Genomic DNA, 57,671 nt, shown 5'->3' with positions numbered 1-57,671 from the left:
TAAAACCAGTGAACACATAGACACTGAATCTATTACCGACTCAATCTCTACGCAACTGTTGCGCAGCGGTAAGTTTCGTTTTGTTGACATGACCCGTGTTGAATCAGTACGTGAGCAGCTTAACTTTCAAAACGAAGATGCCCTTGTAAACCCTGCCACCGCTGTTGCCTTTGGTAAACAAATTGGTGCGCAATACATGTTGTACGGCAACTTATCGAGCATTGTTAAATCAAATGCTGATAAATCAGATGTGTATTACAAATTTACAATGCGCTTAATGGATATGCAAAGCGGCCTAGTCGAGTGGGCAGACGAAACTGAAATTCGTAAAACGAAAGAAAAATCGACATTTGGTTGGTAATAATACCAATTAGCTAAATTAACTGATCTATTTTGAGGCTGGATAAACGCGTTGATAGCTAGAAAAAATTGCTATTTATTTGTTTTAAATGAGAATCTTTAACGCAGGTAGTGACACGTTTAGCCGCAAAATGATTAAGTATTTTTCGCATTGGTATACATTTCCACGCAAAGGCAAAAATATTGCCTTTATGTAACACCATCAGGAGACACCTATGAAAGCCTTAACCATAGCAATGTGTGCATTGCTTACACTCAGTGCACCAAGTTTTGCTAACTATGAGCGAAACAAAGCCGTGCCTGTACAACAGGTTTTATTTGGCGATGTAAAATCTGTACGTAAAATTACCGAACAAGAGCTTGTGCAAGACAAAAACAATGGCTGGAAAACCTTTGGCGGCGCCCTACTCGGGGGTGTTGTCGGTAATCAATTTGGTGGTGGGAGCGGTCGTACCGTCGCCACTATTTTAGGCTCAGTCATTGGCGGAAGCGTGGCACATAATAATCAGCAAAAAAGCTATTATAAGCAAACACACCTAGTAGAGTTATTGATTCAGGTAGAAAACGGCGATCAATACATGGTGGTACAAGACCAAGACCAGTCAATGCGCTTTAGTAAAGGTGATAACGTACGGTTGGTCTATTTAAGTGATAATACCGTAAGAGTTGACCGCGCGTACTAATAAACCCGTATCAGCGGTATCGCATAAATAAAAAACGAGCTATTTAAGCTCGTTTTTTATTTACAGCGTATTAGTTGGAATTAACTAAACTTGGCGATAGTCTTTAAAAAAGCGCTGCATTTTAAGCATCGCACTCGATAAATCGTCTTTGTTAGGTAAAAACACTAACCTAAAGTGATCAGGCTCTGGCCAATTAAATGCACGCCCATGCACTAATAATATTTTTTCTGCTTTTAGTAAATCAAACATCATTTTTTCATCATCAGTGACATTAAAATGAGCCGTGTCTACTTTAGCAAACGCGTAAAGCGCCCCTTTTGGCTTTTTACAGCTTATCCCTTCAATAGCATTAAGCCCACGCCAAGCAATATCGCGCTGAACATATAATCGCCCGCCTGGGTCGATTAAGCTATCTATTGATTGCACACCCCCTAGCGCTTGTTGTATCGCATATTGCGCGGGTACATTGGCACACAAACGCATAGACGATAAAATATCTAGCCCTTTGCGTAAATCTTCCATTGCTGAGGTGCGTCCGCTTAGTACCATCCAGCCCATTCGAATACCTGCCGCACGGTAGGTTTTAGCTAAACCATTAAAGGTAATAATGGGCACATCGTCGCATAGCGCACCAATTGAGGTGTGGGTGATGCCATCGTATAAAATCTTTTCGTAAATTTCATCGCTAAGCAGTAACAGCTTATGCTCGCGCGCCACATTAATTAACTCTAAAAGTAAATCGTCACTATAAACCGCCCCGGTTGGGTTATTAGGGTTAATTAGTACAAGCGCTTTTGTTTTAGACGTAATTTTACTTTTTATATCAGCAATATCCGGAAACCAATCTTGCTCTTCATCACATAAATAATGAACAGGGTTGCCGCCTGCTAATTTAACTGACGCGGTCCACAGAGGGTAATCAGGCGCAGGAATAAGCACTTCATCATCGTTATTTAATAACGCTTGGGTGATCATTTGAATAAGCTCGCTCACCCCATTACCAATATAAATATTATCTACATCTAAGTTATGTAAACCTCGTTGCTGGTAATGCTGATAAACCGCTACACGGGCTGAATATAACCCCTTTGAGTCGCAGTAGCCTTGGGCCGAATACAAATTACGAATAATATCGCGGTGCATGTCCTCTGGCATATCAAAACCAAACGCCGCAGGGTTACCAATATTAAGCTTTAGTACCTTTTGACCTTCGTCTTCCATTTTTTTGGCTTGCGCTAAAACCGGTCCACGAATGTCATAACATACACCTTCTAATTTGTGACTCTTTTTAATATCTGACATTTTTACCTCTTTGGGGCGAACTGGCTTTATGGAAAAAATAATTAACTAGGAGTGGGTTTGTTAAATGCGAGGGTTATAACCTAATGGGCTCGGTAAAATTGTGTAACTACCCAAGGGTGGCCCTTGGGCAATGCGTGATCAAATTTATTATCGAGAGGCCAAACACGCCCTAGTAAAGTCTAAGACTACCCTAGTAAAGGCGTAAAATGCCAGCGTAATTAGTTGCTTAATACTGAAATAAATTCACGTTAACAAATAAAGTTAATTAGACTCTACCCACGCTCTTAATTGGGCCTGCGAACCACTTACTTGCGCCAATAAATCTGTAGATGCCGTAACAGCTTGCGCTAAGTTATCTTGATTTAGATTAAGTTCAATATCACGGGCTACATTAGATAAACTCGTGGCACCAAACTGAGCCGCGTTCGACTTTAAACTATGGGCATGACGAATTGCCGCTTCTTTATCGTTACCAATGGTTGCAATTACTTCATTACCAAGGCGCTCAAATTCACTGCAGCAAAATTCAAGTGTATCTTTAAACTGCTCACCAAGTAACGACTGCATACTTTCTAAAGCAGCCTCATCTATTTGTACTTCTGTCATATTTTTAGCCCTTCTAAACATTCCGTGTCATTTTATAATTAATAGTATTACTGTATATCTATGCGTAAAAAAATCCAACTTTATTACTTTATAAATGTATAATTATCAAAATACACTCGCAATAAAAAGTTTAATTAATGACTCGCCAAGTTTGTGAACGCTGTTTGTTTACGCCCTCTACCTGTATATGCGGGGCCATTAAACGTTTAACAAATAAAGTTAGCGTGGTTATTCTACAACACCCCAGTGAAGAAAAAATAGCGAAAAACACGGCAAAATTGCTGAATTTGAGCCTAACTGACTGCAAAATAATCAAAGGGGAAAATAACACAGACTTTGCCATGCTCAATTCTTTACCTGTTAAGTCTACGGTACTGCTCTACCCTAATGAGCACGCCACCTACTTAGATGATGCAAACCCAAAGCCAGCCTTAAGTAACATTACGCATTTAGTCGTGATTGATGGCACCTGGAAAAAAGCCTATAAAATTTTGCAGCTGACCCCGCTACTCACTAAATTTAAAACAGTGAGCTTTAAGCAGTTACCGCAAAGCCGTTACGCTATTCGAAAAGCCCCTAGAGCCGACAGTCTTTCTACGCTTGAGGCCGTTGCACATAGTTTGTTGTTAATAGAGCAGTTAAACCCTGCTCCACTTTATAATTTATTAGATGAATTAATACAAAAACAAACCCAACACATGCCCGAACACGTAAAAGCACGTTACTTAAGTTAGCCACCATTAAATGTAAATGCGTAATTACCCAAACAGATTAAAACGCGGATTCACTCGTAAAGGGCCAGACTACCGCTTTGACGACCAAGTTGACTTTAGTGATATTAGAGACACCTTTGGCTTTAGATCTATGGTTGTAGGAAAATGGGTGACCAAAGAAGAGCATTTTATTAGTGCAAACTTAATTTACGATGCCCTCGCCGACCTTGCTCAAATATTACATTTACCACCCAAAGCCATTGGCCTGCGCGGCAAACTAAATTTTGCCTTTGGGCATGGCGGTCAAAAAGGCGTCCAAGCGCATTATAACGCAGCTTCACAAACCCTTGCTTTAGCAAAAAACGCCGGCGGTGGCGCATTGGCTCACGAATGGTTTCATGCCTTTGATCACCATATAAGCGAGCATTTATTTAATGCAAAACCTCGCTTTGGTTTTGCATCAAAATTATGGCTTTCAAATACGCCAAATTTATCGCACCCACTTAATAGTGCGCTAAACGATTTTTACAAAAACGTGTTTTTAGATTTTGATGGGGAAGATGCGAATGAATTTGTACAAACGTGCATAAAACACGACCAAGCGCATAACATAAACTACATGAGTATGCCTGAGGAGTTAGCAGCCCGCTGCTTTGAAGCTTGCATAGAGGCGAACAGCACGATACAAAATAGTTTTTTGGTAAGTGGCTTAAAAAGCAGTAATTTAATATACCCAAATGCTCAGCATGTTAATAAAGCAAATAAAGCCCTTAATAAGTATTTTGAACTACTAGGAACTGCGCTTCACAGAGCCTAAACCTCATCAGACACATTACAAACTTCCCAGTATTAATTATATCCTTTTATTATTTAAATTCTTTAAAATAATCTTCGCTATCTTCTATCTCATATATTTCAAAATCATTTTCCCATCTACATATACTAGAAGCATCAAATTCCAAGTTTGGATTATCATAATTAGGAAAAGTAAAGTTTACTTCTGTAGATTCTAAGTCAGCATTTAAGCTACTTAACTTGTATTTATATTCACTTCGCTCTTTTATGCCATTGAGCTTTGAGCTCCAAAGCTCATACTCTTCACCGCCATGAATTGCAGTAATAAGTTGATAAGTAACTTCATGGGAGAACATATCACCGGGTATTTTTGACTCAACAACAACTTCTTGCATATTAAACGTGCCATCGGAAGCTGTAATAACCTGATCTTCTTTTTCAATTTTATGTGCAAATTTAAGGCTGCGATTAATTAAAACACCTTCAACAGGGTTGCCGTTTAAAGTAATAATCCCTTTAACTTCAGAGCACATGTGTACGTCATATTTTTTTATTAAACCAAACATAGTGGTTTGAGCCTCCTTACCTATATTTCTAATTATTTAAAATAAGTTCCATTAATTAAAAAACGAGGAAGTGAATCACTTTCAACCGTTACCTCATTACCCATATCGTGCCACATGCATGCCATACCTAGTAATTGTAGGGGTAAAAATGATTCAACCGGAACAGTGTCTGGTTCACTTGCATTCATCCAGTACTTCTCTTGTAATTGCACATTTTTTGCGAGAGTTTCATTAAAATCAAAGCCAATGTCTGTAGTAAGTGCGGCAAAGGTTTCTAAATACCCCATCGCTATACCTAATGCCCATTCATTACCTTGCTCTACCACCATTTTCATGCCCTCATTAAGTAACAATGGGTAATTCTCTTGTCGGTGATGATAAGCTTGAAATACCTCTACTAATTTATAAGAGACAGGGCCAGCCTTAGTGGCACTTTGTTTCATAACTTCAACAGGGAAGCTCGCCAAGCTATTCATACTTTCAGAGTCGCGAGTGACCATAGCTAAAAAATAGGCGTCAAGCCACTCTGCAGGATTTGCATAACCTGCCTCTAACATTCCCTTACCATTCCAAGTTACTTCAGGTAAATCGAATATTTTAAAGGTAAGGTCTTGCTCTGGATGCTCTGCAAACTTCAAAAATGCAGCATACATTTTTGACGCATAACGTAAGCCCGTTGCAGATTCTTTTTCTCTTTCAGGCGTTAAGACTTCCCAAGTAAGCCAGCGAGACAACTCCAGCCTATCCTTTGCACATTTAATTAGATTGTCACGATAATCCCCGAAGAAGTCTGGCGTTTCATCAATTTCTTCTCTAGGGAATTCCAACCATTCATTCAGCGGTACTTTTTCGAATTTAGGCTTACAAATTCTTTCAACTTTCATTTTTCACCTATTAGCTATTATCTACCAATATCGAACTCTGAAATCTTTACTTCCCTAACTCTAGACCCCTGTTCCGTTTTTTCTATAGGAGTTTCTATATGCAAATATTTAATTTCATTTTTCTTTCTACGTGCTGCTTTATCAATTGCTTTTGCCGCCTTTCTATCCGTTGCAGTATCTCTTCCTTTCATATTCTCGGTAATAGCTTGCGCATACTTCTTCGTGCCTTGCTGGTAATCCTGATCACCAATTTGCTTTTTACCCAGTGGGCTCTTACCGCCTTTGGCTTCAACAATTATCACATCACCCTCAGAGTTTTGATAAACCATATCAAAATTACCTGATACCGACGTCGAATTGTCTAAACTATCTGGATGAATTCTCTTATAATCTGGGTAATTGGCTTTTACAGCCATATCGGCTGCCTTTTCTCCAATTTTAGCCGATTGCTCATTCACTTTAGGATTTTGGTTGTTGTATCCATCTGTTTGCCGTGCAAATTTATCACGATTTTTCATTGCCTTGTCACGTGCGACGCAATGAACTTGTAGTTCTTCTTTTTCTTCAGGCTTCAATATATATATTTTCTGAATTATCTTTCTTTTTAGCCGTAACCAATGTTCTCGCTGTATTTTCTTTAATCCGCCCTTTGGTAGCCCATTCTTCATTAACTGCTTTACCATCAAATTCGTGCATACCTGCAAATTCTTCAATAGTAAGCTCCATTTCTTTAGTTTCTCCCCCAATATGACGATGAATAGTTATGGTATTGTCCACCTCATTCATAGTCTCTACTGTATAGGAATAATTTAACTTATTCACACCCTCTGGTTTTTGAACCTTTAACTTACCTTCTGGATCTGTGAGTACGGCACTATCTATAGCACTTTTTAATATTTTATCCTTCGCAGCTTGCTCAATACCATTACCAACTAATGTACCTAGCATTGCAGATAATTTTTCTTGCCCCTCTTTACACAATAACCCAAACGGATCCACCCAATTAACCGGATTAGGTGCATATTGGTAATGGTTTATGCCACCCACTAAGCCGATTGGATCTTGGTTTATAAAACGCTGTTGTTTGGGGCTGTAGTAACGGTAGCGGTTGTAATGTAAGCCACTCTCTTCATCTAAATATTGCCCTTGAAAGCGGATTGGCTGAGTGAAGGTGTTTCCTTTATTAGTGTCAGACTCGGCTTCTGGTTCTTCATAACCATACACATCGGCTTGGTTTTCCCATACGACTTCTGCTTTGTTATTGGTTACAAAACGTGGGGTATTCAGTTGGTCTAGGTGGTAGTAGTACACCTCACCTTGTTTAATTAGTGCTACTGGATGAAATTGATTTGGCAGGTTGATATACCAGGTATATTCACCGTGTTGGCATTCGCCGATTAACTGGTCGTTATCCCAAATGTAGTCAATTTTGCCGTGCTCGGTGTGTTTTGCGATACGGCGGCCTAATGGGTCGTAGTCGTATTGCGTGAGTGTGCCGTTATTATTAAAACAACTTAATTGGTTAAATGCATTGTATTCACGGAGGGTTTTAATGCCTTTGCCGGTTTCGCGTATTTGGTTACCAAACTCGTCGTAGTAAAAGTCGCTGTCGCCAAAGTGTGTTAGGCGGTCGGCGTCGGTGGCACTGTTTATTGTGGTGTTGTTAGTACTTTCATTGTTTGCTACTGAGTCAACGTTGCTACTATTTTTACTACTACTTTCACTACTATTTGGCGCTAACTCATTATATTCGCTATGGGTGGCGTGTGTTAAATCAATAGAAGAGCTGGCTGTATGCTCGTTACTGGCTGCATCATGTTCTATACCCTGCTCGCCTGTATCTCTAAGGTCTGCATCGCTTGTGTTTGATTTAACTGTTTGGCTTTGCGGGTTACCAAAGCTATCCCACTGGTAGTGTGTGATTGTATCAGCACCTGAGCTTGCCAATGTTTGTTTTATTAACTGACCCAAGCTGTTGTATTCAAAATTGATATTTTGGCTGCTTACGCCTTCATTTTTGCGGGCAATAAGCTGGTTTACACTGTCGTAGTTGTACGTACAGGTATCAAATAATGCTTGCGCAGGATGGGTTAACTGCTGCTTTAAGATGTATTGTGCATTATGCGCACGGGTAATTTTACCTTGCAGATTATAGCTGTAGTAATTGGCGTTATAAGCGATAACAGGTAAGGACTTAGGCTAAAAACCTAAGCCCTTACAACATCCATGTTGTTAAAGAGCAAATTTAAATGGTAGTTATAATTATGAAAAAGCTTTTCGGATCAGCGCATCATGGTCAAGCACTTCGATTTGTCCAAATTGTGCCAAAATTGATAGATGTACAAAGATATTGACCTTATTTATATTCTCAAGAATAGTTTCCCCACCAACAATTAAGCTAGGCTCAAAACCATACATTTCGTCTGGCTCTAATTCACCAAACTTTTCGATACATGATTCAAATAGATATTCTCCATTGTCATCTTCAATATCATACTCTTCTACATCTGCTAAACCAAAAAACCTTTCTATTGCTATATTATGATTATTCTTAGGTTTTCCATCTTGCTCAATAATCCATCCATTAGCGGTATTAAGTTCATATTTATACCCTGTTTCTTCACCCCAAATAAATAAATCACCAAAAGCACTTCGCGCAAAAACATGATAAATATCATCATCCGGGATATTCGTTTGCTCTAACCATTCGTCAAGGATATCTTCATAATCATCAGGGTTAACAATCCAAAACAGTCCTTGCTTAAAACTACAAAAACCATATTCATGCCAATATTCTAGTAAGCGCTCTGGGAGCTTATTTTTAAATTTTTCTAGTGTTACGTCTGAGCACCTTACTTGTTGCTCTGGCCTACCAAAATCTTCTAAAAAGCCTTCAAACATTTCATCTAATTTAAACTTACTCATATTAAAACCTTATTTACAACGTGATAATTCAACATTCATTTTTGCATCTGGGCCATGTAAATCCATTGCTTGTTGGGCAGCCCTGTCCATCCCCGTAACACGATCAGCTTTAGCCCATTGTGATCCGAGTGATGAGTTAACATTAGCATTTCCTAATCGTGATATTTTATCATGACCACCGGCTATCATATCAGGGTCATGCAGAGCTGCTAATTCTTTTAACGTTTCCTCAGCTTTTAAGCTAGCGAGTGTTTTTGCTTCTTGTCTGGATTTACCTTGATCAAGCAAAGAATCTGATACTGACTTTTTAATCTTATTTAAAAGCTTTTTCCTAGCTTTGTTCTGTTCTGCACTATTATTAGTTAAAATCTTTCTTGCTTTTGAATGTCCGTGTTCTTTCACTAGATCAGTAAGTGTTTCCCTATTTTGTAAATATTCACCCACCGACATTTTATTAATACCCTCTTGTTGAGCTTTTAATTGTTTATAAAACTCTTTCTCTAGTTTCCCTTTATTACCACCAAAAGTTTTAGCTTTAAGTAATGTATTACTTGGTTTAAAACACGGAGGGTTATATTTTTTCATAATTGGTGCTTTCAATACTTTTTTCTTAGCATTTTCAAGCGGCTTGGTAGCTGAATCGGGTACTTTATCTAAAACCTTATCAATCACTTTAAATGGCTTCACAACAGCAAGTGCAATACTTGCTAATGCGGCTGTGTAGTCACCTGAAATTACTTGATTTGTTGCATTTATACTATCTTCAGCAAGTAAACTCCAAACCTCGGCTTCCCAGCCTCCCTCTTCACTTATTTGTTTATTTGCATCATTTAAAAGCCAAACCCCAAAGCTTTTATCACTACTCTCCTTACAACTCAACCCAAACGGATCCACCCAATTAACCGGATTTGGCGCATATTGATAATGGTTGATTCCACCCACTAAACCTATCGGATCTTGGTTTATAAAACGCTGTTGTTTAGGGCTGTAATAGCGATAGCGGTTGTAATGTAGGCCACTCTCTTCATCTAAATATTGCCCCTGAAAACGGATTGGCTGAGTGAAGCTATTTGTAGTACTTACTTCTAAATCTTCATAACCATACACATCGGCTTGGTTTTCCCACACCACTTCTGCTTTGTTGTTTATTACAAAACGTGGGGTATTCAGTTGGTCTAGGTGGTAGTAGTACACCTCACCTTTTGTAATCAGTGCTACTGGATGAAATTGATTTGGCAGGTTGATATACCAGGTATATTCACCGTGTTGGCATTCGCCGATTAACTGGTCGTTATCCCAAATGTAGTCAATTTTACCGTGCTCGGTGTGCTTGGCGATACGACGACCTAATGGGTCGTAGTCGTATTGGATGAGCGTACCGTTGTTGTTAAAACAGCTTAACTGGTTAAACGCGTTATATTCACGGCGGGTTTTTATGCCTTTGCCGGTTTCGCGTATTTGGTTACCAAACTCGTCGTAGTAAAAGTCGCTGTCGCCAAATTGTGTCAGACGGTCGGCGTCGGTGGCACTGTTTATTGTGGTGTTGTTAGTGCCTTGATTGTTTACTGCTGAGCCTGCGTTACTACTATTTTTATTACTACTTTCACTACTATTTGGCGCTACCTCATTGTATTCGCTATGCGTGGCGTGTGTTAAATCAATAGAAGAGCTGACTGTATGCTTGTTACTGGCAACCTTATGCTTTGCACCTTGCTCGCCGTTAGCTGTATCGCTAGTTTTTTTATCACACGTGCTTGTATCTTTAGTGTCTGCATCGCTTGTGTTTGATTTAATTGTTTGACTTTGCGGGTTACCAAAGCTATCCCACTTATAGTCTATGGTTGTATCAGCTTTAGAACTGGCTAGGTTTTGCTTAATTAACTGGCCGAGGCTGTTGTATTCAAAATTGATATTTTGGCTGCTTACACCTTCGTTTTTGCGGGCAATAAGCTGGTTTACACTGTCGTAGTTGTACGTACAGGTATCAAATAGCGCTTGCTCAGGATGGGTTAACTGCTGCTGTGTTAAGCGGATAAATACATCAAACTGCTGACTAAGGGTAATACAGTTACCAAACTGCTGGGGTTTAATATTACCTTGGCTGAATTAAATAATACATCCACTCTAATTTAGCAAGCAAAGCTGCCAAACTTCAAAATTAAGATGGGAGTCAAGCTTATTTTTTACTGTTATATCATATTAAAATTAGGGTGGGTGCCTAGTTTATTTTTTGAATAAAACTTATCTTCCTCTGTAAATTTAATAGGTCCTCTAATAAAGACAAAATATTTCCCATTATTTCAATTACTAAATCTCAAAAACTATAAATCTACCTCAATTATATTTTCTATATTTGGGGTTGATTCTAATAATACCTTCCATTCGACAAGGGCGTTTTTCAGCTGTTGCGTAGTTAAAATTTGAAAGTAGCTATCATCAAGTAAAGAATAAATTTGTGCGTTCTCAATTGTAAATTCAGCTCTCCACCTCTCACGATCCCAATCAAAAGAGGCACATTCAATAGTTAAAACAGAATTTATTCTTTTTATACCTTCCTCAACCCAAGGAATAGTATCATCGTATGATAATCCACCATCATCCATGAGGAGACTAGATAGGATACTTTTATCATCGTTATTATCTGTGATTGAAGAGCAAACTGGATAAATAGAATCAACATCTCTTTTCCAAGAAAAACTTATTTTCATAATTAAACCTTAATATAATGAATAAACAGTAGTTTTTGGTTCAAACCTCCCTTTTACTTTAATTCAACTGGGCGTTGTTACTGTAGTGGCTGTGAAAATTTTTAATAACTCTGATTTATTCATCGACTACTTTCCATGGTTTTAATTGGTCGTCACTAAATAAAAATACCAAGGCACTGCTAAGCAAACTCCCCCTAAAATTCCTTGTCGACTCAAGCGCCCAAATACAGCGCAATGAGCACCAACGTATAGTGCAAGACAAACCATAAAAGCCGCTAAAAATAATACCCAAAATTGATCTATAAATAGAACGGGTAACAACACACATAATGTTACTAATGTTGATTCCAGTACCCACTTTACTGACGAAACTTTATCAGTTTGGCGCTTCATGGTTAGCCACAACATAAAAATATAAAGACCATGGCAAACAATAATTAAAAACAGCAGCTTCATAAGAGAATCTCATTAGTCAGTATTATGGTAGAAAGCAACTTCCCGAACGCATCATGAATCATGCACTTTAGACTACAAGTCTATTTGCCATTCTAGCTGGCACCATGGGTGTTCATCGTCAGCTAAAATTGATGTCAATTCTTCGACATCTAATTGAATCTTTTGCTTTATTTCAAAATCATTAGGGTAACGTTTAGTGCCTACCGGTTCAGCTAAGTTAATACCAACCCAAGTCAAGCGACCAACAAGGTGACTCAAGCCAAATTCTTGCCAATCAGTAAACAATTGCTGTGCAATCTTGCCCAACACGAGTAAATAATACCAAGCCTCTTGTTCTGTGATTAAACCAGTAGTAAACGCACACCGACATAAAAACGCAGAGCGTCCTATATCAAAACCTTTAATTCCACAGTTTGATAATGCAACATTATGTTTTTGAGCCCATGCACTAACCACATATTCATCACTGTTTTTATCTTCATTTTGATTTAAAAAAAAGCGTTCAATGTATAAGTCATGACGAACGCTTTGGGCTAAACAATTCATAAACTGACCACTTCGAGCTGTGTCTGTAAAAACATCTAGAGTTTCAACTAAGTCAACTTTGCTATGTATATCATAACTATTTTTCAATACTTTTATATTACCATTGATAATTGCTTGCAATGGGTATGTCTTACTCTTATGTAACAAACAATCCAGAGAATAGCCATTTTGCATCGATAGGTAACCAGATAAACTAATTAACCAGTGTTTCTGCTTATTAGTTAATGATTGGCTTTTAAGCATTAAATCTGCTTGACTATTGTCCATCAACTATCTCCTTTTTATTCTGTAATTGCATACATAGCTCATTATGTGTTGCTTGATAGGACAACCCTTGCTCGATAAGTTTTTCAGCACACGTAATGGCTGAATTCAAAGAGTGAACAGCGTATGGATGAGTATTATACTCGTATGCTGCTTGTTTAAATGACTCTAGAGCTTTGCCATACTCGTTTAATTCTAAAAGTGCGCATCCTTTAAAATAATATGCTTGTGGCGCTGTGCGTAGGGCTTTAATTGCTATGTCAGCTAACATAATACAAGTATCATAGTCTTGTTGATCAAATGCAGCCTCTAAAAACTTTAAACAATCACTCGGGTTATAAAGCATAAATTGTTTAATTTCTTTGACACAATTAAGGGCATCACGTTTGCGGTTTTCAACAACACTATGGTCCTCGTAATCAACTAACTCTGTATCTCGAATACATAATATAGCCAGTGCAAAGATTTGCATTGATTCAATATGCCATACTGATTCAAGTGATCGTCTGACTGAATCTCGCTCATTTGTTAGTTCAAGTATTTCCATTTCTTGTTCTGTATAACAACGAGGTTCTAAAGAGCCAGAAAAGAAGGCTGTTTGATAGAAATCGCTAAAAGTAGCAGTATGTTCTTGTATTGTTTCTACTAGTAATTCATAGGTAATTAAATCGTAACAATACCTTACTAGCTCAACAATTAGTGGCCATAGCCACAGCTGGCGTTCAATATATAGATCAATAAACAATAAAAACTCAGAATATGCTTCATCTAAACGATGTAATTTACATAAGCATAAAGCCTGTAGGTAGTTAGCCTGCTCTATGAATACATGTTTATATTGCTCAGTAATTGATAGAGCATCCTGATATCGCCCATTTTCATACAATAACGTCGCAATTTTTATAGCGTTTTGTGTTTCATCAGCTCTCAACTCTCGAATATATCCGCGCCTTGCTGTTATTAATGCAACCTCAATTTCCATATCGGCAGCAACACGTGTTTCTGCATCTAAATAAAGGTAGGCTCTTTCAAAATTATTAAGCTTTAAGTAACACATGCCAATGTTTTTAAACATAACCTTGGTGCAGAAGTCGCGATAATTTCGCTCTTGCTGTATATAAAGCTTAAGTGCAAGCTCATAATTTTTTAGTTTATACTCAGCATGTGCCTGATAATTTAAGAGGGACTCTTCGGTGTAGGGAATTGTTAAAGGTGTGAGGATACGTTTAATACTACTATAGCCATTAATTGTCCATAAATACTTAACTATATAATTGTAAAGAGGAAAGTCAGTTTTAAATACCGGCTCTATTTGCTGAACTATATCCTCTATTTCTTCAGCAGAGAATGTATCGTACAAACATTTATCTTCAATATAACTACGTATTTTAAGATGACGATTAAAAGCTTCAAAATCAATATCATCACTAATGTTCTCAACTAAGCCATCATTAATTCTTTTTGGTAACGTTTTTATGTAACGAGATAAAGCGATCGCCGCTTTTCGGGTCGTATCATTACTACTGGTAGACAAGCCATCAGTAATTTTTAAACTATTATCCAAAAATATCCATATATTTTCAGGTAAAAAGTAGTGATTAGAAAAAAAACCAAGTAAATTCTCGGTCAACGTCTTGCTTTGATTAACGTCCCAAAATATCGGGGCCGCGAATAACATTTTCCACTTTTCTAAACTGTGCCTACCTAAAATATCACTATAAAGTTGTTCTAAGGCAAGGTTGAGTTGGGGTATCGTGTGAATGATTGAAAACTCAACAGGCTCGTCATTTGTATCATGGTTTGGACTAGCTTTAAGTTCAAAAAAAACTTCAGCCTGTGTATTTTCAATATCAGTATCTAACTGTGGCTGATCATCCTTAAGTAATACATCATCAAGTATTATTGAATTATCATTTTCAGCATCGGCACTTTTTGAAATTTCTTTTAATGCTTGATCATACGCTTTACGTAATGCTTTAAATTCTTCAGGGAATTCTGCGGGCGGCGTTTTTTTTAATAACTGCGTATATGCTAATTTTACGGCGCGTTTATCTTGTGTTGGCTCAATACCTAACACTATCCAATGGACCATTTAGTTTACTCTTATATTGTAGGCACAAATAATAAAATGCATGTTAATAAGACATATGCAAAAACACTTTTATACGCTCTTTTGCAGCATCAATTTTATGATTATCATGAGTTTCTAACGCGCGCTCAAAAAGCCCAATAGCTTCACCTACTTTTCTGCGCTTGTCGCCTAACCCCTCTTGGAACATACGCTCAAGTTTCGCTTTAAAAGAGGTATTAGCAAGTTTGTTTTTTGGTAATATTTTTAAAGCTTGAAGCCTTGCAAATTGCTCTTGCAATTGATTTTGGTCAAGCTCTTTAACATTCTCACCAACATAAGTTCGGTATGTTTTTTCAGAATCCTTATTTTTAACTTCGACTTCAATGACACCATTGAGATCATAAGTATAAGTTATATAAAAAGACTGAATTTTGTTTAAAGGTTCAAGTGTAATGTCTAATGCTCCCATTAACACATTATCTTTAGGTAAGTAATTTTCACCTTGGTAAATATTAATCAAGACGCTTTCTTGACTTGGATGTTTGGAAAATAAAGAGCGAGTTTCACTAACAGGGATTGTAGAGTTACGCTCTATAATTGGTAAAAATTCAGGTTGGTTATGCTCGTTTGATATCTCAACGCCTAGTGTAAAAGGGCAAACATCCGTCATAATTACATCTTTGAACTGATTATTTCGCGCATTCATACTTGCTTGAATAGCTGCACCAATAGCAATAGCGTGGTCTGGATTATATTGAATTTGTGTAATGCGCGAAAACGCATGATTAATTTGCTGGCGAAAAATTGGCATACGGGTGGCACCACCCACAAAAACCAAGCCATCTATATCATCTATAGATAATTGTGCATCCGTCATTGCTCTATGAATAGGAAACTTAACACGCTCAATTAAATCATTACAAATATGCTTGAAATCGTTTTCATCAAGAGTATAAGTTAAAATATTTCCTTCATATTCAAAGTCAAAGTAGCCAGAGTCTTCGCTGGTTAGCTGACATTTTAATTGATCGCATAAAGACCAAATATTTCTTTCATCGCTATTAGTTAAACAGTTTGGTTTAATACTGTGTTTTTTATATAAATCGTCTACGATTGCTTGAGTAAAGTCGTTCCCCCCTAGGTAGTTATCACCACCAGAAGCGTGAATCTCAAAAATGTCATTAAACACTTCAATAACAGATACATCAAACGTTCCCCCCCCGAGATCAAGCACTAAATAAGTGTTATCTGAATCTTTGTTGTCTAGTCCGTATGCAAGCGCTGCGGCGGTTGGCTCGTTAATTAAGCGCTCGACCGTCAAACCAGCAAGTGAAGCTGCCTGCTGTGTTGCTTGTCGTTGTTTATTATTAAAATACGCTGGTACCGAAATAACAGCTTCAGTAATAGGTTGTTGTAAATATGCTTCAGCTTGCTCTTTAAGATGCTTAAGTAAAATAGCCGACAGCTCTATTGGTGTATAAGATTGCTCTTCTAGTTGGTAAACTTTGTCCGTTCCCATAAAACGCTTGAATTCAGACACTGTCAACTCAGGGTGAGTCGCTAAGCGGTCGCGAGCAGCTTGACCCACTAAAACATAATCACCTGTAAAGCTCACAATAGATGGCACCAGAACATTGCCTTCTAAATCAGTAATTAGTTTAATGCCATCATCTTGCCATACACCAATTAAACTGTGTGTCGTTCCCAGATCAATCCCTATCTTCATATTAATACCTTTTATTCTGACAATTATTACATCGCTTTTTATTTTTAAAGCCACGATTTATAAGACTACTTATTATATTGGCATTGATTGTCATGTGTAAAATAAACCCACATTACCCAATAAGCGCTGTCCAGTTTGAGTTGCTCCCCTCTACAATGAAGGTTGGGCATAATGACTTTGATTTAGTGTCATCATCATCGTATTTTGCTAATATTTCTCTTTCAAACTCGCTGACTTTACGAGCTTGTCCTTAATCCTTATTATCTGCTCTCGTTAACATTTCAGCATTTGCTAGCTCTATTGTGTTTTAGCCCAATACTTAGGGTAACTTCCAGGTAAACCGTCCCAAGACTTAATTTTATTAATAACGTCTATCTCAAGATCTTCATATTCTTGACTATCAATATCAAGCGATTTGTACAAAGCAAAGTCTTTGTCGTATTTAAAATCAATTGAAAAATCACCTTGCGAAGTTATTTCAACACGCGCTTTGTTCCAAGGGACATCATTTTCATTTTTTTGCATAAGGTGATAAAGCGCATAGAAGGCATCAGAGGCTTTTGATTCATAAGCAAGCCCATTTCGTTTATTGACGCTAAAGTATTTATAATTTGTGAAATCATTTTTATCTAAATATTTCTGATGCATTACTACTGAAACGTTAACTTTATCCATTAATAACGTTAATATGGCTGTATCCCATTCATCAGGCAGAGCATTAAACATTGCTTGTCCTAATGAATGTATATATCGTCAATTGTATCGAACATCCCATATCCTTAATTAGCTACAGACTGGCTTTATAGAAGTAAACGCTACCAGTTGGCTAGCTACATAAGCTGGCCTTTTAGTCATAGAGTTATAATTTAATCATTTCTAATTTATGTGTGATTTGAAATTGATAAAAATCATTCCCATTTCGCTCATCAAAAGCCTGGGCAATCTGCGAAGCCTTATTATAAAAATAATCGAATAAGGTTGTAGGATTGTACCTATCATTTTCATTATATATTTCAAAGCTTTTAGGCATCGTTAAGAGTATTGATGTTTTACCATTGTTTAGTATTGATTTTAATAACATAGAAATACCTAAGTAATATTGGTAGTGACCTCGTTGATCTATGTTTTTAGAAAGCCAATCATAATGGTTTTGTATTCTGTCTGTGCCGGTTTCAATTAAGTTATGAATAGCACAATACTGTATTTGTAAGCCAACCTGATGTAAAAAATTTGGATTGTCACGAATAAGTTGATAGCCAGAAGTAAGTAGCATTTGCCCTAAGTCATCTTTACCCAGCTGGCTTGCGGTAATAAGTAATTCTGGCAAGGTTAAATGAGGTACTTCGGCACAGCTTTGGTTACCTTGAATTAAAGGTAATGCGGTATTTAATGCCTCAGAATACCTACTTAACGCGGTAAGTAGCACGACCATAAAATGGACTTCACATGCTGCACAATCTGCAAAACGGTCATTTTCTAAACCTTGACTAATTTGCAGTTGCTCAAGGCTCTTATCTAGTTCACCCATGCTTAAATAAAGTTGGGCTTGCATGTAATGTACTGGCCTTAAGCTAAAACCTGCTTGAGCGTAATGTTGCTTCATATTATCTATTAACTGCTCTAACTTAGCCCGGCTTATAGAATGAAAACCAATAGCACAATCTATTACATATTTATATTTCCACAGCATATTGGTTAAAGGAAATCGCTCTGGGTATTTTTCGCATTGCGCAATACACCAACCAAAATTAACGAGTGCTTTTTCAGGCTGCCCGGCAAATGCAGCATCTTCAATTAAACTAACCCGACTCCGGTATTTTAATTCAATATCGTTACTTTGATCGGCTAATAAAATAGCTTCCTCACCTAACTTTATTTTTACTGGGTCACCATCTTTTAAACGACTTGCTGTGAGTAATAACTCATTTACAGTGCTCATATTATTTGTCCTTAAACAATAACTTAGTGCTGGGTTTTATTATTACTTTGAAAGTTTAAACTCGTTGTCATCATAGATATTAAGCCGGTGTTTAAAATATCCATTTCATTTTTATTAAGAGGAAAATGCCCCATTAAAAGTGATTGTACATAAATTATTTTTAAACATTGTTGGAGTTGAGATAAGTCATTGCAGTGAATTAGTGAAGTAATTAACTCATGGTTTGCATTTAAGCATAATTCAGAAAATACATAGCTTTCTATTGGCTTTGTTACTGTATTAATAATGTCAGACCATAGTTCGTCACTTTCAACTTGGTTTATTTTTGCACTTTTAATAAAGTATTGCTTTTCGCAGCTGATATAAAGCGCAGGCACTTGCTCTGGTTTGAATTGCTTTACACTGATGTTTGGGCAAATGTCACTCATTACAGTGTTTGCTTTGTTTATAAACTCAGCTAATAACGCTGGGTTTATATCAGTATCACTAAGCTGACCAACTAAGCTTTGCGGGTCAAGTACCTCAATATGCGTTTTGCTAAGATGCGCATATAAATTTAATATATCAGTGCAATATGCATAACCGCCGTTTATTAAACACTCTTGTTTTGCACTCGATATTTGAGCAAATTGACGAAAACTATCCACATTTTCAACGTAAGTAATATGCTTATATTTTTCAATATAATTACCTAAAGTCATACTGCCTAAGTTTGTTTCGAATTTAAGAAATGGTGTTATTTTTAAACAAAAATAATGATTATCTAAAACAAGTGACTTTAGCGCCATTTGATGACAACTTACAAAGTGCTCAAATTTTTCGGGTGCATTTTCTGCCATATTTACAAGGTAGGTTATTAGCTGTTCACCAAGCTCCTGCTTTGCTTCAAGTAGTGTAGCATCTTCGTATAGTGCCTCGCGTGAAGCGGTAGGTCTTAAATCATCAGCATTAATAATAGTACGAACAAAAAAGGCCCAGTCCGGCAAAATATTTTGACCGCTTTTTGTTAACCGCATTCCTTTTAAATGAATTAAGTGCTGCTGTTGATGCTCTGTGGTGGCATGCGAAATAATGTAACCCAAACCTTTTACTTTACCTGCTTTCGTTTCTAAGGTTATGGTGTCAAAAAAAGGACCTTTAAAGTATTTTTCGCCTATTAATATTGCCCTATCTAAAAACTCGTTGTTAGATAGGTTTTCCCATAGCCACGGTGGTTTTGATGCGTTTATTCTAAAGTTAGTTTTTGAAGGTGTATTTAAGGTGATCGGGTAAGGTAAATAACTGGCGTAGTATTGCATCCAATGGGTTAGTGAGCTGTGAGTAAAATAATCTTCACCTTCAGTTTTTGCAGTTAATAAAACACGCGTTCCTATTTCCATTTGCTGGTCAATTTCAATAACTTTATAAGTACCGTCAGGGCTCCCCGTCCATTGTAGTACTTTATCTTTTTGCTTAATACTGCGGGTTTGTAAACAAATAGTGTTTGAGACCATAAAACAAGCCAACAAACCAATACCAAACCGACCTATATAGTCATGCTGCTGTTTATCTAATAATTCTTTTTTTGATGACTCACCAATAACGGCCAAAAATTGATGTATTTCTGCCTCAGTCAGTCCCGTGCCATTATCTTCAATAATAAGCTGCGATTGAGATTGAATTGAATTTTTAGGAATTAAAGTTACGCTAATATTGCCTACTAGCTCGCTTCGTGAGTCACTATAATTATGCCTTGCAGAAATAGCATCAGTGCTGTTTTGTAATAGCTCACGAATAAAAACATGTGGCCCACTGTATAAGTGCTTAGATAATATATCGATGATCCCTGAAAGGTTTACTAAAAACCTTTGCTCAATATTTTTACTTGAGTCTGTCATATTCATCCTTAAATGTTAGTTTCGCCCTGATTTTTACCATAAACTTTGTATAAAATTAAGCGGTTTTATAATAATTTTTACTTTAAGACAAAAACTTATCTTTTAAATTAACTATTTAATTTAATATAGTGAGCGTTTTTATAAAAATTTATTAAAAAGAGCATTAATGGTTATCTTTATGTTTATTAAAATAATGTAGGGGAAAAGTAGCGGGGCTAATAATATTCTTAAGGGAAATGTTATTATTGCTAATGAGTAGCAGTTATAAATTAACGCTCAAGGCTTAAAGTAGCACTTTAAGCCTTTCAATTAGGGACTAATTTTTATTTATTTAATTTCTATTTGTCCAATTGAAACAGAGCCTGTTTGCCAAGTAGTGCGGCACTTCATAGTAAGAATAGCATCACTTTCAAAATTATTATTTAGATCTGCTGAATATGAAACAAATTGCTTCGAACTATTAGATTGATCTGATAAATCTATCCAATCAAACCCTTTCCCAGTGCCATACCTGAACCATTTACTCTGACCACCATCGCTAACCTTGCGCATACGAGAGATAAAACAGCCACCATTAGAGCTGTTCAACCCTTCAGTAATACCATTTATGACAAGTTCAAAATTACCAATAGAGTCATTTAGTGGAACACTGCAGTTAAAGTAGCGAGCTGAACGAGAAAACTGAGGATCGAAAAGAAAGTAACCGTTTTCGGTTGAACCAACTTTTTCTAAAGCCTTGGTTTTTAGAGCTTGAATGTCACCTACAGAGGCTATTAGGTTATTCAGCGCCTGTGTTTTATAAATTACATCTTCAGAGCAATGTGACGCACCATCAAAAACAGCAGCATTTGATTGAAGTGGTATTGAGCCTAAAGTAATTGCTAATGCAATATATTTAGTTTTTAGCATAATTATATCCTTTTACATTTAAACGTCCCTAATAAAGGTAATTGTACCGTAAAAGATTATAAAAACAACAATAAATTAAATCTAAAAATTGATTACAGAAGACAGAAAACCATAAAAAAACAGCCCTTCTTCTTCATGTTCCTCAAAAATCTCTTTACCTGAAAGCATATATGCTTTTAACAGTGAATTTTTACTACTACCTTTATCTCCGAGTTGGTAATAACATTGCCCTATTCTAAAGTGAATAAATGGATTTTCATTTGCTTCAGGGTAATTTAAGGCGTCCAATAAAGAGTCTAAAGACTTTTCATATTCATCAGTCATGTAAAAACTATCACCAATCGAAACTTTGAGCCAAAGTACTTCATTCCAATCTTCATTAGGGTCAACGATTAAATCAAGCGCTTTTTGCCAAATGGCTATAGCCCCTAAAAAATCGTCTTCATCGAACAAGTCATTGCCTTGTTCACAATACTGCTCTATTTGATCATGGATATCCATTATTTGCACTCACTATAGAAAGTTTTATATTTCTTCGGCTGACTAACAAAGCAGCGCCCCTTAGATATTGTATTCGCTTTATCAAACCACACTTTTGCTAACTCTAACTCACCTTGCTCAAAATATATGGCTCCCTTTAAAAATACAGGTCCATCATCATAGTCATCTAAATGATCTGAGCTAAATAGTTGATCAACTATTTTATGAGCATTTTTATAAAATCCTAACTCATTATACATTTCGCAAATTCCAGATACAAAGCTGAGAGTTACGTCCCAGTCGAATTTAGGCTCAGGTAATAACTCCCATGCTTTTTCTGCTTGCTCTTTCGCCGTATTAAGATCTTTTTTTTCTAATGCTTCATAGGCCGCGATATAGAGTGCATCAATTTCATCTCTCAAATTTACAGGTAAGTTTTTCATATCTATCCTAGTGGTGGTTTATAGCGCTCTTTCAGCTTAGCTCCAGCTGAGCGATTAGAACTGTAATGATCTAGAGTATAATTATTTGAATCTAACATCCATTTTCGAACTTGTTTAGATTTTGGACCATGTTTACGCCCAGTCGTATTCCAGTATTTTACCGCATCCATTGGCTCATGTGCCATATCAGCTTCGGATAAAGGGTACCACTTTCCATTACTAGCTTGAAATTCAGTACCTTTAAAAGAAGACCTTATTATACCTTGCGCTTTCATTCTATTAATTACTTCTTTGCCTGTTCGCGATTTTTTACCTGGTGTACGACCTAGGTACTTCAGACGTAATGACTTTTTACGTTTTTTCTTAGCTTTAGGGAGGCTTGCAGGTACTGCATTTCTTAGATTATCAGAGAGCCTATTTGGATTTCTAGTATTATCGTTACCTCCTTCATCCTCTAAGCTCTGCCATTTACGAAACAACTAAACTAGACAGCCACTCTAATTGTACAAGCCAAACTGTGCCATAAAATCTACTTTTTAGGTTAAAAATTTACCTTTCTTAATCGAATCTTTTCATTTAACCCATTAAATAAAACATGACCACTATTAAACCTAAATTACACGCATGAAAATAACTGCATGGTGCAGTTGTGATTTATTACTGAATAGTTTTACTAGAGTTGATTAAGTTTTATGCGAGAAGCTTTTTGCAATTACAAATATTCGCGCGCCGTTTTCTATTTAAGTTTTCACAGTAACTTGCTTGTGATGATGGCCTATTAACGGCCCCGTGAAATACGCGTGCAAATTGCGTAGTCAGTTTTAACCAGTTTTCTGGGGATATATTTAACCTTTCTAACAAAGGAAGGTTTATATTACCAATATACCCGCGTTTATCCTCTCGCATTATTCGCCCTGTTAATTCAACCAGTTCAAGGTACAATTTAAGTTCAAACGGTAACCCTTTTGATATTATTTGACGTGGCATGCCTGCAAAGCGAAGTAACTGTTTAGGTAGCTTACCTTCTGTTACACTTGTTAAGCGCCTTTGAACACTTGTATGGTCAGAGTCGTCTGGTGTATTTGCCATTTTGGCTCTGATGGGGTTCAAGTCTACATACGCCATACAGGCCGCAAGTGCGGTTTCATCAAGGAGTGCTTGAGATTACTTTTATCTTAAGGAAACACCCTTCCCACAAAGTTGTATGGAATAAATTTGAATGCCGTTAGGAAGCCTGAAGGGTGAGCGCCATGGATGGCAGCGAATAAAATCTACTTGTGCAGTTATCTTCTTTATTTGCTCTACGAGCAATATTTTCATTCAATAAGCGCATAAACCAGCTAATACTTGATAAACGTTCGCGGTATTGTTTGACTGTTTGATTAAAAAAGATAAGTTCAGTTTTACTTAGCTTTTCACCTTGTATGTATTTTTGCGTGAGTAACGTGCCTTTGCAGAGTTTATACCAGCGAATGACAACCGCTTTGTCATTTAAGCGATTCACTTTTTTATCATCTACATACAGCACTAAATGGGGGGTGGTTACTCATTACTGCATAAGCACAGACGTCAATACAAAATATCTTAGCTAACTCAAGCAGCTTATCTTCAACCCGCCCTCTTCGATGCGCGTAAGATTGCCCCGTAAAATGGTCTTCGCCACATAAAAATGCACGCCGAACACAACGCGAGATACATTGGTAATATTTTGTATCAGCCAAACTTACTTGACGCCTTCTTGCGATTGCCATAAGACACCCTGCTTGTTTTTTACACTGACAAAAGCCTAGTACTTAGTTAGCCAAACTTTACAAATTAGGGTGAGTGTCTAGTTTATTTGTTTCTATACAAAATAGTTTTTTGGTAAGTGGCTTAAAAAGCAGTAATTTAATTTACCCTGATAATGAGCATATTAATAAAGCAAATAAAGCCCTTAATAAGTATTTTGAACTACTAGGTTATGCACTTCATAAATCTCAATAAGCCACAAACTACCTTGTAAACTTTAATTACGTGAAAAATCTTATATTTAATCTATCCTATCCTAAAGCATTAATAATTTTAAAATAAGTAGCAATTAAATGGTAAATACTGATTTTTCAAATAAAAAGCATGGCACTATCTCTTTTGTTTATATTGTTCCCTTAACTGTAATTGCAATTTTATCTATCTGTATTCACTTTATGCTTGATGAAGTCATTGAAGCGCAAACCGATACTGGAAAACTCGTAAATGTAAGTGGTCAACAAAGAATGCTTTCGCAACGGGTGAGTATGTTTACTTTAGAGTACTTAATGTATGGCTCGCAGGATTCTAAATTACTGGCCATTAATGCTTTAAACTCTTTAAAAAATAATCATAAATACTTATTAAGTGAGCATTATGGGGCGCAAGTATTAGGCGATGAAAGCCCGCTATCTAAGGAATTGTTAGCAATGTATTTTAAAGAGCCTGTTAATGTCGATAAAAAATTAAGTATGTTTTCAGATAGAGTTGAAGAAGTACTAAAGTTAAAAACACAAACACTTAATTTAGATACAGCGCAAGAAAGCTTTTTTTCTTTAGCAAAAGAGCCGCTGTTAAAAGCGTTTAATACGGTAGTTATGCAGTACGAAAAAGAGAGTGTTGACAGGGTTAAAAGGCTACACACTATTCAAGGCATTGTAATTATAGTTATTTTATTATCTATATTAGTCGAGTTTTTACTCGTTTATAAAGCCAGAAATAAAAAACACATTTAATATCAGTTTAAGCAATAATGCACATTGGTATAAATTATTAAGCGTTTAAGCTAGCAAAACAAAGCCATTTAAACGCTTAATAGTTTTATATTGTTATAGGTTATCGTCGCTAATGCGGCTTGCTACCGCACTACTTTGATCTTTATATTTTGCGTCTTTACGAATGTTATAAGGGTTTTCGCAGGGCCCTGAAAGCATTTCAAAGCTCATTGCACCAATTTTCATCATTGGGCGCAGCGCTAGTGGCAACTTACCTGAATTGTAAAATTCTAAAACAATATTACCACTCCAACCTGGGTCGATTCTGTGCGCTGTTACATGCACCATTAAACCTAAGCGGGCAAGTGATGAACGACCATCTAACCAGCCTACTATGTCGGCAGGAAGTGTTACTTTTTCATGGGTAATGGCCAATGCCAGTTCACCTGGGTGTAAAAAGAAAGCTTCGCCGTCGGCAAGCTCAATCTCTTCACTCATGATTGATTCCATAGCCTTATTTAACTGATCTTTAGGGCCACTTAAATCTACGTACGCTGCGTTATGTGCGTTAAAGGTTCTAAATTTGTTCCCTAAACGCAAATCGGCTGTCACACCCGAAATCATTTCGTTAGTCGGCGCAGGCTCAATCACTATGCGGCCATCGCTTAAATATTCTTTAATATGGGTATCTGAGAGTCTCATTTTTTCTTAGTCCTGCGTTATCACTATCTCAACACTGTGTTGGTGCTGCTGATAAAAAAGCGTGCTGGCAATCAATCTTGCCGCTGCGCTGTATGTGTTGCTAATAGCCGCGCTGGTATCGCTGGCGATTAATTTACCTTGCTCTGAGTATTCACGAATATCTATGGCAAGTGGAATATGGCTTAACACCGGTACGCCGTGTTTATGGGCAAGTTTTTCTGCGCCATCTTTGCCAAATACATGGTTGGCTTCACCGCAGTGGCTACAAATGTAGTGACTCATATTTTCTATAAGCCCAAGCACAGGTACGTTAACTTTATTAAACATTGCAATGCCTTTTTGCGCATCGGCAAGGGCTAAATCTTGCGGTGTCGTCACAATAACAGTGCCGCTGGCAGGCACTTTTTGGCTCATTGTTAGCTGAATATCGCCCGTACCCGGTGGCATATCAACAATTAAGTAATCAAGTTCGCCCCAATCTGTCTCGTTTAATAATTGGTTGAGCGCTCCCGATGCCATTGGCCCTCGCCATACCGTTGCGTCATCACTTGGCACTAAAAAGCCGATTGATTGCGCTTTAATGCCGTTGGCATCAAATGGCTGAAGCAGTTTGTTATCTTTGGTTTGTGGCTCTGCACCCACAAGCCCTAAAAGCATAGGAATAGATGGCCCATAAATATCAGCATCTAAAATCCCTACTTTTGCGCCTTCGTTTTTAAGCGCCCCGGCTAAATTTACAGCGGTAGTGGATTTTCCTACCCCCCCTTTACCTGAGGCAATCAGCACAATGTGTTTAATGGCTTTAAATTTCGCAGGCTCTTTTATAGTCACCGCAGAGTCTATGATAACCGGTGTATTTATACTTTCACTTACGTGCTGCTCAACTAACGGCATTTCTGATTGAGCCGCAAATGGCAGCGTTATTTTAATGTGTATTGATTTATCGTCATTTTGCGAAATGGTATCAATAAAACTTTCATCAATACCTACGGCAAATGCCGCGCTTCGATACGCCGCTAAGGCAGTAATAATCGGTTGTTTTTGCACCGATTTAGAGGAGAATAGTTTCGACAGTCCAAACATAGCAATTAAATAGCGTTTCTTTGATGAAAAGTGCCACAGAATTATGTAACATTCAGGGCATTAACACCAGTCAATTAACAAAAATCCATAAGCTGCGCGTACCGTTAGTCCAAAGCTTATGGATAAATTAATGATAACCGCCTTTTTTGTAGTAAAAATGGTGATTTATCCTCAATTCGGAATGATTATGACGCAGCGAAAGATCCTCATTACCAGCGCATTACCTTATGCAAATGGCCCTACTCACTTAGGCCATTTATTGGAATATATTCAAACTGATATTTGGTCACGTTTTCAAAAGCTACAAGGCCACGAAGCTTATTATGTTTGCGCCGACGATGCTCACGGCACGCCAATTATGCTTAATGCGCAAAAGCAAGGGATCACGCCTGAAGAAATGGTTAAAAATGTAAGCATTGAACGCCAGCGCGACTTTGCCGACTTTAACATTAAGTTTGATAAATACCACAGCACCCACAGCTCAGAAAATAAAGAGCTGAGTGAGCTTATTTATAACCGCCTTAATGATGCGGGTCATATTAAAAAGCACACTATTTCACAGTTATTCGACCCTGAAAAAGGCATATTTTTACCAGATCGCTTTGTAACAGGCACTTGCCCAACGTGTAAGTCTGAAAACCAAAATGGCGATAGCTGTGACTCGTGTGGCGCAACTTACAGCCCAACCGAATTAATAAACCCGCGCTCGGTAATGTCAGGTGCAGAGCCAATTTTAAAAGATTCAGAGCATTACTTTTTTGACCTGCCAGCATTTGAAGGCATGCTTAAAGAGTGGCTACACTCTGGCTCTATTCAGCAAGAAATGGCGAATAAGTTAGATGAGTGGTTTACCGATGGCCTGCAACAGTGGGATATTAGCCGCGATGCGCCTTACTTTGGTTTTGAAATTCCAAATGCACCGGGCAAATACTTTTACGTATGGCTAGATGCGCCAATTGGCTACATGGCAAGCTTTAAAAATCTATGTGACGAAAAAGGCCTCGACTTTGATGCATTTTGGGCTGAAGGTTCTGATGCTGAGCTTTATCACTTTATTGGTAAAGACATTATTTACTTCCACAGCTTATTTTGGCCAGCCATGCTAGAGGGCGCTAATTTTAGAAAGCCAACTAACGTGTTTGCACATGGCTTTGTAACCGTCAATGGCGAGAAAATGTCTAAATCAAAGGGTACGTTTATAAAAGCACGTACTTACCTTGATAACCTAGACCCAGAGTACTTACGTTATTACTACGCAGCTAAATTAAACAGCGGTATTATTGACCTTGATTTAAACCTAGAAGACTTTGCACAACGTGTAAATTCAGACCTAGTAGGTAAAGTAGTAAACATAGCAAGCCGCTGTGCAGGCTTTATTACTAAAAAGTTTGACGGTAAATTAAGTAGCACAATTATGCAGCCAGAACTACTTGAAGAATTTCAAGCTGCTGCACCAAGCATTACTGCCCACTATGAAAACCGTGAATACAGCCGCGCAATTCGTGAAATTATGGCCCTAGCCGACAAAGCAAACCAATTTATTGATGCCGCAGCGCCATGGGTACTCATTAAAGATGAAGCAAAACAGCAAGAAGCGCACGAAGTGTGCTCGCTTGGCCTTAACTTGTTCCGTGTTTTAATTACCTATTTAAAACCTGTATTACCAGGTATGGCTGCAAACGTAGAAGCCTTTTTAAATGACGACTTAGCATGGGATGGCGTTCAAAATGCACTTGTTGCACATCCTATCAATAAATTTAAGCCGCTCATGCAACGTGTAGAAATGGATAAAGTGAACAAAATGGTTGAAGAATCAAAAGAAAGCCTAGAATCAAAAGTAACAATTGACCCTAATAGCCCACTTGCAAAAGAGCCAATTGCGGATGAAATTGAATTTGATGACTTTGCAAAAGTTGACTTACGCGTTGCTAAAATTGCAAAAGCAGAGCATGTTGAAGGCGCCGATAAGCTACTTAAACTTACGCTGGATTTAGGCGGCGAAACACGCCAAGTGTTTGCTGGTATTAAATCGGCTTACGCACCAGAAGACATTGAAGGCAAACTGACTGTAATGGTTGCAAACCTTAAACCTCGTAAAATGCGCTTTGGTATGTCAGAGGGTATGGTATTAGCTGCAGGCCCTGGCGGTAAAGAAATTTACATTCTTAACCCAGACGATGGCTCAGAGCCAGGCATGCGTGTAATGTAATTTATTACTTATAAAAAACCGCTGATATTTCAGCGGTTTTTTTATGAGAAAAAAACGTTTATACCAATCCATTTAATTAAGTGTGCTATTTTGAGGGTGCAAAAGCGTGTTGATAACTAGACAAAAACTCGCTATTTAGTTATTCAAAATGATCAAAGTGAGTGCTTTTTAACGCGTTTAGCCCCAAAATGATTAAGTATTATTGCCGATTGCTGTTACACGTGTGACTCTGTATTAAATAAAGTGAAGTGACATTATGAGCCAAATTTTAAATGCCAACAGAATAAAAATAAGCAACCAAATTAAGCAACATAAGTTAGTTGCTATACTTCGCTTAAAGCAACAAAGCGATGTAGCCCCTTTAATTAATTGCTTAGTTAATACAGGCATTAACGCGCTAGAAATCACCTCAAATACACCTGGCTTTGAGCAAGAAATAGCAAAAGCACGCGCTGCTTATAAAAATACACTCATTGGCGCAGGCACAATAATTAACACCGCCCTTGCGCAACAAGCGATTGATGCCGGTGCGCAATTTATAGTTACACCAAATACTAATCAAGCCGTGGTAGAGCTTGCTCACCGCCATGGTTTACCTGTGTTAATGGGCGCACTCACCCCTACCGATATTGCCAATGCCATAGAGTATAACGCCGATATTATTAAAGTTTTTCCGGCAGGCAGTATGGGGATTAATTACTTTAAAGCGCTAACGGGGCCTTTTTCTGATGTGCCATTAATGCCCGTAGGCGGCATTAATTTAGACAACCTAACACATTGGTTTACAGCGGGGGCATGCGCAGTGGCGGTAAGTAGTGATTTTAGTAAGCCGATAAATAACAAACAGCAATACGACACATTAAGCCAATTGGTGTGCAAATACATATCAGCGGTCGCTCACTTAACAAACTAAATAATACAGCTAAAAGTGAGCTTTTATTAAGGGTAATATAGCTTTAATAACGCTCTTTTAACTCCCCAATTTCTTTTTGATTTTAGTCTGCCACTCAAGTGCAAGCTCGGGTAGTTCAAGTGCTGCTAATAATACGCTTTCATAATCTGGGTAGTGTTTATCAAAAAAGGCCTGAAACAACGTTTTAACCGAAATGTTATGCTCAGCTTTATGTTCAAAAGTCACGGCATCGCCCGTTTTAGCAACACCTTGCTCAAGCACTCTAAAATAAACACCCGTGTGGTAATACTGAGTAAACAGTTTTAGGCTTTGTTTATTATTAAGTGCAATAGCCAATTTAAAGCACGGCACACGGGGCTGGCTTACTTCAAGTAGTGCAGTACCTATACGAATACGATCGCCTATATGAATATTTTGCTCATCAAGGTCTGAAATTGTGAAGTTTTCGCCAAAGGCACCGACTGCTAAATCATCATTTTTAAGGGTCCGCTTCCAATAATCGTAATGATTGTGCGAAAACGCATAAACCGCTTTATCCACCCCGCCATGATTGACTAAATCGGCTTGTTCATCACCTATTATATTTAGCTTTTCAATAACAACCGGCTCATTGGTTGGCGTTTTAAAAATACCGGTTTTGATCTCTTTGCCGTTATGAACAACCGTTTTTATTTTAGAGATGTTGGTAGAGATTATTTTCATCTTAAACCTTTGATTATAGCTAAAAGTAAGAGTGCGTAAGTTTCATCATTCATCCTTGATGATCAACAAAGTAAGATTATAAGTCAAAAATATATAACAAAGTTAAAATAAGAAACACTACAAATACAGGGGTAAGTACATAGAAAAGGATATTTGCTATGGTTTTGTGTTTTTCTCTAAAGCGAAGCATACCATTGTAAGTCGCTCTAAAAAGTGGGAATGTAATAAAAGCTCTAAAAATTGCCCATGAAACAAAACCGCATTGAAGTTTTATTTCCAGCCAAAACTGCTCCGGATTAATATTTAAAGATTGACTCGGAGAGCTTTTGGACCCAATTGACCAGCCAGTTAATAGCTCTAACATAATTATAAAAATAAGTAGAGCCGCTATCCAAAGGTAAGCTGACTCTATTGATTCTCTTTTTGAGATAAATTTTTTCATTAATATTATATAAACGCATTTATATAGGCTTACACAGACCTACTTTTCCCACTTGTTTAACGCTTGCTTGTCGCTTTGTTTAAACTCAACCCAGTTTGAGGAGTCTTTAAAATGCTCTTTTTTCCAAAACGTGGCGTGGTTTTTTAAGTAATCCATTATAAATTGTGCGCCTTCAAACGCGGCTTGGCGGTGGCGGGAGGTGACCCCTACAAATACAATTTGCTCACCAAGGGCTAAATAGCCGACTCGATGAATAATGCTTATACGGGCAAGTTGCCAGCGTGTTTGCGCTTGATCGGCTATCGATTGCAGTAGTTGCTCAGTCATACCTGGGTAGTGTTCAAGCTCAAGCGCGATTACGTTATCGCCGCTACTAAATTCTCGCACCAGCCCTGTAAAAGTAACTACGGCACCATCACTTTTGTTATTACTGCAAAGTGCGTCATGTTGCTCGCCTACTGAAAAATCCTGCGTTTGTACTTTAATGCTTATACTCATTAGCCACCTGTAACGGGTGGGAAAAAAGCAAGTTCATCCCCTGCTTTTACAAGCTCATCGCTTGATGACATAGTTTGATTAAGCGCACACAATACATCACGCTCTTCAAGCCATGCCTGCCAATGTGGGTTTTGCTCAACCAGCATGTGTTTAAACGCTTTAATGCTAAGGGTATGCGCTATATCAACGGTTAACTTATCGCACTTTAGGCGCTCTTTTAGTTGGCCAAAAAACAGTACGTTTACATGCCCTGCAGCTGCATCAGTATCATTTAAATTAGTCTCGCTGCCAGCTACCATGCTTGCCTCCTGCTTTTTGCGTTACACGCATACCGTGTATTTCCATAAGCGGGTCGGCGGCTTTACACATATCAAATAATGTAAGGGTCGCCACAGATACAGCGGTGAGTGCTTCCATTTCAACGCCCGTTTTACCTGCTAATTTACAGTAGCTAGTAACTTTAATTTGGCTATTTGCTTCATCAAGTTCAAAATCAACGGCTATTTTACTCAGTGCCAGCGGGTGACAAAGCGGAATTAAATCAGCGCACTTTTTAGCGCCCTGAATACCCGCAATACGGGCAACGCCTAGCACGTCACCTTTTTTATTTTGATTAAGCAACACTTGCTCAAAAGCTTGTTTGCTCATTTTAATGTAGGCCTCGGCAGATGCATCGCGCAGAGTAACCTCTTTTAGCGATACATCAACCATGTTTGCTTGGCCATTTTCGTCTACGTGGCTCAGCATATTATTGCTCTCGTGATTCGCATTTTTTACCAATCGTAATATGCGGGGCAAAGTTACATGGCTTGTGCATTGAGTCTAACTGATCTTTTATAATACCTGTCCAGGCTGTTTTACATGCGCCCGTAGAGCCAGGCATACAAAAAATAACTGTGTTATTGGCAAGGCCTGCCAACGCACGCGATTGAATAGTTGAGTTACCAATTTCGCCGTACGAAATATGTCTAAATAGCTCGCCAAATCCATCTACGCTTTTATCAAACAGCGGCGCAAATGCCTCTGGTGTTGAGTCGCGCTCGGTAAAGCCCGTACCACCGGTTACTAAAATGGCATGAATGGTGTCATCGGCAATCCACTGTGATGCAACTGCTCGCATTTGATAAACATCATCTTTAACTATGTCTTTATCCGCTAAGTGATGGCCAGCCTCGCTAAGGGCTCTAATTAAATAATGGCCTGACGTATCCGTAATTTCATCGCGTGTATCGCTTACTGTCATTACTGCAATATTTAATGCTATTTGTGACTCAGTTGTGTGGCTCATAGGGTTCTTCTCAATAAATTAGGTTTGTGTTGGTCAAATTGCTCGTTAACAGCTTTAAATTGCGCCGGTGTATTGGTATTAACAAGTGCGTGCGCTTTATTACATTTTAGCGTTTGCACACCAATACTACGGGTAAACTGTTTAATTGATTTATGACTATTTGCGTTTATGAGTAATTGTTTTAAATGACGTTTAACGCTTTGGGTGTTACGAATATACAGGGGTAACGGTTCATTTTCAAAGTGCCACGCATGTATTTGTGGTTGATTTGTTTGAAAGTGGGAATTATCGCTCCCTGCAGATGTAATTTGCGATAATAACGTGCAAGTAAGCAATGGCATATCAACAGCGGTTACAAGTATATCTTGCTCTGTTGCCATTAAGGTTGAATAAATCCCGCCAAGCGGGCCAGAATCTGGGTATATGTCAGCTATATATTGCCCATTAGCACTTTTTACATTACGACTTATAAGTACATTACTTGCTCCTGCTGCTTTTAATAATTCACATGCATTTTGTAGTAATGTGTTATTTTTTAAAATGAGGTTGGCTTTATCGCTGCCCATTCTGGATGATTGCCCACCAGCGAGTACAACCCCTGTAAACACTGTTTTATTGCTCATTTTAGCCGCCCAACATAGCTAAATGGGTTGTGGCGCCCGTTAAGCGCTTATCAAGCTCATGGCTAATAGTTTTATTGCCCATTGCTGCTTGAATAGCGTTTACAGTGGCTGGTGTATCTTGCGCATTTAAATGCGCTCGTAAGTCTATCCCCTGCTCGGCAAACAAGCACAAATGTAGTTTACCTAATGACGATACTCTTAATCGGTTACAGCTTTTACAAAAATCTTTACTGTAGGGCATAATTAAGCCAATGCGGCCTTCAAAATCAGGGTGACAAAACTCCTCTGCAGGGCCGTTTAATTTACCTCTCACTACCTGTAACCAACCTTGTGCTAAAAGCTGCGTTTTAACACTTAGCCCGCTTAAATGATTTTGCTCAAAAAAGGCGGCACCATTGCCTGTTTCCATTAATTCGATAAAGCGTACCGTTACTTTTTTATACTTCACCCAGTCTAAAAAATCCTTCAATTGGTTTTTATTAAACTGCTTAGCAAGCACTGCATTTATTTTTATATCTTTTATGCCCAGCTCAATTGCCCGGTCTATACCTTTTAGAATATGGGTTAGCTTGTCGTGCCCTGTAATTAATTTAAACATGCTTGGGTTTAAGCTATCAATACTAATGTTTAGCGCATCTAAGCCAGCATTGTAAAACTCATCAATTTTATTAAATAAGTTAAAACCATTCGTTGTTATGGCTACTTTTTCTATCCCTGGCGTGTTTTTACTTTGCTTTATAATGTCGGTTACATCACTGCGTAAACACGGCTCGCCACCTGTAATACGCACTTTTTTTGTGCCAAGTTGCGCAAACGCATTTACTAAGGTGTTTATCTCGCTTTTATTTAAAAAGTTACGCGGGGTATCGCACTGATACCCGTTTGGTAAACAATAGGTGCAACTAAAGTTACACACATCGGTAATTGAGAGGCGCAAATAGTTAAACTCCCGACCAAATTGATCATTAAGCATATGCTTCCTTGGTGTTTATGTTATTTTTTCTAAATAGCACTTTAAATGACAACCGCAACATCAATACTGTTAGCGTTTTTTGTACTATGTTGCTTTATTAATTGGCTTAACTGCGTTTTACACGAGCCACAGTTAGTGCCGCATTTTAATTTAGACCCCAACTGTTCCACTGTATTTGCACCACTTTTAATAGCATTTATAATGGGTTGCTCACGTACTTTAAAGCAACTACATACTTGTGCGCCTTGGGTAAACTCTTCATCGGGCGTGGCATACAGCAATGACTGTAATTGGCTAAAGGTTATTAAAGGCTCTGCAAATAAATGATTTATCCACTCAAGTGATATGTCTTTTTGAGCTGACGAAACAACCGCAACAAACACTAACTGCTCGTTTTGAATACACTGAATATGCATTGCTTTTGCACTGCCCATTGCCGACCACTGCCCTTGTAACCCTGTAAGGGTTTGGCAGTAATAAAGTAAGTCATTTTGTGCCTCATTTAGCGCTAACTGGTAATTAACACAATTGCTTGCGTTAACTTTAAGCCAAAAATCACTTTTTATATTAAGCTCAGTTTTGCTAAAAATTTGCATGTACTGAGCAAACTGCGCTTTAACTAAATCAACGGCACCATGTTTGCATTCAGCTTGGCCCGAAATAGGGTCAACAACCGATTGATAAAGCCCACTTACCGTAGCGGATGAGGCAAATTGCTTGTTCCAGTGAATAGGCATAAAACACTCACCTTTACGCACGGCATCCGTTACTTTGGCATGAGCCGTGACTTGCCCCGTTTTAGCATTGGCCGTTATTAAATCGTTTGCTTTTATATTTAGTCTGCTGGCATCAATGGGGTTTATTTCAATGTATGGGCGGGTTATATGGGTAGAAAGCGCTGTACTTTTCCCAGTGCGGCTCATTGTATGCCATTGGTCGCGTATTCGCCCTGAGTTCATTACAAAAGGGTAATCGCTTGATGTTTGCTGCACAGGAAGTTTGGGCGTTATAGGTATAAAGCGGGCTTTTTTATCTGCGGTGCTAAATTGTTTATTAACAAAAACCTGCCCGTTTTTATATGGCTCATTTTTTAGTACCGGCCACATAACGGGTTTTAAGTTATCGTATTGCTGCTGCGAAAGCCCTACTAAGGCTGATAAGTTTAATAGCCTCTCACCGTTATTTTCAAAATCAGTAAGTTGTGCCCATTCTTCAAAAATGCCACTTGGGTTTGTAAAATCAAATCCTTCAAAACCCATTTTTTGGGCAACTAAGCACATTATTTGCCAATCGTTTTTAGCCCCTGAGAAAGGCTCAACTAGCGGGCGCTGCCTTGATATTCTGCGCTCTGAGTTAGTCACTGTGCCGTTTTTTTCGCCCCATCCGGTTGATGGAAACGCCACATTAGCAAATTTTAGCGTATCACTTTTGGCAATACAGTCAGACACAACCACCAGCTCACATTGCTCAAGTGCATTTTGTATTGCTGCATTATTAGGTAGGCTCACCATAGGGTTGGTTGCCATTACCCAAATAGCTTTTATTTTACCTTTGGCGATTTCATTAAACATATCAATCGCATTACACCCTGCTTTTTTAGCTATTGTTGGTGATTGCCAAAAACGCTGCGCTAACTGTTGGTGCGCTTCGTTTTCAATGTCTAAATGTGCTGCTAATTGATTTGCTAAGCCACCTACTTCACGCCCGCCCATTGCATTAGGTTGCCCAGTTATTGAAAACGGGCCACAGCCAGGTTTTAACAATTTGCCCGACGCTAAATGCGCATTTATAATAACGTTACACTTATCAACCCCTGAGCTTGATTGGTTAATACCCATTGAGTAAAAACTAATGGCGGTTGGACTTTTTGCAAATAAGGCGTAAAAATCTTTCACTTGCTGCGCGTCGATATCACAAAAGTCACTTACTGCTTTTACACTCCACTTTTTCGCCTCTGCAAGCGCGGTTTCAAAACCGTTTGTATGCTCGTTAATAAACTGCGTATCTAAAAAGCTATGTTCACTTAAATAATTAAGTAAGCCGTTATAAAGTGCCCCGTCGCTGCCTGGTTTTATATTTAAAAAGGTATCGGCAAGCTCGACTGTATCTGTTTTTCGCGGGTCGATAACCACTACTTTCATGTTGGGATTAAGCTTTTTTGCGCGCTCCATACGCTGGTATAGTACCGGGTGAGTCCATGCTGCATTTGAGCCAATTAAAATAAGTAGCTCAGTTTGCTCTAAATCTTCGTATGTACATGGCACTACGTCCTCACCAAACGCACGTTTATAACCAGCCACCGCCGATGACATACACAGCCTTGAGTTTGTATCTATATTGCCTGAGCCTATATAGCCTTTCATTAATTTATTGGCAACGTAGTAATCTTCCGTGAGTAACTGCCCCGATACATAAAACGCAACCGATTCCGGCCCATGCTCTTTAATAATGGCGTTAAATCTATTAGCAACATATTTTGTTGCAGCATCCCAACTGGCAGGCTCGTTATCAATAAGGGGGGATGTTAAGCGGTTATCACTGCCGGTGGTATCAAGCAAATGCGTGCCTTTAACACACAAGCGGCCAAAATTAGCGGGGTGCTCGCGCGTGCCTTCAAGTTTTGTTGGGGTATTATTTAATAATGAAATATCAACCCCGCACCCTACACCACAATAAGCGCAGGTAGTTTGTTTAAGCAAAGGCGTGTTTGAACAAGTGTTTAAAGTTTCCATACTGCTCTCATATTGTTAGCGTTAAGCGCTCTGTGATACAGGTTCATCTACAGGGATAAGGGTGGCTATTTTATTATTTAGTGCACGACTAATAACGCTTTGCACTAATTTTTCACAGCCTCCACAGCCAGTACTTGCTTTAGTGGTTTGCTGTACATCACTTAAATCGTTACAGCCTTGCATAACAGCGTGTTCAATGGTGTGTTTTGTAACCTTGTGGCACGCACAAATAATGGCATCACTTGGTAAATCATCAGCGCTTAGCTCACCGGTTTCTCCTGCAAGCGGCATTATTAAAGACTCTGCGGGCACACTAAGCTCTATACTATTTAAGTGATACTGCAATAAGTTATCGTATTCGCTGGTATCGCCAACAAGTACAGCACCTATGAGTTTATTACCTTGCTCATTAGTGACTACTTTTTTGTAAATACCGTTTGGCTGATCTTCAAAGTAATAGCTAATTGCGCCTTCACTGCGTGCATGGGCATCACCAATTGACCCCACTTCAACACCCATTAATTTAAGCTTGGTGCTCATATCGGCGCCGCTAAATTCATCAGTATTGTTTGAATTGTTGTTTAAAGGTGTGTCTGAAGCTGTACTTGAAGAAAGCTGTTTTAAAACATGCCCCGCCGCTACTTTTGCCATAGCGTAGCCCGGTGCTACAAGGCCAAAAATAAAGTTATTCCAAAGGGCGCATTCGCCTATTGCGTATATGTTTTTATCACTCGTTTGGCAATGGTTGTTTATTACAATGCCACCGCGCTCACCTAATTCTAAATTAAACTCGCGAGCTAAATTATCATACGGGCGAATACCGGCTGAAAATACAATCATGTCGGTTTCTAGGGTTTGCCCTCCCTTAAAGCACATTTTATAACGGCTGTTTTCACCTTCAATAATTTGCTCTGTAGCCACTGAGGTATGCACTGTAACGCCGAGCTCGGTAATTTTATTTTTTAGTAACCGCCCACCAGCAGCGTCTATTTGTACGCCCATAAGTTGTGGCGCAAATTCTATTACATGGGTTTGCAAGCCAAGCTGCTTTAACGCATTTGCAGCTTCTAGCCCTAATAAACCGCCACCAATAACCACGCCGACTTTACTACCTTGTGCTGATTTTTTTATGGCGTGTAAATCGTTAATGGTTCTGTAAACTAGGCAATGCTCACGCTCTTTACCAGGGATTGGTGGCACAAATGCAAATGAGCCTGTTGCCAGTATTAGCTTGTCGTACGCAAATAATTCGCCTTTTGAGGTAGTAACCGTTTTTGCATCACGGTTTATATCAACCACTTTAGAATGAGTATGAAAACTGACTTGCCAATCTTGATAGGTTTTACTTGAGGTAAGTGCTAAATCGTCTTCGCTTTTACCTTTAAAAAATGACGAGAGTTGTACGCGGTCATAAGCGAGGCGGTCTTCACCACTGAGCACTGTAATATCAACATTTTTACTATCACCTTGTTGTGATACTAGTTGCTGTACAAAATGATGCCCGACCATTCCGTTTCCTACTACGACAACACGCTGCTTGCTTGGCATTAAAATCACCTGTTTTGTTTAAAGTACTCAATGCATAAATGAGTACTTCAAACGTATAATTTGTTATGTGATTGTTATAGCAATATGCAAGCCAGATATATAAGTATTATATTTCAGCAACTTAACCAGATTGGTGCAGTGAAAAAGAAGTGAAAGCACCACAAGCTGACGCTATTGCACCAACTTGTAACGCTTTAAATTACGAAGGCTAAAATTTAGCACTTACCCACACCCATAGCTTTTGGGTATCGACTTTGCCTGCCGCGCTATCGCCTGCTGAATAATCGGCATATTTAGCGCCTACGGCATACGTTTTATTAATAGGCTTAACGTATTGCACATTAAGCTCTGAGCCTAAATCATCAACCCCATTGACGCTGTCGTTTGCATCAAAGCTGTGATACGCCACTAACCATTTACCGTCAAAGGCTTTACCATTTAAGCTTACATAAGTGTCATCAAGCCCTTGTGCTGGTGTTGCTAAAAACGTATCGGCCCAACCATTAAATTTATGCATTGTGGCAAGCGGCGTAGCAAAACCATAATCGCCATTATCAGAACCCAGTGACTCAATACCGGCTTTTAATGTAACGGTTTCAATACCTAAACCGCCTAAATCAATACCGCCTTCAAACGCATAATAATCAGCGTCAAAATCGCTCATACTCGTTGATGCAGATTGCGTGGCGTACTCAGCTTTGTAGTAAAATTTAATATCGCTGAGCGTTTTATTACCATTAAAAGAAACGCCATAGGTATCTAAGCTGTCATCATCTATTGCGTCGTTACTTAATAAATAACTGTATAAAACCACCTTACCTACGCTTGTTTTAAAACTTGCATTGATAAGGTGATCTGATGAATCAATATCTTTGCTATCTGCAAATATACGGTTGCGCTTACTTATGTAACTATAGTGCAAGTTAATGTCATTAAACGTGTAATTTACTGTTGCAGCATCAAAAGTCTGTCTGTCTTGCCTAAAGCCAACGTGGCCCACAAACCGCTGCCCATCAAGCGCTATTACTTGCCTACCCACTTTAACTGATAAAGCATCTTTCGCGTATTTTATAAAACCCTGATCTACTTCTGTAGTTTCTGGGTCGGCTATTACTGAGTAATTAGTATTTTTACCCAATGTATTATTGTAATCGTCTACACCTAACAGGCTTCGGCTGTCTTCAACTTCAATAAGCGCAGAAAAACCATTCACTTCATCTGTTTTATGAGTAAGGCGTGTACGCAGCGTTAAGCTACTGGCATCTTTTAACGCGTTATCTTGCTCTGCGCTTTCAAAACGCAGTCTAAAGTTAAGATCGGTTTGCGCCGCTTGACTTATTGAAGGCGCAGTTAAGCTACCCAGTATAAAAATAATAGGTAAGTTTTTTTTATGATTTAACATGTTTATCTCTTAATTTTTAATTATGAGTACACACACCAAGGCTATAAATAAACACAACGAAATACTTTTCCAGACTAAAACCGGATCGCGTTTCATTATTGAGTCTTTCGGGGCGGTACTTTTTAAATGTGGATTAGGTTTATTGATATCACTTATAAATTCAGAAAATGCGTGGTATCTGAATTCGGGTTTCGGAGCCAGTGCTTTCATTAAAGCCTGATCTAACCAAAACGGGATATCTGCTCTGTGTTTACGAATACTTGTGTATTGCCAGTGACTATAATCTTTTGGTACCTGATTATGCGCCAGTGGCTGATACGGCAATTTTGAACATAATAATTCGTACGCAACAACGCCTAGCGAAAATAAATCGCTTTTAAAATCGGCGTGCATAGTAATAAGCGTCTCTGGTGCGGTATAATCTACCGTCCCTTGCGGGCAATCATCTGCAATTTGCTTTACTGACTCATCCATAGCCGCAACACTTACCGTGCCGTAATCAATTAATGTTACTTTGCCGTGAGCGTCTATCATCACGTTATCGAGTTTTAAATCGCGGTGCACCATATCCAAGCGCTGAAACGCTCTAAGTGCTTGTACTATTTGTTCAATAATACTGCGCACTTGGGTAATTTCTGGATGCGGCACATCATGCTTCCAATCACTCAGTGTTTGCCCGTCCATGTATTCGCAAATATGATATAAAAATCGGCTTTGCGATTGCGTATTTAAAACTTTCATTACATTGGGATGATTAATACGTTGCCCAACCCAACCTTCTCTTATAAAGCCTTGAAGGTAGTGCACATCGTCTTCAAAATTTACCGAAGGCGCTTTTAATACAACAGGCGGCGTATCGGGTGTTTGTTGCACTAAATAAATGTGCGAGCGGCTACTAGCGTGTAATTCACGGATAACAGTAAAGTCATCAATTTTTTGGCCAACCTTTAACGGTGGCGGAATCTTCCGCCTAGTTAAAGAGTGATATAACTCGTCTAAATTTTGTTTTGCAATACTATTCACTTTTACAAGTAAGCAGCTTACGTTGTCGTTACTGCCTCTTGTTATGGCAAGCTCTGTCACTGCTTTTGCTGCGTGCTCTAAATTAGTATGCTCATCAATTAGCTTTTGTATATCACTGTATGGCAACACATCGTGTACACCATCGCAGGTAAGGATATAAATATCATCAGCTTTAAGTTCAACTTCGTATACATCAATTTCTTGATGAAGTTGTGCGCCTAAAGCTCGCGTTAGGGTATCGTTTACTTTATGGTCGCGTGTTATTGCTTCCATACTTTTTGCACGTAAACGCGTAATTCGGGTATCACCTAAATGAAAAATATAACCCGTGGCCGATTTTAAAATAAGCGCTGTAAACGTGGTCATCCAATCTGCTTGGCGCTGGCCAAGGTGATTGTAGTTAACCGATTGCGAATACAGCCACTGATTTAAACTGGCCAATACCTTAGATACCGACTTTTTAACGGCCCAACTTGGTGGTGTATTTAAATACTCATTTATAAAGTGCGTTACCGATAACTGTGACGCTTGTTTGGCATTTTTTGCTGATGAGCACCCATCGGCCAAGCAGGCAATAACCCCTTTTGACTCTTTTTCTTGCGCTTGAGTATTAAGGGCAGCAAACGCATCTTGGTTTTCGGTTTTTATACCTTTGCTGCTATAGCCACCAAACTCTACGTTGAGTTCGTTTTTAAGTGCGCTGGCTTTTTGGGTTTCATCAAACATAAGGTTGCCTTAAGTCACAGAAATCAGTTCAACGGTGCCATCTTCGTTTACTTCTGTGATATGGCCATCGGGTTCTTTCATAAATAACAAAGCACCTAAACCTAACAATGCGCTTGCCGCGATAATCATAAAGAATGTTTGGTAATCAACTAATGAAAGCGCCGTTAAATATACAACAGCTCCGACATTACCGTACGCTCCCGTCATACCTGCAATTTGCCCAGTTAAACGGCGTTTAATTAGTGGCACAGCGGCAAATACAGCCCCTTCCCCTGCTTGCACAAAGAACGAACACGCCATGGCAGCGGCAACTGCAAGCCAAAGCGGCCAGCTAGCATCAACTAAACCCATAACAAAATAACCTACAGCTAAGCCGGTGGTAAGTACAATCAGTGTTTTACGACGACCCATTCTATCTGAGATCCAACCACCACCAGGACGAGAGGCTAAGTTCATAAATGCATAGGCTGATGCAAGTAAACCTGCGTACACCATATCAAGGCCAAATACTTCCATAAAAAATAATGGCAACATAGATACAACGGCAAGCTCTGAGCCAAATGTTGTAAAGTACAGAACATTTAAAACAGCCACTTGCTTAAATTCGTAACGATGTGATTCTGGAACAGGTTGTTTAAAAATATGGCCGTTTATGTCATACGTTTTATACACTTCGTAAAGATAAAGCAGCACCAAAAATACATATGTACCAATAACAAAACTTTCAGAAAGTAAGCTTGCGCCCGATGGCGAAAGCTTCCATGTCAGTAGTGCTAAAGCACCGTACATAGGTAGCTTCATTATAAGAAGTAATACAAAGTCGCCTTTGCTGGTTACTTCCATTGCCCCGACTTTTTTAGGCTTAAAGTACGTGCCACCTTTAGGTGTGTCCGATACATTTAAATACCAAATAACACCAAAAATTACGCTTAACACTCCCGTTAAGCCAATCGCATAGCGCCAACCATCGTCACCGCCAAACATAAGCGCTAATACTGGTAATAGCATTGCGGCTGCCGCCGAGCCAAAGTTACCCCAGCCGCCGTAAATACCTTCGGCTGTACCCAACTCGTTTGCCGGGAACCACTCGCTCACCATGCGAATACCAACAACAAAACCCGCACCAATAAAACCAAGTGCAAAACGGGCAATAGCGGCTTGCTCAAATGTGGTCGCCATCGCAAACATAAAACACGGGATACTACATAAAATGAGTAGAGCTGCGTATACAATACGCGGGCCAAATTTATCGGTTAGCATACCTACTACAACACGCGCCGGAATAGTTAAGGCAACATTTAAAATAAGCAGTGTTTTTACTTGTGCCATAGTAATACCTAGCGAACCCGCTATAGCACCTAATAATGGTGCATGGTTAAACCAGACAAAAAACGAAATAAAAAACACCATCCAGCTTAAATGCAGTATTTTCATTTTTCCGCTAAACGATATGAGATTAAACCCAGTACTCGGTTGCATGTTATTTTTTCCTTGTAACGATTATTGTTTTAAGCAGTACATACTACTTTGGTAGCATATATACCGCGCCAGTTGTTAAATTAACGTTAACCACATTCAGCAATTACCAAGCCAACAATTAATAACTAACAAATTCAGCTGGTTACAATTTTCTTTATTGATAGTAATTTTCCTTTGCACTATTTAAGTAGCAGCAATGGGCGTTAACAGTGCAAAGATTTTTAAAGCTTTACTTGCTCTGAGTTTTAACTACTTGGTATTGTTACAAAAAAATTTGAGCGCACATTTATGCAAAAACCGCCTTTATCTTATCAGCAGCAATTACGTTATTCTCGCCACATTATGCTTGTACAACTTGATATAGATGGACAAGAAAAACTGTGGCAATCTCATGCGCTTATAGTGGGTTTAGGCGGTTTAGGCTGCCCGGTTGCACAGTACTTAGCAGCATCAGGAGTAGGAACATTAACCCTTGTTGATAACGATGTAGTTGATGCGACAAACTTGCAAAGGCAGGTGCTTTACAAACAAACAGATGTAGGTAGCTTAAAAACACACGCAGCTAAAGCACAGTTAACCAGCTTAAATGATGAAATAGATATACATACAATTGATGCTTTTTTAGATAAAGACTTTGCACTTAATACGCTATTAAACACTGTTGATGTAGTTATAGATTGCTCTGACAACTTAGCCACGCGAAACCTACTCAATAGCGCCTGCTATAATACCAACACGCCATTAGTATCGGGCTCTGCAATTAGAATGGAAGGCCAAGTTGCCTGTTTTACCATGGCACAAAATAGCCATTGTTATGGGTGCTTATCTCAGTTATTTAGTGAGCAAACACAAAGCTGCTCAGAATCGGGGGTCCTTTCCCCAATTGTAGGGTTAATTGGCAGTATTCAAGCAACTGAGGCACTTAAATTATTAGCTGGCTTGCCTAGTAAACTTACTGAACAACTATTACTGGTGGATGGGCTTAGCATGGAGTTTAACCGCTTTAACATTACAAAAAATAAGCATTGCGCGGTGTGTGGAGCTTAATTAGTCTCTAGGTTATTAATGCTAACGTACAGTAGCTCACCTTTATTTACCTCATTTTGCTGCCACTGGCGTTTTGATGCGGTGCAATAAATTAGCTGAGTATCGACGGTAATTGTAAGCTGGTATTGATTATTAATAAGCTTGGCGTGTTCAAATACACCTATGAGAACATTACAGTCACTCGTAGCACCAGGCTTAGCTTTGCTGCAAGTAATTTGCGCGCTTTCTACTATTAACTTTTGGTTTTTCTTAATGTGCTCAGGCGCTACATATAAGCTCTGATTACTGTTGTTTAGTGTAAGTTTGTATACCTGAAAATTTTCATCAAATTGTTGATTGCTATAATTTAATACGCTTAACGGCGTTTGGTTGTAGCTTGCATAAATAGCATTGGCAACTTGCTGTGCATTACCCTGCGCTAGCACTTTACCTTTAACTATGTGTAACAGGGTATCACTGCAAAAAAGTAGCTCTTTTAAAGAGTGACTCACAATTATGAATTTAATGGCGTGCTGCTTATTTAGCTCTTGTACTGCGCTAAGCATATTAAAGCGAGTGTGCCAATCTAGTGCGCTAAAGGGCTCATCAAGCAATATAACCGATTGGCCGCTTAAAAGTGTTCTGCCAAAAATAACGCGCTGTTGCTCACCGCCGGATAAGCCCGATACATCACGATTTAATAATGGCTCTAAGTTTAAAAGCGCGCTAACCCGCTCAAGAGTTAAAGTGGTTGATTTGTTTTTACAATGCTTTTGCGTAAATTGCAAGTTACCCAAAACATTTAAATGCGGGAACAACGGGCACGACTGCAGTTGTAAAGTAAGTGCGCGTTTATCAGGCGCTAGATGAGTAATATTTTTATTATTAATATAAACACTGCGTGCACTGTTAAGCCCAGCTATAGCGTGCAACAAGCTTGATTTACCAGAGCCTGATGGCCCAAACACACCTAATATATTAAAGTCATTAATGCTAATATCTACATCAAGATTAAAGCTATCAAAAACTTGCTTACACTGTAATTTAAGCACGATTAGCGGCTCCGTTTATCACGGTTTTATTAAATTTAAATAATAAAACTAAACACGCAAACGAAATTGCAAGAAGCACTAACGACAACTGATGCGCAGCACCATAGTTTAACGATTCAACATGATCATAAAGCGCAATAGATACCACTTGTGTTTCGCCTTGAATATTTCCGCCTATCATTAATACTAATCCAAATTCGCCCAATGTATGGGCAAAACCCAACGCAAATGCACTGCCTATGCTGGGCTTTAATAAAGGCAGCGTTAAATAAAAAAAACGCTTAACTGGGCTGATCCCAAGCGCTACCGCGGCCTGATTATACGTTGTATTTATTTGTTTAAAACCCGCAAGTAAAGGCTGCATTACAAAAGGCAATGAATAAAATAACGAGCCTATAACCACACCTTGAAAACTAAACGCAAGCTGAGTACCGGTTAACCAAAACCAAAACTGGCCAAACGCATGGGTTGGCGAAAACAACACCAATAAATAAAACCCCATTAATGTAGGAGGCAGCACTAACGGCATTGCAATAAGCGCCTCTAAAATAGGTTTAAGCCTACCCTTATAGCTTGCCAGTTTCCATGCAAGGGGGATACACAGCACAAGTAAAATGGCTGAGGTTATAAAGGCAAGCTTTATGGTTAGCCAAAGCGCGGTTACATCACTTGCTAACATGTGTTTCCTTTGTTTTATAGCCTTCAGTTTGCAGCACTTTGGCAGTACTTGGCTGGGTTATAAATGCCATAAATTGCTCGGCCGCTGCTAAGTGGCGGCTTGCACTTATAATAACCCCTTGTTGCGTAATTTCTGGATATTGATTGATTGGCACAAGCTCATAATTTAAGTATTTTTTATCATTATTTTTTTTATAAGCCGCCTTTAGGGTAGATAAAGCCACTAAGCCCTTAGCCGCATTACCGGTTTCTACAAACTGAAATGCATGGGTAATATTATTTGCATACACAAACTCATACGGTGGTTTCATATAATTTTTAGCGTAATGCGCTGATGACTGCCCATAAGGTGAAAAACGCGGGTTAGCTATCGCTAATTTATTATTTATTGCGCCCATGCTTGGCTGCCACAGCGCTAATAAACCAATGGCATACGTAGTAAGGCTACTTTTTATTGCAAAGCCGTCTTTAATAAGCGCTTGCGGGCGAGCGGCATCGGCTGATAAAAAAATATCGTAAGGCGCACCATGCATTATTTGAGAATGTAATACGCCACTGGAGGCCGCAGAAATTTTTATATTTAAATTTTTAAGCGCTGGGTTTTTTACCAGCGTTTGTAGTACAGGTTTAAAATTACTTGCTACCGCTATGTGTAGTGTTTCTTTAGCGTGCAAGGGATTACTCAATACAGCTAAAAGTAATAACAAATAACCACACCATGTATTGTAAAGCTTTAACATTATAAGTATTGTTTTAAAAATCAGACACATTATAAAAAACAATATATATGAACGATGTATGCAATGCACCTGGTTTATTACCAGTAGAAACAGCAATTAAAAATATGCTCAGCGCAATTAGCTTTAATAAAGGCGCACAAACACTCTCAATAATGCAAAGTGTTGGTCGCATTTTAGCTGATGACGTTAGATCAAGTATTAATGTACCCGCTCATGATAATTCAGCAATGGACGGGTATGCTTTATGTATTAGCGAAGGCCTAAGAACGTATAAACAAATAGGCAGTGTTTTTGCGGGGCAAACGTTTAAAAACACCTTAACGCCAGGCCAGTGTGTAAGAATTATGACCGGCGCTGCCCTACCGCCTGGCGCTAATGCGGTAGTTATGCAAGAAAACGCGACTGCGAATAATGACGAAATAACATTTACAGGCAACATTGAGCTTAATGCTAACGTACGTTTTGCTGGTGAAGACATAGCCGCTAACAGTGTTGTTTTAAAAGCAGGTAGAAAGCTAAAAGGCGTAGATGTAGGTTTACTTGCCTCTATTGGCATTAACCAAGTAAGTGTATATGAAAAGCTAAAAGTCGCTGTTTTTTCTACAGGTGACGAACTTATAGAACCTGGTAATGCGCTGCCAGCTGGCGCTATTTATGAGAGCAATCGGGCTGTAATAATTAGTGAACTTAACGATCAAAACATTGAAGTAATTGATTTTGGAATCATTCCCGATGATAAAACCCTCATTAAAAACACCTTTGTAAAAGCCAATGAGCAAGCAGATGCCGTAATTAGCTCTGGCGGTGTATCGGTCGGCGAAGCTGATTTTACAAAAGAAGTGTTAAACGAAATTGGTGACATTCATTTTTGGAAAATAGCCATGAAACCAGGCAAACCTTTTGCCTTTGGTAAATTACCTAATAGCTACTTTTTTGGTTTACCGGGCAATCCTGTATCTGCAGCCGTTACACTTGAGCGACTTGTAAAACCCGCGCTTACTAAACTCTCTGGTAACGAGCATAAAGCTAAGTTACGTTTAAAAGCAGTAACAACTGCACAAATTAAAAAACGCCCTGGCCGCACTGACTTTCAACGTGGTATTGCCCATAACGACGAGCACAATAACCTTGTTGTAAGCCCTGTTGTAAAACAAGGCTCTGGCGTACTTTCTTCATTGAGTAAAGCCAATTGCTTAATTGTTGTACCTGCCAAAAGTGGCAATATCGCAGAAGGTGAAACCGTGGAAATAGAGCTGTTATAACTTAGCCTTAAATGTAAAAAAGCCCAATAAACGCTTACGTTTATTAGGCTTTTTTATAGATAAAGTAAGTTTAAAGCAAATTAAAATACAGACTCAAAATCCCCGTTAGGAAATAACACCCCAGGAATACCACGTACTGCTGTTACATCCGCTATTTTAGTATCACCTACATATAAACCGCCGCTGTAATTACTACCCGACTGTTTTACATCAAGCCAGCGACCGTTTTCACCTTTTGCAGTTAAACTAATATTGCTATTTACTTCTCTAATGCGTAAATCTAGCGCTTTTTGCTGTATGCTAACAAACACATCTGTGCTCGTAAGCTGCGATAAATCAACCACATCGCCAACATAAGCTAAGCTAAAGTCACTCGCTCCACCTAAGGGTAAAGCAAGCTCTAAACCAAACATTAAATCATCATTTTCATCGCCTGTTAGCGGCGAAGCCTCAAGCGCAGTAATATGAAAAGGTGTTGTTTGAATATCACTTTGAAACTGCCCTGAAAAATCAAACGCAGATAAAGAGGTCACTTCTTCTGCAAACGCAGAAACAAAGCGTTCTATATCTAAGGACAACTCACCTGAAAGCTCTCCCGACTGCTTAGTAATCACTACATCAGTTGTAATATTAGCAATGCCAGTTTGCGCATCAGGGAGTAACTCACTTTGGCTATCTATACCATCAAACTCAACCAATAATTCGCTTACATCTACATTTAAGCTGGTATCGCCATTAATGACAGACGCACTCATTACTCCTTCAATTTTATCGCCAAGTACACCACTTACTCTAAAGGTTGGAATAGACATATCAATATTGACGGGTAAACCATCGTAAGTGCCCGTAATTGCCCACTCATAAGGTGACGTTGAATAAGTAATATCAAGTTCGCGAAGCGTGTACTGCCCTTCGCTCGCTGACACCTCAGCAAGTGGCGAGTAGTTAATTAAAACCTCGTTAATAACATTAGTAAGCACTGTAATTGCCTGCTGTGTATCATCATCCAGCGCACTCTCTAACTCAACCAGTTTTGCATCTAAGTCATCTGCGTAGGTTGAATCTTGTAAACGTACTACACCGAGCGCATCTCTTACGTCTTCAAGTAATTCACGCGACTCTAGCTGTTGTTCGATTTGCGTTTTTTGTTGCCAATTTTTATAGGTTGTTACACTGGCAACCGTTTGTTTAACCTGCCCTGCTACACTTTGGATTAGGCCATTACCTTGCTCGCTATAAAGGTTATCTGCAAGATATTGATCCGCTATGCTACTGTATGTTTGCCATGCACTCGTATCTGTTTGCTCAGTAATGAAATCATCAAACGCTGTTGATAAATCAAAGCCCTCAACTGATACACCTGCAACAATAGCACCATAGGTAAATGCATTAGCAACAATTTCAGCCTCTAATGTGTTGCTTAAATTGCTATGTGTTAGCTGATAAAATGGGCTTGCAGCCAAACTTGCAAGCGTTGCATCATAGTTGTTCTCAGTAATAACGCTGCTCATTGGCGAGAAAAACACTTCATTCACACCCGGTGCAACATACGCGCGTGCCGCGTAATTTAAACTCACACCTGTTATTTCTTCAAAATCAATTATGCGGTTTTCATTTAAATCGTTAACATCACCGCGTAGTGTTCTGCCACAACCTGTAAAACGTGGGCACGGCAGTGCGCTATCATCAGGAACGAACTCAAATGTATAAAAATTAAGTGGCGATACGCTTACACTTGCAGTGTTAATATTATCAACAGCAACCGAGTCAATCACATTGCCCTGGCTATCTAATTGGTTAAGCGTGCCTTTAGCTGATTGCCACTGTGGCACATAAAAGTTTACTGTAGAGGTAGATGCTACGCTAATTACAACCGCTTCATCTTCATTACTATCTGAAGAACCGCCACAGCCACTTATTGCTAAAGCAACCGATAAAGGTAAAAGTTTTTTAAACATCTGCATTCCTTAAAACTTAATGTTCATGTACCAATTTACATTCGCATAATAAGCTTTATCTAAATCTAAGCTGTCGGTTTGTAAATTAAGTCCAAAATACTCGTTTTCAATACCAACTAAAAACGCTTCGCTTTTTGTTTCATACCCTGCTTGCACTTTCCAATGATCCCAAAAATGAACGCGCCCCTTTAATTGACTAAAGGTGTCTTCATCGTATTGTTTAATGGTTAGCACTGTTGAATAACGTTGATTAATTCTATAATCGGCAAATGCTGCAATGCGCATTTCCATATCAAGAGTGTGTGACTGTGTATTACCAAACGCCGATGTTTGTAATGATACAGTAGGCGTAGATGTCACATCGCCATTTTCATCTTCGCTAAACGGGATCTCTGTTGTTTGCCCTTTTACAGAGCCTGTGTCGTCATAGTCGGTTTTATAGAGTAAGTCTTTTACACTTAAGCCTACTTTTAGCTCATCATTTACTTGCCAATCAGCAAATATATCTAGGCTATAACCTAAACCCTCTGGGTTGTTTGAAGGTGTAAACTCTTTAAATAAAATATCTTTCGAAAAGTTATAATCGGCGGTAATACTGCCTTCAACTTCATCACTAAAAATACGGCCATCTACTGAGGCATCTTGAAAATGAGTGCTGGCAAAAACAGACAGTTTAGGCGTAATGGTTAATGCATTTTTATCTAAAAATTTAAAGTCATAAGAAACAAACATACCATTAGAGGTAACTTGCTTAGCATCTAGTTGGTATCTATAAAAACGATCTTCAAAGGGTAAGTCGTTTTTTTCTAAATAAGTGTAAAGTGCTGTGTCTGGGTCAAAATTAAGTACGTAATCATATCGGCTTTGCAGGCCTACTTTAAAGTTTCCGTAACCAACCCCAACTTCAAAAATATTATAGGTAAATGCGCTATCGCCTGATTTAATAGGCGCGTCAAAATCATCTATAAATGCTTGTACAGGTTGTGCTTCAGTGTAAATTTCTGCGTCAAAGTGAGTAAATATTTGAAATTGATTATTAGCAGTAGCTAGAGGTGAAAGTAGAGCAGTTGAAAATCCTAACAAGAGAATTTTTTTTTTCATAATTTAATCGCTTTCTATAAAAAAAGGGAAAAGCGCACAGCTTTTCCCTTTAATAGTTTAAGTATTAGTTAGATGAGTCAATTAAAGTCACATCTGTGTACTCAATTACTTCATCATCAATATAAGTAATTGAAACACCGTTTGTTACTTTAGTGGCTGTACCAAAGGTCATCATCATGCCATCGTACATCGCTTTAACATCGCCCATGTAACCAGCTGACTCAGAACCCGACATAGACAAGGTGTAACCCATTGCAGCGTCGCCATTTACTTTAATTTCAAGCATGGTCATGTCTTCATCACCACTGCTATCAACCTCAGACATAACGCTAAAGTCTAAATCGCCAGACATACCTGCTAGCTCTAGCATAGCCATGTCTGTCTCTTCCATGCCGCTTAGGTTTAGCGTACCCATAAAGCCTGAGTCGCCGTCCATAATTTCAACACGGTTCCACGCTTGAGTCATAGTTAGTTCAGCGTCATCAACACTATCTGCACTCACATCACCGTCAAACGTAAATACTAAACACGAATCAATTTGTGTAGAGTCAGTAATTGTACCATCTGCAAATGCTTGACACTCTTCAAGTGCATCTGCGGCTACATCACCCGTAACAAGCTCAACAGTTGCATCGCTTTCAGTAGTTAGCATACCGCCCCAAGCAACAACAAGCTGGTCATCTTGATACGCTGCAGACGCTGTGATCATGCTATCTGTAGTCGAGTTTGTAAGCATTAGCGTTAAATCGTCTAGGCTATATTCGTATGCCCACTCAGGGTGTGCAGACGATGTGCCAGAACCAGATTCACCCATGTCGGCAAGCTCTTCAAACACATCAAATAATACTTCAGCTGTGTCGTAAAGTGCATCACCACCGGTACTTGTTAATACCGTCATTGTAGAAAGTGACTCTGATGTTTCTTTAACCGATGCCGTTGCAACCGCAAGCTCAGCTTCTGCTTGAAGGCTAAGCGCTGTTACAAGTTGCTCATTTGCAAGTTCGGCCTGAGTTACAGCAGCTTCAGCCATCATTTCTGCACTTTCAACTAAATCAGCAGCTTCAGCCATATCAGCTTCAGTTACTGCTACAGCTTCATATGCAGTTGCAGCTTCTAATGCTTGTTCAATCGCAAGCTCAAGTGCATCTACAGCAGCAGAAAAATCTGACGCAGCAGTTACCGCAGCATCAACTAATTCAACAGTTGCTTGTGCATCGTCACCCGAGTCAACAGCAGCTTGCGCATCAGCAAGCGCACTTGTTGAAGCAGCTTCAGCAGTATCTGCAGCTGTTTTCTTTTCATCTGCAACATCAGCAGTGTTCATCGCAATTTCTTTGGCGGCTTCAACTACAATTTCGTATTCAGTAATAGCGGCTTCTGCATCAAGCACTAATTGTGCTAGTGCTGCATCGTAAGTGCTTACGTTTTCTACTTCTACTAATGCTGATGCCTGTAATGCAGTTGCAGAATCCTCTATGCCTTGGTAGTCAGAACTTTGAGCTACAAGTAAAGACGCAGTGCTAACATAGCCTTGTGCTTTAACATAAATTATGTCTGTCGCAGTAGCTAAATCTGCAGCTTCAGCTTCATTTTCAAGTGCAGCTACTGCCGCAACAAATTCAATTGCAGAGTCTGCATCGGTAATTGCATCACCGCCTAGGGCTTGAACATCAGCAAGCATTCCTTCAGCAGCATCTACCGATGCTTGAAGAGCAGTAAGTTCAGTAGTAGATGCATCAATTTGTGCTGATAAAGCTACAGCTAAATCTGCAAAAAAGTCATCGCCTGCAACACACTCATCGCCAGTACAACCTAGTTCTTCTAATACCGTTTGAACTGCCGTTGCAAGTTCAGCTAGTTCTGCATCAGTTGCTGCACCATTTTTAACTGCGTTATCTTTTGCAGCTTTTGCTTTAGTTGCAATGCCTGCAGAATTTTGTGCGAATGCAGCTATTTCTGCTGCCGAAGGTGCTGGGATCTTAGCCGCATAAGCCGCTTCAAGGGCTGTTTTAATTGCGGCTTCATCACCTGTTGCAATTGCAACAAACACACTCGCGGTACTTCTAACCGCTGCTTGCAGTGTAGCTGCAACGTCGGTTGTGCTTAAAGTACCTGCTTTAATACCCTCTTTAATGCTAGTCATTACTTCGCTAATTGAAGATAAGCCTTGGATAGATGACGACAGCTGAGCTATTGCTAATACACCTTGTGAAAGTGCTTCTTCACCGTCTACATCACTTAAATCAACTGCACCGCCGTTAGATAAGTCACCAATAAGCGCCGACAATAATACAGCTGCATCTGGGCCCATTACTTGAATAACCGTATTTAAGCTTGTTGCTGCAATTGCATCGGCATCAACATCGTCACCAGCTTCAAGCAGGGCTTGAGCAACCAGCGTAGTTAAAAAGGTTACATTCGCTTTAAACGAACGTGCTACGTTTGCATCGCCTGCCGCGCCGCTCGCTTCAGATAAGTCGGCTTCTGCTGCAGCTACATATTTAACAACAGAAAGCTCTAAGTCAGCTTTATACCACTCACCAAACTCAATGTTTGTGTCGCCATCGTTTACGTCATCAGCTTCTGGCGCTTCATCGTAAGTTCCACAACCAACGTAAGCATCACATCTTAAGAAACTATCATCGCCCTCTTCTGAGGTAGTCACTGTAATATATACAGGGCCAGAAAAATCATCTTCTAGGTAAATGCTGTAGCGACCACTATCGTTAGTGATTAGCGCATCAGGGTTACCTGCAATTTTGCTTGCTTCAACAGCTGCGTCTGCGGCATCTTGAGAAGTTGCTTCGCCGGTAAACGTTTCAGCTTCAGCTGAAGCTTCTAATCTAAATGCAACAGGTACACTTTCACCTGATGCATCTAATGTCATTACGCTAACAACGGCACCTTTCATAGCACCTTTAACAGCTTTACCTGTTATTTCTACATTAAATTGAGCGTCATCAGATGATGTTACCGATTCAACGGGAGGAACGTAGGTGTTTCTATCGTTGTCTGAGCCACAACCTGCTAAACCTAATGTTAGTGCAACAGAAGCTGCGATTGGGGTAATTTTAGTCATACGCTGTGCCATTTATTTCTCCTTGATAGCCTGCAATGAGTATCAGAAATTATTTTATTAATATGCATGTGAAAGTTTACAAAAAAACATAAACAGACACACAATAACAACCTTTGTTACTTATAGATTAAAGTAACATTAAGTAATGAGTTTTTGCTACATTTTTATACATTTAAAGTGAATGTTTTTACCACAAATTAAACGACGCTTCTTCATAACCCTTACTATTTTTCAATAACATATGTTAAAAATATTAAGAAGCATCGCTCTAACGTACAATATATCCACAATATTAAGTGAATATTACATTTAATTTAGTTTGTTAATAATATTCTTCAAGTAAATGCGGCATATACACATAAAAAAAAGCTCATTTAGCTTTATATAGTGAAAAATCATTAGACTTTGAAGGTAGATTTTGTTGGAGAGAGCCTAAACATAAAGTTTAGAACATGATGAATAAATATAAATATTTACCCATAATTTGAGGTACACATTAACGGCAACGCTTGTTGCCGTTAATTTAAAATGTAGGCTATTGAGGAACTCTTACAACCCCTTCCATAAGTACACGAGCACTTCGGCTCATACTTGCTTTGGTAACTTGCCAGTCGCCCTTTATATTTTTAGCTTCAGCGCCAACTTTTAGCGTGCCCGAGGGGTGACCAAAGTTAACTTCATTTAACGCGCCGCCACCAGCAGCTATATTTACAAGCGTACCTTCTATGGCAGCGGCCGTACCAATAGCAACTGCGGCTGTACCCATCATGGCATGGTGCAGCTTGCCCATCGACATAGCGCGTACTAATAAGTTAATACTGTTTGCACTAATATGCTTATTACTCGACGAAGTGTAGTCTAAAGGCCCTGCAACAAATGCCACTTTAGGTGTGTGTTGGCGAGCTTGTGCTTCGTTAATATTAGTAATTAACCCCATTTTTACTGCGCCATAGGCACGAATAGTTTCGAGCTTTTCAAGTGCGGCAACATTATTATTTATATCATCTTGTAGCTCAGTGCCGGTATAGCCAATATCATTTGCATTAATAAATACAGTAGGAATACCTGCGTTGATCATGGTGGCTTTTAAAGTGCCAACACCCGGTACTTCTAAATCATCCACTACATTGCCTGTTGGAAATAACGCGCCTTCTCCATCGGCTGGGTCTAAAAACTCAAGCTTTACCTCGGCGGCAGCAAAGGTAACACCGTCGAGCTCAAAATCACCGGTTTCTTGTACTTCACCATTGGTCATAGGGACATGAACGAAAATACTTTTTTTAATATTAGCCTGCCACACACGCACAATAGCAACGCCGTTTTCGGGCACTGTGCTTTTATCAACTAAGCCATTCGTTATTGCAAATGCGCCTACAGCCGAAGTTAAATTACCGCAGTTACCGCTCCAATCTACAAACGGCTTATCAATAGCCACTTGCCCAAATAAATAATCAACATCGTGGTTAGGTTGCTCACTTTTACTTAAAATCACTGTTTTACTGGTACTTGATGTAGCACCGCCCATGCCATCGGTTTGTTTGCCGTATGGGTCGGGGCTGCCTATAACACGTAGTAATAAATTATCGCGCGCCTCACCTGCCACTTGGGCAGGTTTGGGTAAATCGGTTAATTTAAAAAACACGCCTTTACTGGTGCCGCCCCGCATGTAAGTTGCTGGTACTTTAATTTGTGGTTTAAACATACTGCACGCTCCTTATGCTGATTGCGTTGCTTCTAAAAAGTCTTGTGCAAAACGCTGTAATACACCACCAGCAGCATAAATAGAAAGCTCCTCTTGCGTATCAAGTCGGCACTTCATAGGTACCGTTAGTACCTCACCATTTTTACGCGTAATCACCAAATCAATGGTAGCGCCAGGTATTGGCTCGCCTTTTACATCAAAGCTTTCGCTGCCATCAATGTTAAGCGTTTTGCGGGTAGTGCCTGGTTTAAATTCAAGCGGTAAAACACCCATACCAATTAAGTTAGTACGGTGTATGCGCTCAAATCCTTCTGCGGCTATCACTTCTACGCCTGCAAGCCTTACACCTTTTGCAGCCCAATCGCGAGACGAGCCTTGGCCATAGTCAGCACCTGCTACAATTATTAGCGGCTGTTTACGCTGCATATAAGTTTCTATTGCTTCCCACATACGGGTATTAGTGCCTTGAGGTTCTAAACGCGCGTATGAACCTTGTTTAACTTCGCCGTTTTCATCAAGCACCATTTCATTTAACAATTTAGGGTTTGCAAACGTGGCACGCTGCGCTGTTAAGTGATCGCCTCGGTGCGTTGCGTACGAGTTAAAGTCTTCTTCTGGGACATTCATTTTAGTTAAGTATTCACCTGCGGCACTGCTTGCCATAATTGCGTTTGATGGCGATAAATGATCCGTTGTAATATTATCGCCAAGTACAGCAAGCGCGCGCATGCCGGTCATGGTGCGTTCACCTGCAAGTGCGCCTTCCCAATATGGCGGGCGGCGAATATAAGTACTTTGCTCGCGCCAGTTATAAAGTGGGTCGTTGTCTTCACCATAATCTACGGTTAAATCAAACATAGGCTCGTATACTTTTTTAAATTGCTCTGGCTTTACGCTTTGTTTTATTACTTCGTCTATTTCTTCATCGCTTGGCCATAAATCTTTTAGCGTTATATTGTTGCCGTTTTGATCTTGACCTAAACTATCTTTTTCAATATCAAAACGAATAGTACCGGCAATAGCATAAGCCACCACTAATGGCGGTGACGCTAAAAATGCTTGCTTAGCATATGGATGAATACGCCCATCAAAGTTACGATTGCCCGAAAGCACCGCTGTTGCGTATAAATCGCGATCGATTACTTCTTTTTGAATAACAGGGTCAAGTGCGCCGCTCATGCCGTTACAGGTAGTACAGGCAAAACCCACAATACCAAAACCGAGCTTTTCAAGCTCTGGGAGTAAGTTTGCCTCTTCAAGGTAAGATTGCACCGCTTTAGAACCCGGCGCTAAAGAGGTTTTAACCCACGGTTTACGCATTAAGCCTTTGGCATTTGCATTACGAGCAATAAGCCCTGCAGCAATCACGTTTCGTGGGTTACTGGTGTTAGTACAACTGGTAATAGCAGCAATAATACACGCGCCATCTGGCATTAATCCTTCCTCGTTTTCAACTTTGCCTGATATACCTTCTTTCGCTAAATCGCTTGTTGATACACGACGATGGGGATTTGAAGGCCCAGCAATATTGCGTCCAACGCTTGATAAATCAAAGGTCAAAACACGCTCATACTTTGCAGTTTTTAAACTATCGCTCCAAAGGCCTGTCGTTTTAGCGTAGTTTTCTACAAGCGCTATTTGCTCTTCATCACGCCCTGTTAAACGCAAATAATCTATTGTTTTATCGTCTATATAAAACATTGCCGCAGTTGCACCAAATTCTGGCGTCATGTTTGAAATAGTTGCCCTATCGCCAA

General features: G+C 39.1%; 52 protein-coding genes and 3 pseudogenes (2 of these 55 running past the window's edge). 10 read left to right on the top strand and 45 right to left on the bottom strand.

All coding sequences use genetic code 11. The features are described 5' to 3' along the window. Positions 1–361 carry the 3' portion of a penicillin-binding protein activator LpoB gene (lpoB, locus tag PSH50_RS08125; RefSeq protein WP_024032666.1) on the top strand. The gene continues 257 nt to the left of window position 1, outside the view, so the window shows 361 of its 618 coding nt (coding positions 258–618); its start codon lies off the left edge, out of view; it ends in the stop codon at positions 359–361. 214 nt (positions 362–575) lie between these two features. Further along, positions 576–1,043 carry a glycine zipper 2TM domain-containing protein gene (locus PSH50_RS08120; RefSeq protein ID WP_004587767.1) on the top strand — a complete coding sequence of 156 codons (468 nt, stop codon included), beginning with the start codon at positions 576–578 and terminating at the stop codon, positions 1,041–1,043. Between the two features lie 84 nt (positions 1,044–1,127). Here PSH50_RS08120 and PSH50_RS08115 read toward each other — a convergent pair whose 3' ends face one another. Then, positions 1,128–2,345: a pyridoxal phosphate-dependent aminotransferase gene (locus PSH50_RS08115; protein ID WP_004587766.1), complete on the bottom strand. Its 1,218-nt coding sequence runs from the start codon at positions 2,343–2,345 to the stop codon at positions 1,128–1,130. Positions 2,346–2,606: 261 nt separating this feature from the next. After that, positions 2,607–2,951 (bottom strand): Hpt domain-containing protein, encoded by a 345-nt coding sequence (locus tag PSH50_RS08110; protein ID WP_096041855.1) that lies wholly within the window; start codon positions 2,949–2,951, stop codon positions 2,607–2,609. A 137-nt stretch (positions 2,952–3,088) separates the two neighbouring features. Here PSH50_RS08110 and PSH50_RS08105 point away from each other — a divergent pair, with 137 nt between their 5' ends. Both PSH50_RS08105 and PSH50_RS08100 read left to right on the top strand, forming a co-directional pair. Next, a complete protein-coding gene (locus PSH50_RS08105; protein ID WP_273586530.1) occupies positions 3,089–3,685 on the top strand; it encodes a tRNA-uridine aminocarboxypropyltransferase in 597 nt (198 codons plus the stop codon). A 16-nt stretch (positions 3,686–3,701) separates the two neighbouring features. Beyond that, a complete protein-coding gene (locus PSH50_RS08100; RefSeq protein ID WP_273586529.1) occupies positions 3,702–4,481 on the top strand; it encodes a CLCA_X family protein in 780 nt (259 codons plus the stop codon). Between the two features lie 49 nt (positions 4,482–4,530). On the opposite strand, the gene PSH50_RS08095 is transcribed toward PSH50_RS08100, so the two are convergent. The 20 genes and pseudogenes from PSH50_RS08095 to PSH50_RS08000 form a co-directional block, all read right to left on the bottom strand. Next, positions 4,531–5,025, bottom strand: a complete 495-nt coding sequence (locus PSH50_RS08095) for a DUF6795 domain-containing protein (protein ID WP_273586528.1) — start codon at positions 5,023–5,025, stop codon at positions 4,531–4,533. Between the two features lie 32 nt (positions 5,026–5,057). Then, complete coding sequence (locus PSH50_RS08090; protein WP_273586527.1) at positions 5,058–5,909, bottom strand: immunity 49 family protein; 852 nt, start codon at positions 5,907–5,909, stop codon at positions 5,058–5,060. 17 nt (positions 5,910–5,926) lie between these two features. Then, the gene (locus PSH50_RS08085) at positions 5,927–6,484 is read right to left on the bottom strand and encodes a hypothetical protein (RefSeq protein WP_273586526.1); all 558 of its coding nucleotides are present in this window, start codon (positions 6,482–6,484) and stop codon (positions 5,927–5,929) included. After that, entirely contained in the window at positions 6,474–7,880 is a 1,407-nt protein-coding gene (locus PSH50_RS08080) for an RHS repeat domain-containing protein (RefSeq protein ID WP_273586525.1), read from the bottom strand. Before PSH50_RS08080 ends, PSH50_RS08085 begins: the two co-directional genes overlap by 11 nt. Positions 7,881–8,171: 291 nt before the next feature. Further along, a complete protein-coding gene (locus tag PSH50_RS08075) occupies positions 8,172–8,834 on the bottom strand; it encodes a GAD-like domain-containing protein (RefSeq protein WP_154946058.1) in 663 nt (220 codons plus the stop codon). 9 nt (positions 8,835–8,843) lie between these two features. Beyond that, positions 8,844–9,962: a polymorphic toxin type 15 domain-containing protein gene (locus PSH50_RS08070; protein WP_273609513.1), complete on the bottom strand. Its 1,119-nt coding sequence runs from the start codon at positions 9,960–9,962 to the stop codon at positions 8,844–8,846. A gap of 198 nt (positions 9,963–10,160) precedes the next feature. Next, positions 10,161–10,271: pseudogene (locus PSH50_RS08065) on the bottom strand (hypothetical protein); the annotation flags it as partial. 884 nt (positions 10,272–11,155) lie between these two features. Beyond that, positions 11,156–11,542, bottom strand: a complete 387-nt coding sequence (locus PSH50_RS08060; RefSeq protein ID WP_273586524.1) for a hypothetical protein — start codon at positions 11,540–11,542, stop codon at positions 11,156–11,158. Between the two features lie 141 nt (positions 11,543–11,683). After that, the gene (locus tag PSH50_RS08055) at positions 11,684–11,998 is read right to left on the bottom strand and encodes a hypothetical protein (protein ID WP_273586523.1); all 315 of its coding nucleotides are present in this window, start codon (positions 11,996–11,998) and stop codon (positions 11,684–11,686) included. 72 nt (positions 11,999–12,070) lie between these two features. Continuing rightward, positions 12,071–12,811 (bottom strand): DUF1266 domain-containing protein, encoded by a 741-nt coding sequence (locus tag PSH50_RS08050; protein WP_273586522.1) that lies wholly within the window; start codon positions 12,809–12,811, stop codon positions 12,071–12,073. Continuing rightward, the gene (locus PSH50_RS08045; RefSeq protein WP_273586521.1) at positions 12,801–14,900 is read right to left on the bottom strand and encodes a tol-pal system YbgF family protein; all 2,100 of its coding nucleotides are present in this window, start codon (positions 14,898–14,900) and stop codon (positions 12,801–12,803) included. The genes PSH50_RS08050 and PSH50_RS08045 overlap by 11 nt, the downstream gene beginning before the upstream one ends. Before the next feature lie 43 nt (positions 14,901–14,943). Further along, entirely contained in the window at positions 14,944–16,605 is a 1,662-nt protein-coding gene (locus PSH50_RS08040) for a molecular chaperone HscC (protein WP_273586520.1), read from the bottom strand. A 297-nt stretch (positions 16,606–16,902) separates the two neighbouring features. Next, positions 16,903–17,331, bottom strand: a complete 429-nt coding sequence (locus PSH50_RS08035; RefSeq protein WP_273586519.1) for a hypothetical protein — start codon at positions 17,329–17,331, stop codon at positions 16,903–16,905. Positions 17,332–17,464: 133 nt separating this feature from the next. After that, positions 17,465–18,544 (bottom strand): hypothetical protein, encoded by a 1,080-nt coding sequence (locus tag PSH50_RS08030; RefSeq protein WP_273609512.1) that lies wholly within the window; start codon positions 18,542–18,544, stop codon positions 17,465–17,467. Between the two features lie 23 nt (positions 18,545–18,567). Continuing rightward, entirely contained in the window at positions 18,568–20,421 is a 1,854-nt protein-coding gene (locus PSH50_RS08025) for an HSP90 family protein (RefSeq protein ID WP_273586517.1), read from the bottom strand. A gap of 327 nt (positions 20,422–20,748) precedes the next feature. Then, positions 20,749–21,330: a hypothetical protein gene (locus PSH50_RS08020; RefSeq protein ID WP_273586516.1), complete on the bottom strand. Its 582-nt coding sequence runs from the start codon at positions 21,328–21,330 to the stop codon at positions 20,749–20,751. A gap of 81 nt (positions 21,331–21,411) precedes the next feature. Beyond that, positions 21,412–21,831, bottom strand: a complete 420-nt coding sequence (locus PSH50_RS08015) for a lipopolysaccharide assembly protein LapB (protein ID WP_273586515.1) — start codon at positions 21,829–21,831, stop codon at positions 21,412–21,414. After that, on the bottom strand, positions 21,831–22,253 hold the full coding sequence (locus PSH50_RS08010) for a hypothetical protein (RefSeq protein WP_273586514.1): 423 nt from the start codon (positions 22,251–22,253) through the stop codon (positions 21,831–21,833). Before PSH50_RS08010 ends, PSH50_RS08015 begins: the two co-directional genes overlap by 1 nt. Before the next feature lie 2 nt (positions 22,254–22,255). Continuing rightward, the gene (locus PSH50_RS08005) at positions 22,256–22,732 is read right to left on the bottom strand and encodes a GH-E family nuclease (RefSeq protein ID WP_273586513.1); all 477 of its coding nucleotides are present in this window, start codon (positions 22,730–22,732) and stop codon (positions 22,256–22,258) included. A 211-nt stretch (positions 22,733–22,943) separates the two neighbouring features. Next, positions 22,944–24,004 (bottom strand): annotated as a pseudogene (locus PSH50_RS08000) (transposase). 91 nt (positions 24,005–24,095) lie between these two features. Here PSH50_RS08000 and PSH50_RS21195 point away from each other — a divergent pair. After that, positions 24,096–24,236 (top strand): annotated as a pseudogene (locus PSH50_RS21195) (LPD1 domain-containing protein); the annotation flags it as partial. A gap of 98 nt (positions 24,237–24,334) precedes the next feature. Then, positions 24,335–24,994, top strand: a complete 660-nt coding sequence (locus PSH50_RS07995) for a type IV pili methyl-accepting chemotaxis transducer N-terminal domain-containing protein (protein ID WP_273586512.1) — start codon at positions 24,335–24,337, stop codon at positions 24,992–24,994. Between the two features lie 93 nt (positions 24,995–25,087). Here the strand turns inward: PSH50_RS07995 and dcd are convergent, their stop codons facing one another. Beyond that, positions 25,088–25,675, bottom strand: a complete 588-nt coding sequence (gene dcd / locus PSH50_RS07990) for a dCTP deaminase (RefSeq protein ID WP_004587761.1) — start codon at positions 25,673–25,675, stop codon at positions 25,088–25,090. A 6-nt stretch (positions 25,676–25,681) separates the two neighbouring features. Next, positions 25,682–26,758, bottom strand: a complete 1,077-nt coding sequence (gene apbC / locus PSH50_RS07985) for an iron-sulfur cluster carrier protein ApbC (protein WP_273586511.1) — start codon at positions 26,756–26,758, stop codon at positions 25,682–25,684. Positions 26,759–26,945: 187 nt separating this feature from the next. Here apbC and metG point away from each other — a divergent pair, with 187 nt between their 5' ends. Further along, entirely contained in the window at positions 26,946–28,967 is a 2,022-nt protein-coding gene (gene metG / locus PSH50_RS07980) for a methionine--tRNA ligase (RefSeq protein ID WP_064385641.1), read from the top strand. Positions 28,968–29,223: 256 nt separating this feature from the next. After that, entirely contained in the window at positions 29,224–29,880 is a 657-nt protein-coding gene (locus tag PSH50_RS07975; protein WP_248530955.1) for a bifunctional 4-hydroxy-2-oxoglutarate aldolase/2-dehydro-3-deoxy-phosphogluconate aldolase, read from the top strand. Between the two features lie 57 nt (positions 29,881–29,937). On the opposite strand, the gene PSH50_RS07970 is transcribed toward PSH50_RS07975, so the two are convergent. The 13 genes from PSH50_RS07970 to PSH50_RS07910 form a co-directional block, all read right to left on the bottom strand. Beyond that, entirely contained in the window at positions 29,938–30,582 is a 645-nt protein-coding gene (locus tag PSH50_RS07970) for an MOSC domain-containing protein (protein ID WP_248530956.1), read from the bottom strand. 76 nt (positions 30,583–30,658) lie between these two features. Continuing rightward, positions 30,659–31,024 (bottom strand): hypothetical protein, encoded by a 366-nt coding sequence (locus PSH50_RS07965; RefSeq protein WP_055253245.1) that lies wholly within the window; start codon positions 31,022–31,024, stop codon positions 30,659–30,661. 39 nt (positions 31,025–31,063) lie between these two features. Continuing rightward, the gene (moaE, locus tag PSH50_RS07960) at positions 31,064–31,522 is read right to left on the bottom strand and encodes a molybdopterin synthase catalytic subunit MoaE (RefSeq protein ID WP_248530957.1); all 459 of its coding nucleotides are present in this window, start codon (positions 31,520–31,522) and stop codon (positions 31,064–31,066) included. Then, complete coding sequence (locus tag PSH50_RS07955; RefSeq protein WP_055253241.1) at positions 31,522–31,821, bottom strand: MoaD/ThiS family protein; 300 nt, start codon at positions 31,819–31,821, stop codon at positions 31,522–31,524. Before PSH50_RS07955 ends, moaE begins: the two co-directional genes overlap by 1 nt. Then, positions 31,799–32,269: a cyclic pyranopterin monophosphate synthase MoaC gene (gene moaC / locus PSH50_RS07950; protein ID WP_248530958.1), complete on the bottom strand. Its 471-nt coding sequence runs from the start codon at positions 32,267–32,269 to the stop codon at positions 31,799–31,801. Before moaC ends, PSH50_RS07955 begins: the two co-directional genes overlap by 23 nt. Position 32,270: 1 nt before the next feature. After that, complete coding sequence (moaB, locus tag PSH50_RS07945; RefSeq protein WP_273609511.1) at positions 32,271–32,810, bottom strand: molybdenum cofactor biosynthesis protein B; 540 nt, start codon at positions 32,808–32,810, stop codon at positions 32,271–32,273. Further along, positions 32,807–33,433 carry a molybdenum cofactor guanylyltransferase gene (locus PSH50_RS07940; RefSeq protein WP_273609510.1) on the bottom strand — a complete coding sequence of 209 codons (627 nt, stop codon included), beginning with the start codon at positions 33,431–33,433 and terminating at the stop codon, positions 32,807–32,809. The genes moaB and PSH50_RS07940 overlap by 4 nt, the downstream gene beginning before the upstream one ends. Before the next feature lies 1 nt (position 33,434). Further along, positions 33,435–34,406 (bottom strand): GTP 3',8-cyclase MoaA, encoded by a 972-nt coding sequence (gene moaA / locus PSH50_RS07935; protein ID WP_273609509.1) that lies wholly within the window; start codon positions 34,404–34,406, stop codon positions 33,435–33,437. A 41-nt stretch (positions 34,407–34,447) separates the two neighbouring features. Further along, positions 34,448–37,138 carry a nitrate reductase gene (locus PSH50_RS07930; RefSeq protein WP_273609508.1) on the bottom strand — a complete coding sequence of 897 codons (2,691 nt, stop codon included), beginning with the start codon at positions 37,136–37,138 and terminating at the stop codon, positions 34,448–34,450. 21 nt (positions 37,139–37,159) lie between these two features. Then, complete coding sequence (locus PSH50_RS07925) at positions 37,160–38,686, bottom strand: FAD-dependent oxidoreductase (RefSeq protein ID WP_273609507.1); 1,527 nt, start codon at positions 38,684–38,686, stop codon at positions 37,160–37,162. A gap of 208 nt (positions 38,687–38,894) precedes the next feature. Beyond that, a complete protein-coding gene (locus PSH50_RS07920; protein ID WP_273609506.1) occupies positions 38,895–40,088 on the bottom strand; it encodes an alginate export family protein in 1,194 nt (397 codons plus the stop codon). A 9-nt stretch (positions 40,089–40,097) separates the two neighbouring features. Then, the gene (locus tag PSH50_RS07915; RefSeq protein WP_273609505.1) at positions 40,098–41,837 is read right to left on the bottom strand and encodes a bifunctional protein-serine/threonine kinase/phosphatase; all 1,740 of its coding nucleotides are present in this window, start codon (positions 41,835–41,837) and stop codon (positions 40,098–40,100) included. A 9-nt stretch (positions 41,838–41,846) separates the two neighbouring features. Continuing rightward, a complete protein-coding gene (locus tag PSH50_RS07910; protein ID WP_273609504.1) occupies positions 41,847–43,316 on the bottom strand; it encodes a NarK family nitrate/nitrite MFS transporter in 1,470 nt (489 codons plus the stop codon). Between the two features lie 288 nt (positions 43,317–43,604). Here PSH50_RS07910 and moeB point away from each other — a divergent pair, with 288 nt between their 5' ends. Further along, entirely contained in the window at positions 43,605–44,363 is a 759-nt protein-coding gene (gene moeB / locus PSH50_RS07905; RefSeq protein ID WP_273609503.1) for a molybdopterin-synthase adenylyltransferase MoeB, read from the top strand. Here the strand turns inward: moeB and PSH50_RS07900 are convergent. Genes PSH50_RS07900 through modA form a run of 3 tightly spaced genes read right to left on the bottom strand, consistent with a single transcriptional unit; the run spans position 44,360 to position 46,779 of the window. Beyond that, the gene (locus PSH50_RS07900; protein WP_273609502.1) at positions 44,360–45,394 is read right to left on the bottom strand and encodes an ATP-binding cassette domain-containing protein; all 1,035 of its coding nucleotides are present in this window, start codon (positions 45,392–45,394) and stop codon (positions 44,360–44,362) included. The genes moeB and PSH50_RS07900 overlap by 4 nt on opposite strands. Beyond that, positions 45,387–46,073: a molybdate ABC transporter permease subunit gene (gene modB, locus PSH50_RS07895; RefSeq protein WP_273609501.1), complete on the bottom strand. Its 687-nt coding sequence runs from the start codon at positions 46,071–46,073 to the stop codon at positions 45,387–45,389. Before modB ends, PSH50_RS07900 begins: the two co-directional genes overlap by 8 nt. Continuing rightward, positions 46,060–46,779, bottom strand: coding sequence for a molybdate ABC transporter substrate-binding protein (modA, locus tag PSH50_RS07890; protein WP_273609500.1), 720 nt, complete (start codon positions 46,777–46,779; stop codon positions 46,060–46,062). The genes modB and modA overlap by 14 nt, the downstream gene beginning before the upstream one ends. A gap of 80 nt (positions 46,780–46,859) precedes the next feature. Here modA and glp point away from each other — a divergent pair, with 80 nt between their 5' ends. Beyond that, entirely contained in the window at positions 46,860–48,074 is a 1,215-nt protein-coding gene (glp, locus tag PSH50_RS07885) for a gephyrin-like molybdotransferase Glp (protein WP_273609499.1), read from the top strand. Positions 48,075–48,154: 80 nt separating this feature from the next. Here glp and PSH50_RS07880 read toward each other — a convergent pair whose 3' ends face one another. The 5 genes from PSH50_RS07880 to acnD all read right to left on the bottom strand — a co-directional run. Further along, a complete protein-coding gene (locus tag PSH50_RS07880; protein WP_273609498.1) occupies positions 48,155–50,032 on the bottom strand; it encodes a hypothetical protein in 1,878 nt (625 codons plus the stop codon). A gap of 9 nt (positions 50,033–50,041) precedes the next feature. Beyond that, a complete protein-coding gene (locus PSH50_RS07875) occupies positions 50,042–51,133 on the bottom strand; it encodes a hypothetical protein (RefSeq protein ID WP_273609497.1) in 1,092 nt (363 codons plus the stop codon). 64 nt (positions 51,134–51,197) lie between these two features. Further along, positions 51,198–54,224: a hypothetical protein gene (locus PSH50_RS07870; protein ID WP_273609496.1), complete on the bottom strand. Its 3,027-nt coding sequence runs from the start codon at positions 54,222–54,224 to the stop codon at positions 51,198–51,200. 523 nt (positions 54,225–54,747) lie between these two features. Then, positions 54,748–55,914 carry a 2-methylaconitate cis-trans isomerase PrpF gene (gene prpF / locus PSH50_RS07865; RefSeq protein ID WP_273609495.1) on the bottom strand — a complete coding sequence of 389 codons (1,167 nt, stop codon included), beginning with the start codon at positions 55,912–55,914 and terminating at the stop codon, positions 54,748–54,750. Between the two features lie 12 nt (positions 55,915–55,926). Further along, positions 55,927–57,671: the 3' portion of a Fe/S-dependent 2-methylisocitrate dehydratase AcnD gene (gene acnD, locus PSH50_RS07860; RefSeq protein WP_273609494.1), read on the bottom strand. Its footprint extends 865 nt past the window's final position; 1,745 of the gene's 2,610 nt are visible here — the last part of the coding sequence; the start codon falls outside the window, past its right edge; it ends in the stop codon at positions 55,927–55,929.

The sequence above is a fragment of the Pseudoalteromonas sp. Angola-7 genome (assembly GCF_028599255.1).
Lineage (GTDB): Bacteria > Pseudomonadota > Gammaproteobacteria > Enterobacterales > Alteromonadaceae > Pseudoalteromonas > Pseudoalteromonas atlantica.
The sequence above is the reverse complement of the archived record's forward strand: the minus strand, read 5'-3'. Positions and strand labels throughout refer to the sequence as shown.

Coding starts and splice junctions, on each gene's coding strand:
- PSH50_RS08010 (WP_273586514.1), bottom strand. CDS start 22,253: ATGAAAAACTTACCTGTAAATTTGAGAGATGAAATTGATGCACTCTAT.
- PSH50_RS08020 (WP_273586516.1), bottom strand. CDS start 21,330: ATGCTAAAAACTAAATATATTGCATTAGCAATTACTTTAGGCTCAATA.
- PSH50_RS08045 (WP_273586521.1), bottom strand. CDS start 14,900: ATGGTCCATTGGATAGTGTTAGGTATTGAGCCAACACAAGATAAACGC.
- moaA (WP_273609509.1), bottom strand. CDS start 34,406: ATGCTTAATGATCAATTTGGTCGGGAGTTTAACTATTTGCGCCTCTCA.
- metG (WP_064385641.1), top strand. CDS start 26,946: ATGACGCAGCGAAAGATCCTCATTACCAGCGCATTACCTTATGCAAAT.
- PSH50_RS07955 (WP_055253241.1), bottom strand. CDS start 31,821: ATGGTAGCTGGCAGCGAGACTAATTTAAATGATACTGATGCAGCTGCA.
- dcd (WP_004587761.1), bottom strand. CDS start 25,675: ATGAGACTCTCAGATACCCATATTAAAGAATATTTAAGCGATGGCCGC.
- PSH50_RS08040 (WP_273586520.1), bottom strand. CDS start 16,605: ATGAAGATAGGGATTGATCTGGGAACGACACACAGTTTAATTGGTGTA.
- glp (WP_273609499.1), top strand. CDS start 46,860: ATGAACGATGTATGCAATGCACCTGGTTTATTACCAGTAGAAACAGCA.
- PSH50_RS07920 (WP_273609506.1), bottom strand. CDS start 40,088: ATGTTAAATCATAAAAAAAACTTACCTATTATTTTTATACTGGGTAGC.
- prpF (WP_273609495.1), bottom strand. CDS start 55,914: ATGTTTAAACCACAAATTAAAGTACCAGCAACTTACATGCGGGGCGGC.
- PSH50_RS07870 (WP_273609496.1), bottom strand. CDS start 54,224: ATGGCACAGCGTATGACTAAAATTACCCCAATCGCAGCTTCTGTTGCA.
- PSH50_RS08090 (WP_273586527.1), bottom strand. CDS start 5,909: ATGAAAGTTGAAAGAATTTGTAAGCCTAAATTCGAAAAAGTACCGCTG.
- PSH50_RS07930 (WP_273609508.1), bottom strand. CDS start 37,138: ATGGAAACTTTAAACACTTGTTCAAACACGCCTTTGCTTAAACAAACT.
- PSH50_RS07925 (WP_273609507.1), bottom strand. CDS start 38,686: ATGCCAAGCAAGCAGCGTGTTGTCGTAGTAGGAAACGGAATGGTCGGG.
- PSH50_RS07965 (WP_055253245.1), bottom strand. CDS start 31,024: ATGAAAAAATTTATCTCAAAAAGAGAATCAATAGAGTCAGCTTACCTT.
- PSH50_RS08030 (WP_273609512.1), bottom strand. CDS start 18,544: ATGAGCACTGTAAATGAGTTATTACTCACAGCAAGTCGTTTAAAAGAT.
- PSH50_RS08025 (WP_273586517.1), bottom strand. CDS start 20,421: ATGACAGACTCAAGTAAAAATATTGAGCAAAGGTTTTTAGTAAACCTT.
- PSH50_RS08060 (WP_273586524.1), bottom strand. CDS start 11,542: ATGAAAATAAGTTTTTCTTGGAAAAGAGATGTTGATTCTATTTATCCA.
- moaB (WP_273609511.1), bottom strand. CDS start 32,810: ATGAGCCACACAACTGAGTCACAAATAGCATTAAATATTGCAGTAATG.
- PSH50_RS07995 (WP_273586512.1), top strand. CDS start 24,335: ATGGTAAATACTGATTTTTCAAATAAAAAGCATGGCACTATCTCTTTT.
- PSH50_RS08035 (WP_273586519.1), bottom strand. CDS start 17,331: ATGTTTAATGCTCTGCCTGATGAATGGGATACAGCCATATTAACGTTA.
- modB (WP_273609501.1), bottom strand. CDS start 46,073: ATGTTAGCAAGTGATGTAACCGCGCTTTGGCTAACCATAAAGCTTGCC.
- PSH50_RS08095 (WP_273586528.1), bottom strand. CDS start 5,025: ATGTTTGGTTTAATAAAAAAATATGACGTACACATGTGCTCTGAAGTT.
- PSH50_RS08105 (WP_273586530.1), top strand. CDS start 3,089: ATGACTCGCCAAGTTTGTGAACGCTGTTTGTTTACGCCCTCTACCTGT.
- PSH50_RS07975 (WP_248530955.1), top strand. CDS start 29,224: ATGAGCCAAATTTTAAATGCCAACAGAATAAAAATAAGCAACCAAATT.
- PSH50_RS07940 (WP_273609510.1), bottom strand. CDS start 33,433: ATGAGCAATAAAACAGTGTTTACAGGGGTTGTACTCGCTGGTGGGCAA.
- PSH50_RS07915 (WP_273609505.1), bottom strand. CDS start 41,837: ATGTTTGATGAAACCCAAAAAGCCAGCGCACTTAAAAACGAACTCAAC.
- PSH50_RS07875 (WP_273609497.1), bottom strand. CDS start 51,133: ATGAAAAAAAAAATTCTCTTGTTAGGATTTTCAACTGCTCTACTTTCA.
- moaC (WP_248530958.1), bottom strand. CDS start 32,269: ATGCTGAGCCACGTAGACGAAAATGGCCAAGCAAACATGGTTGATGTA.
- apbC (WP_273586511.1), bottom strand. CDS start 26,758: ATGTTTGGACTGTCGAAACTATTCTCCTCTAAATCGGTGCAAAAACAA.
- PSH50_RS07970 (WP_248530956.1), bottom strand. CDS start 30,582: ATGAAAATAATCTCTACCAACATCTCTAAAATAAAAACGGTTGTTCAT.
- PSH50_RS07910 (WP_273609504.1), bottom strand. CDS start 43,316: ATGCAACCGAGTACTGGGTTTAATCTCATATCGTTTAGCGGAAAAATG.
- PSH50_RS08115 (WP_004587766.1), bottom strand. CDS start 2,345: ATGTCAGATATTAAAAAGAGTCACAAATTAGAAGGTGTATGTTATGAC.
- moaE (WP_248530957.1), bottom strand. CDS start 31,522: ATGAGTATAAGCATTAAAGTACAAACGCAGGATTTTTCAGTAGGCGAG.
- PSH50_RS08050 (WP_273586522.1), bottom strand. CDS start 12,811: ATGGACAATAGTCAAGCAGATTTAATGCTTAAAAGCCAATCATTAACT.
- moeB (WP_273609503.1), top strand. CDS start 43,605: ATGCAAAAACCGCCTTTATCTTATCAGCAGCAATTACGTTATTCTCGC.
- PSH50_RS08015 (WP_273586515.1), bottom strand. CDS start 21,831: ATGGATATCCATGATCAAATAGAGCAGTATTGTGAACAAGGCAATGAC.
- PSH50_RS08100 (WP_273586529.1), top strand. CDS start 3,702: ATGCGTAATTACCCAAACAGATTAAAACGCGGATTCACTCGTAAAGGG.
- PSH50_RS08075 (WP_154946058.1), bottom strand. CDS start 8,834: ATGAGTAAGTTTAAATTAGATGAAATGTTTGAAGGCTTTTTAGAAGAT.
- PSH50_RS08110 (WP_096041855.1), bottom strand. CDS start 2,951: ATGACAGAAGTACAAATAGATGAGGCTGCTTTAGAAAGTATGCAGTCG.
- PSH50_RS08120 (WP_004587767.1), top strand. CDS start 576: ATGAAAGCCTTAACCATAGCAATGTGTGCATTGCTTACACTCAGTGCA.
- PSH50_RS07880 (WP_273609498.1), bottom strand. CDS start 50,032: ATGTTTAAAAAACTTTTACCTTTATCGGTTGCTTTAGCAATAAGTGGC.
- PSH50_RS08055 (WP_273586523.1), bottom strand. CDS start 11,998: ATGAAGCTGCTGTTTTTAATTATTGTTTGCCATGGTCTTTATATTTTT.